At 71.3% G+C, this 57671-nt stretch carries 44 protein-coding genes and 3 pseudogenes (1 of these 47 cut by a window edge); 13 read left to right on the top strand and 34 right to left on the bottom strand.

What is annotated here, in order from left to right:
* The 3 genes from ACRX5W_RS08425 to ybaK form a co-directional block, all read left to right on the top strand.
* Window positions 1–55, top strand: partial view of an oxidoreductase gene (locus tag ACRX5W_RS08425; protein ID WP_436787316.1) — the end only. Its footprint begins 1493 nt before the window's first position; only the last 55 of its 1548 coding nucleotides appear in the window; its start codon lies off the left edge, out of view; its stop codon occupies window positions 53–55.
* Between the two features lie 65 nt (window positions 56–120).
* Window positions 121–798: an LON peptidase substrate-binding domain-containing protein gene (locus ACRX5W_RS08420; protein WP_436787315.1), complete on the top strand. Its 678-nt coding sequence runs from the start codon at window positions 121–123 to the stop codon at window positions 796–798.
* 14 nt (window positions 799–812) lie between these two features.
* A complete protein-coding gene (ybaK, locus tag ACRX5W_RS08415) occupies window positions 813–1313 on the top strand; it encodes a Cys-tRNA(Pro) deacylase (protein WP_436787314.1) in 501 nt (166 codons plus the stop codon).
* A gap of 36 nt (window positions 1314–1349) precedes the next feature.
* Here ybaK and ACRX5W_RS08410 read toward each other — a convergent pair whose 3' ends face one another.
* Window positions 1350–2060 (bottom strand): hypothetical protein, encoded by a 711-nt coding sequence (locus ACRX5W_RS08410; RefSeq protein ID WP_436787313.1) that lies wholly within the window; start codon window positions 2058–2060, stop codon window positions 1350–1352.
* A 152-nt stretch (window positions 2061–2212) separates the two neighbouring features.
* Here ACRX5W_RS08410 and ACRX5W_RS08405 point away from each other — a divergent pair, with 152 nt between their 5' ends.
* Window positions 2213–3394 carry an RNA-guided endonuclease InsQ/TnpB family protein gene (locus tag ACRX5W_RS08405; RefSeq protein WP_436787312.1) on the top strand — a complete coding sequence of 394 codons (1182 nt, stop codon included), beginning with the start codon at window positions 2213–2215 and terminating at the stop codon, window positions 3392–3394.
* Between the two features lie 127 nt (window positions 3395–3521).
* Here the strand turns inward: ACRX5W_RS08405 and ACRX5W_RS08400 are convergent, their stop codons facing one another.
* The 3 genes from ACRX5W_RS08400 to ACRX5W_RS08390 form a co-directional block, all read right to left on the bottom strand.
* Window positions 3522–4316, bottom strand: coding sequence for an ABC transporter permease (locus ACRX5W_RS08400; protein WP_436787311.1), 795 nt, complete (start codon window positions 4314–4316; stop codon window positions 3522–3524).
* Window positions 4313–5221: an ABC transporter ATP-binding protein gene (locus tag ACRX5W_RS08395; RefSeq protein ID WP_436787525.1), complete on the bottom strand. Its 909-nt coding sequence runs from the start codon at window positions 5219–5221 to the stop codon at window positions 4313–4315. The genes ACRX5W_RS08400 and ACRX5W_RS08395 overlap by 4 nt, the downstream gene beginning before the upstream one ends.
* 236 nt (window positions 5222–5457) lie before the next feature.
* On the bottom strand, window positions 5458–6114 hold the full coding sequence (locus tag ACRX5W_RS08390) for a hypothetical protein (RefSeq protein ID WP_436787310.1): 657 nt from the start codon (window positions 6112–6114) through the stop codon (window positions 5458–5460).
* A gap of 715 nt (window positions 6115–6829) precedes the next feature.
* Between ACRX5W_RS08390 and dnaE the strand changes: the two genes are divergently transcribed.
* Complete coding sequence (gene dnaE / locus ACRX5W_RS08385; RefSeq protein ID WP_436787309.1) at window positions 6830–10390, top strand: DNA polymerase III subunit alpha; 3561 nt, start codon at window positions 6830–6832, stop codon at window positions 10388–10390.
* Window positions 10391–10450: 60 nt separating this feature from the next.
* On the opposite strand, the gene ACRX5W_RS08380 is transcribed toward dnaE, so the two are convergent.
* Window positions 10451–11641, bottom strand: a complete 1191-nt coding sequence (locus ACRX5W_RS08380; RefSeq protein ID WP_436787308.1) for an RNA-guided endonuclease InsQ/TnpB family protein — start codon at window positions 11639–11641, stop codon at window positions 10451–10453.
* 152 nt (window positions 11642–11793) lie between these two features.
* Between ACRX5W_RS08380 and ACRX5W_RS08375 the strand changes: the two genes are divergently transcribed.
* Window positions 11794–12237 (top strand): DUF6300 family protein, encoded by a 444-nt coding sequence (locus ACRX5W_RS08375; RefSeq protein WP_436787307.1) that lies wholly within the window; start codon window positions 11794–11796, stop codon window positions 12235–12237.
* 208 nt (window positions 12238–12445) lie between these two features.
* Complete coding sequence (locus ACRX5W_RS08370; RefSeq protein ID WP_436787306.1) at window positions 12446–13636, top strand: mechanosensitive ion channel family protein; 1191 nt, start codon at window positions 12446–12448, stop codon at window positions 13634–13636.
* A 23-nt stretch (window positions 13637–13659) separates the two neighbouring features.
* Here ACRX5W_RS08370 and ACRX5W_RS08365 read toward each other — a convergent pair.
* From ACRX5W_RS08365 to ACRX5W_RS08340, 6 genes and pseudogenes are all read right to left on the bottom strand, one after another.
* Window positions 13660–14109 (bottom strand): annotated as a pseudogene (locus tag ACRX5W_RS08365) (DUF4240 domain-containing protein); the annotation flags it as partial.
* A gap of 34 nt (window positions 14110–14143) precedes the next feature.
* Window positions 14144–14742 (bottom strand): annotated as a pseudogene (locus ACRX5W_RS08360) (dienelactone hydrolase family protein).
* A gap of 132 nt (window positions 14743–14874) precedes the next feature.
* Window positions 14875–15822 (bottom strand): RluA family pseudouridine synthase, encoded by a 948-nt coding sequence (locus ACRX5W_RS08355; RefSeq protein ID WP_436787305.1) that lies wholly within the window; start codon window positions 15820–15822, stop codon window positions 14875–14877.
* A gap of 94 nt (window positions 15823–15916) precedes the next feature.
* A pseudogene (gene lspA, locus ACRX5W_RS08350) lies at window positions 15917–16687 on the bottom strand (signal peptidase II); the annotation flags it as partial.
* Window positions 16684–17307, bottom strand: a complete 624-nt coding sequence (locus ACRX5W_RS08345) for a TraR/DksA C4-type zinc finger protein (protein WP_436787524.1) — start codon at window positions 17305–17307, stop codon at window positions 16684–16686. The pseudogene lspA and the gene ACRX5W_RS08345, both read right to left, overlap by 4 nt.
* A 264-nt stretch (window positions 17308–17571) precedes the next feature.
* Window positions 17572–17886, bottom strand: a complete 315-nt coding sequence (locus tag ACRX5W_RS08340) for a DUF167 domain-containing protein (RefSeq protein ID WP_436787304.1) — start codon at window positions 17884–17886, stop codon at window positions 17572–17574.
* A gap of 393 nt (window positions 17887–18279) precedes the next feature.
* Here ACRX5W_RS08340 and ileS point away from each other — a divergent pair, with 393 nt between their 5' ends.
* Entirely contained in the window at window positions 18280–21432 is a 3153-nt protein-coding gene (gene ileS, locus ACRX5W_RS08335; RefSeq protein ID WP_436787303.1) for an isoleucine--tRNA ligase, read from the top strand.
* A 391-nt stretch (window positions 21433–21823) separates the two neighbouring features.
* On the opposite strand, the gene ACRX5W_RS08330 is transcribed toward ileS, so the two are convergent.
* The 17 genes from ACRX5W_RS08330 to mraZ all read right to left on the bottom strand — a co-directional run bounded on the left by ACRX5W_RS08330 (window position 21824) and on the right by mraZ (window position 41662).
* Window positions 21824–23059, bottom strand: a complete 1236-nt coding sequence (locus ACRX5W_RS08330) for a DivIVA domain-containing protein (protein ID WP_436787302.1) — start codon at window positions 23057–23059, stop codon at window positions 21824–21826.
* 46 nt (window positions 23060–23105) lie between these two features.
* A complete protein-coding gene (locus tag ACRX5W_RS08325; protein ID WP_436787301.1) occupies window positions 23106–23390 on the bottom strand; it encodes a YggT family protein in 285 nt (94 codons plus the stop codon).
* 80 nt (window positions 23391–23470) lie between these two features.
* On the bottom strand, window positions 23471–24067 hold the full coding sequence (locus ACRX5W_RS08320; RefSeq protein WP_436787300.1) for a cell division protein SepF: 597 nt from the start codon (window positions 24065–24067) through the stop codon (window positions 23471–23473).
* 69 nt (window positions 24068–24136) lie between these two features.
* The gene (locus tag ACRX5W_RS08315) at window positions 24137–24871 is read right to left on the bottom strand and encodes a YggS family pyridoxal phosphate-dependent enzyme (RefSeq protein ID WP_436787299.1); all 735 of its coding nucleotides are present in this window, start codon (window positions 24869–24871) and stop codon (window positions 24137–24139) included.
* A complete protein-coding gene (pgeF, locus tag ACRX5W_RS08310; protein WP_436787298.1) occupies window positions 24868–25641 on the bottom strand; it encodes a peptidoglycan editing factor PgeF in 774 nt (257 codons plus the stop codon). Before pgeF ends, ACRX5W_RS08315 begins: the two co-directional genes overlap by 4 nt.
* A gap of 386 nt (window positions 25642–26027) precedes the next feature.
* Entirely contained in the window at window positions 26028–27185 is a 1158-nt protein-coding gene (ftsZ, locus tag ACRX5W_RS08305) for a cell division protein FtsZ (protein ID WP_436787297.1), read from the bottom strand.
* Window positions 27186–27452: 267 nt separating this feature from the next.
* Entirely contained in the window at window positions 27453–28292 is an 840-nt protein-coding gene (locus tag ACRX5W_RS08300) for a cell division protein FtsQ/DivIB (RefSeq protein ID WP_436787296.1), read from the bottom strand.
* Window positions 28293–28318: 26 nt separating this feature from the next.
* On the bottom strand, window positions 28319–29407 hold the full coding sequence (gene murG, locus ACRX5W_RS08295) for an undecaprenyldiphospho-muramoylpentapeptide beta-N-acetylglucosaminyltransferase (RefSeq protein WP_436787523.1): 1089 nt from the start codon (window positions 29405–29407) through the stop codon (window positions 28319–28321).
* A 5-nt stretch (window positions 29408–29412) separates the two neighbouring features.
* On the bottom strand, window positions 29413–30747 hold the full coding sequence (gene ftsW / locus ACRX5W_RS08290; protein WP_436787295.1) for a putative lipid II flippase FtsW: 1335 nt from the start codon (window positions 30745–30747) through the stop codon (window positions 29413–29415).
* 12 nt (window positions 30748–30759) lie between these two features.
* Window positions 30760–32238, bottom strand: a complete 1479-nt coding sequence (gene murD, locus ACRX5W_RS08285; protein WP_436787522.1) for a UDP-N-acetylmuramoyl-L-alanine--D-glutamate ligase — start codon at window positions 32236–32238, stop codon at window positions 30760–30762.
* 2 nt (window positions 32239–32240) lie between these two features.
* A complete protein-coding gene (mraY, locus tag ACRX5W_RS08280) occupies window positions 32241–33305 on the bottom strand; it encodes a phospho-N-acetylmuramoyl-pentapeptide-transferase (protein ID WP_436787294.1) in 1065 nt (354 codons plus the stop codon).
* Window positions 33302–34729: a UDP-N-acetylmuramoyl-tripeptide--D-alanyl-D-alanine ligase gene (locus ACRX5W_RS08275; protein ID WP_436787293.1), complete on the bottom strand. Its 1428-nt coding sequence runs from the start codon at window positions 34727–34729 to the stop codon at window positions 33302–33304. Before ACRX5W_RS08275 ends, mraY begins: the two co-directional genes overlap by 4 nt.
* A complete protein-coding gene (locus ACRX5W_RS08270; RefSeq protein WP_436787292.1) occupies window positions 34726–36432 on the bottom strand; it encodes a UDP-N-acetylmuramoyl-L-alanyl-D-glutamate--2,6-diaminopimelate ligase in 1707 nt (568 codons plus the stop codon). The genes ACRX5W_RS08275 and ACRX5W_RS08270 overlap by 4 nt, the downstream gene beginning before the upstream one ends.
* Before the next feature lie 74 nt (window positions 36433–36506).
* Complete coding sequence (locus ACRX5W_RS08265) at window positions 36507–38312, bottom strand: peptidoglycan D,D-transpeptidase FtsI family protein (RefSeq protein ID WP_436787291.1); 1806 nt, start codon at window positions 38310–38312, stop codon at window positions 36507–36509.
* Between the two features lie 1151 nt (window positions 38313–39463).
* Window positions 39464–39997 (bottom strand): cell division protein FtsL, encoded by a 534-nt coding sequence (locus ACRX5W_RS08260; RefSeq protein ID WP_436787290.1) that lies wholly within the window; start codon window positions 39995–39997, stop codon window positions 39464–39466.
* Window positions 39994–40992 carry a 16S rRNA (cytosine(1402)-N(4))-methyltransferase RsmH gene (gene rsmH, locus ACRX5W_RS08255; RefSeq protein WP_436787289.1) on the bottom strand — a complete coding sequence of 333 codons (999 nt, stop codon included), beginning with the start codon at window positions 40990–40992 and terminating at the stop codon, window positions 39994–39996. The genes ACRX5W_RS08260 and rsmH overlap by 4 nt, the downstream gene beginning before the upstream one ends.
* Before the next feature lie 247 nt (window positions 40993–41239).
* On the bottom strand, window positions 41240–41662 hold the full coding sequence (mraZ, locus tag ACRX5W_RS08250; RefSeq protein ID WP_436787288.1) for a division/cell wall cluster transcriptional repressor MraZ: 423 nt from the start codon (window positions 41660–41662) through the stop codon (window positions 41240–41242).
* Window positions 41663–42148: 486 nt separating this feature from the next.
* Here mraZ and ACRX5W_RS08245 point away from each other — a divergent pair, with 486 nt between their 5' ends.
* The 4 genes from ACRX5W_RS08245 (at window position 42149) to ACRX5W_RS08230 (ending at window position 49162) form a co-directional block, all read left to right on the top strand.
* Window positions 42149–43312 (top strand): AAA family ATPase, encoded by a 1164-nt coding sequence (locus tag ACRX5W_RS08245; RefSeq protein ID WP_436787287.1) that lies wholly within the window; start codon window positions 42149–42151, stop codon window positions 43310–43312.
* Window position 43313: 1 nt separating this feature from the next.
* Window positions 43314–44627 carry a DUF58 domain-containing protein gene (locus ACRX5W_RS08240; protein ID WP_436787286.1) on the top strand — a complete coding sequence of 438 codons (1314 nt, stop codon included), beginning with the start codon at window positions 43314–43316 and terminating at the stop codon, window positions 44625–44627.
* Complete coding sequence (locus tag ACRX5W_RS08235) at window positions 44624–46984, top strand: transglutaminaseTgpA domain-containing protein (protein ID WP_436787285.1); 2361 nt, start codon at window positions 44624–44626, stop codon at window positions 46982–46984. The genes ACRX5W_RS08240 and ACRX5W_RS08235 overlap by 4 nt, the downstream gene beginning before the upstream one ends.
* 171 nt (window positions 46985–47155) lie before the next feature.
* Window positions 47156–49162, top strand: coding sequence for a hypothetical protein (locus ACRX5W_RS08230; protein WP_436787284.1), 2007 nt, complete (start codon window positions 47156–47158; stop codon window positions 49160–49162).
* Between the two features lie 96 nt (window positions 49163–49258).
* Here ACRX5W_RS08230 and ACRX5W_RS08225 read toward each other — a convergent pair whose 3' ends face one another.
* From ACRX5W_RS08225 to ACRX5W_RS08200, 6 genes are all read right to left on the bottom strand, one after another.
* Window positions 49259–49648, bottom strand: coding sequence for a DUF3040 domain-containing protein (locus ACRX5W_RS08225; protein ID WP_436787283.1), 390 nt, complete (start codon window positions 49646–49648; stop codon window positions 49259–49261).
* A gap of 322 nt (window positions 49649–49970) precedes the next feature.
* A complete protein-coding gene (gene dinB, locus ACRX5W_RS08220; RefSeq protein ID WP_436787282.1) occupies window positions 49971–51191 on the bottom strand; it encodes a DNA polymerase IV in 1221 nt (406 codons plus the stop codon).
* An 87-nt stretch (window positions 51192–51278) separates the two neighbouring features.
* Window positions 51279–52007, bottom strand: coding sequence for a methyltransferase (locus ACRX5W_RS08215; protein ID WP_436787281.1), 729 nt, complete (start codon window positions 52005–52007; stop codon window positions 51279–51281).
* Between the two features lie 157 nt (window positions 52008–52164).
* Complete coding sequence (locus tag ACRX5W_RS08210) at window positions 52165–55749, bottom strand: DNA polymerase III subunit alpha (RefSeq protein WP_436787280.1); 3585 nt, start codon at window positions 55747–55749, stop codon at window positions 52165–52167.
* Window positions 55750–55945: 196 nt separating this feature from the next.
* Window positions 55946–56518, bottom strand: a complete 573-nt coding sequence (locus ACRX5W_RS08205; RefSeq protein ID WP_436787279.1) for an SAV_6107 family HEPN domain-containing protein — start codon at window positions 56516–56518, stop codon at window positions 55946–55948.
* A gap of 14 nt (window positions 56519–56532) precedes the next feature.
* Window positions 56533–56922 carry a DUF6504 family protein gene (locus ACRX5W_RS08200; protein WP_436787278.1) on the bottom strand — a complete coding sequence of 130 codons (390 nt, stop codon included), beginning with the start codon at window positions 56920–56922 and terminating at the stop codon, window positions 56533–56535.
* A gap of 340 nt (window positions 56923–57262) precedes the next feature.
* On the opposite strand from ACRX5W_RS08200, the gene ACRX5W_RS08195 reads away from it, so the two are divergent.
* Window positions 57263–57616 (top strand): arsenate reductase family protein, encoded by a 354-nt coding sequence (locus ACRX5W_RS08195; protein WP_436787277.1) that lies wholly within the window; start codon window positions 57263–57265, stop codon window positions 57614–57616.
* The last annotated feature ends 55 nt before the right edge of the window (window positions 57617–57671 follow it).

The following is a 57671-nucleotide window of genomic DNA, read 5'->3' as shown; positions in this document are numbered from 1 at the left end:
GATCCTCGCCGGCGCAGCCGCCGCGGGCGCGACGCGCGTCATCAACCGGGCTTAGGTCGCGACTGGTCGCGCGGCAAACTCCGCTGAAGCCACACGATCGGCGGCACTACTCTTGGGCGCGTGACCGACCGGCTGCCGCTTTTTCCCCTGAACTCGGTGTTGTACCCGGGTCTCGTGCTGCCCCTGAACATCTTCGAGGAGCGCTATCGGCGTCTGGTGCGGGATCTGTTGGCCCTTCCGGAGGGCGAACGCCGCTTCGGGGTGGTCGCGTTGCGCAGCGGGCGCGAGGTCGGCGAGCTGCCGGTGGCGGCGATCGACGCGGTGTTCCCGCTGGGGTGCACCGCCGAGGTGGCGACGATGCGGCCCCACGCCGACGGACGCTACGACGTCGTCGCGACGGGCGCCACGCGGTTCCGGCTGGTGTCGGTCGACGACAGCGGGCCGTATCTGGTCGGCAAGGTCGAGTTCTTGGAGGAGCCGAAGGGCGACGACGCCGCGGTGCTGACCCTCGCGGTGACGCGCGCGTTCACCGAGTACCAGCGCGAGCTGGTCGGCGCCCAGGGGCGCGGTCCGATGGAGCTGCCGGAGCTGCCGGACGACCCGGTGGTGCTGTCGTACCTGGTGGCCGCCGCCATGGTCCTCGATCTATCGGACAAGCAGAACCTGCTCGTGCTGGACGACGCCACGCTGCGGCTGCGCGCGGAACTGTCGCTGCTGCGGCGTGAAACCGCGCTGCTGGGGCACATCCGCGCTCTTCCCGCGGTGGAACTTCTGCGCCAGAAGGCCGGCCCGAACTGAGCCGGGGAGGCAAGGTGGCGAAGGGCAAGTCCACACGCGGCGGTACGGGGACTCCCGCAACCGTCGCACTGACGCGTGCGGGCGCCGCGTTCACGGTGCACGCGTACGACCACGACCCCGGGGCCGCGTCGTACGGCGAGGAAGCCGCCGCGGCGCTCGGCGTGCCGGCCGAGCGCGTCTTCAAGACCCTGCTGGCAGATGTCGACGGCGCTTTGACCGTGGCCGTCGTCCCGGTCGCAGGAAAACTCGACCTGAAGGCTCTCGCCGCGGCCGTCGGCGGCAAACGCGCCGCGATGGCCGACCCGGCCGCCGCCGAACGCGCGACGGGCTACGTCGTGGGCGGGATTTCGCCGCTGGGCCAGAAGAAGCGCCTGGCCACGGTCGTCGACGCGAGCGCGCTCGCGCATGACACCGTGTTCGTCTCGGCCGGAAGACGCGGCCTGGAAGTCGAGCTCGCACCGGCCGATCTGGTGGGGCTGACACTCGCGACGACGGCGGACATCGGCAGGGCCTGAGAAGGCCGTCCGGCAAGGCTCCGCCGCCGGGCGACGCTACTGCCGGTCGTGGTGGTGCGCGGAGTCCGGGTCGACGGGCGCGGCGCTCGCCGCGGTGCCGGGGTCGTTCGGCGGGACGGGGGCCACGGGCATGCCGTGCGGGGCGCTGCTCGCGGGCCAGGCGGCCGATTTGGGTGCGGGGTCGCGGGGGCCGAAGCCGGCGTTGAGGCAGAGGAAGAGGACAAGCGAGGCCATCGGCCACAGGTAGATGACGCCCATGGCCTGGATGCGCAGCGGCTCCTCGAATTCGATGCGGCCGTCGCGGGCCAGCAGTTCGGAGCCGAAGGTGTCGGGGCCGAGGGCGGCGCCGACCTTGTAGGCGAGATAGGAGCCGAGCAGCCCGCCGACGCCGAGGCCGACCGCGACGCCGATGCCGTGGCGGCGGCCCTTCCAGAACGCCAGCCCGGCGAGCGCGAGCCCGACGACGACGCCGATGATCGCGAACCAGCCGTCGCGGGCGATCTCCGACTCGGACCGGGCGTTGGGCCGCAGGTATTCGACGTGATCGACGATGATCTTGGGGATCTCGGGCGCGATGGCGTACCAGACGGCCCCGGCCGCCGCGCCGACCGCCAGGCAGACGGCCAGCACGATCACGCCCGCGATGACGTCGCCGCGCGCGACCTGCCACCACGAGGCCGGTTCCGCGGGGGGACCGGACGGCGGGGTGGCGGCCGGGGGCTGGTCGAATTGCCAGGGCGACGTCATCGGGAAACCTCCGAGGAGCCCCCGCCTTCCGGCGGAGGAGGAATCGGATTGCCTGCGGAGCAGGGCGGGTGCAGGTGTTTCGCAAGGGGCGAATCGCCCTTGAGGACACACGGAAAGCGACGGTACAGTTTCTTACTGTGAGGAGTGTTTCCGTGAAGCGGGCGTTTCGGTACCGCTTCTACCCGACCGACACGCAAGCCGCTGAGCTGATGCGGACGTTCGGGTGTGTCCGCAAGGTCTACAACCTCGCATTGCGGGCGCGTTCGGAGGCGTGGGAGCTGCGGCGGGAACGGGTGGGCTACGGTGTCACGTCCGCGATGCTGACCGAGTGGAAGACGACGGAGGAACTGGCGTTCCTTCGTGAGGTGTCGTGTGTGCCGTTGCAGCAAGCGCTGCGGCACTTGCAGACGGCATTCGCGAACTTCTTCGCGAAACGGGCCGGGTTCCCGAGGTTCAAGTCCCGGCGAAAGTCGCGGGCGTCGGCGGAGTACACCGCGTCCGCGTTCCGCTACCGCGACGGCCGGCTCACGCTGGCGAAGATGTCCGAGCCCCTGGACATCGTGTGGTCGCGCCCGCTGCCCGCCGGTGCGGTGCCGTCGACGGTGACCGTGTCCCGCGACAGCGCCGGACGCTGGTTCGTGTCCCTGCTGTGCGACGACACGCCCGTCCCCGCGCCGACCGCCGGGGCGGCGGTCGGCGTCGACGCAGGGATCACCTCCCTCGCGACCCTGTCGACCGGGGAGAAGATCGCCAACCCCCGGCACGAGCAGCGCGACCGCGAACGCCTCGCCCGCCTCCAACGCGAACTGTCCCGCAAAACCAAGGGCTCCGCGAACCGGGCCAAGGCCCGGCTGCGCGTCGCCAAGGTCCACGCGCGGATCGCCGACCGGCGCCGGGACCACCTGCACAAGCTGTCGACTGGGCTCGTCCATGAGAACCAAATGGTCGTGATCGAGGACCTGTCCGTCCGCACCATGGTCAAGAACCGCAGCCTCGCCCGCGCCGTCTCGGACGCGGCGTGGCGGGACCTGCGGTCGATGCTGGAGTACAAGTGCGCCTGGTACGGGCGCGAACTCGTCGTGGTCGACCGATGGCTCCCCAGCAGCAAGCTGTGCGGGGCCTGCGGCACGGTCAGGGCGAAGCTGCCGCTGGACGTCCGGGAGTGGACGTGCGACTGCGGCGCGGTTCACGACCGCGACGTCAACGCGGCGCGCAACATCCTGGCCGCCGGGCTGGCGGTGTCCGCCTGTGGAGACGGTGTAAGACCTCAACGGGAGTCCCTCCCGGGCGGGCGACGGTCGGTGAAGCAGGAAAGGTCCCGACCGCCGCGCTGACGCGCGGCGGCTCGGCCGCGAGGCCGAGGGAAGTTCCCTCGTTCACGAGGGGAGGAAGTCAAGCAGTCAGCGTCCCATTTTTTGCTGGTCCGGTCTCGGTGGTCGAGTGCTGTGAAGACAAGAGGCGTCAGCCGCGCGCTGTGCGCCGGAAGGCCCAGGTCGAGAGGGTGAGCATGACGACGCCCACCCCCGCGCACACGGCCAGGTTCGCGCCGAAGGCGGTCCAGTCGGGCGTCCCGTACGTGGCGATGAACGCGTCGACGCCGTACGACGAAGGCAGCACGTCGCGCCCGAGTTCGATGAGCCAGGGCATGCGGTCGGCGGGGATGACGCCCAGCAGCAGCGCCGCGGACATGCCCATCTGCCCCAGCATCGTCGCGAGTTCGGGCCGGGGGGCGAGCAGGCCGCACACCGCCCCGACTCCGGCCAGTGCCGCCCCGGACAGCGGCACCACCAGCAGCAGCGCCCACAGGTTGGCGAGCGGCAGTTGGAACATCACGGCGCCCACCGCGGCCGTGGCGATCGTGCCGGGCAGCGTGAACGAGGCGTACGCGGCGGCCATGCCGAGCACGACGGCGGCCGGACGCACCGGCAGCGTCTTGTAGTAGTCGAGCGCGTTGGCGGCCCGCAGCGCGCCGAAGTGCTGCGCGAGCAGATTGAGTGCGACGAAGGCCACGACGAGCACGCTGGACCCGGCCACCACCGCCTCGCGCGCGCTGTCGGAGTCGGTGTCGACGACGCCGCGCATGAGGATCATGATCCCCACGGACTGGAACACCGCGACGAACAGCAGCGGCACGCGCGAGACGCGGGTGCGCGAGAGTTGGGCTCGGTAGACCGCCACGAGGCCCTGCCACAGCGGCGTGACGGGCGCGAGGGCGATCGGTGTGTCGTGGCCGGGCGGCGGGGCGTGGGTCGTCACTTGACCAGCCCTTCGTGCCGACCGCCGAGAGCGAGGTACGCGTCCTCCAGGCTCGGCGTCGACAGTGTGAAGTCGTCGAGGACCGCGAACGCCGGTCCGGAGGTCACCGCGGCAAGCAGTTCGCGCGCGGTCGCGGGGTCGGTACGCGTGGTCCACCGCCGGCCGACGCACACCGCGTCGCGGGCGAGCCGGGCCACCGCCGGTTCGTCGAGCGGGGGGTCGCCACGCCAGACGAGTTCGAGGCGTACCTCGTCGCCGGCCGCGGCCTTGAGCCCGCCGGGGGTGTCGCACGCGATGACGCGGCCCTCGTCGAGGACGGCGACCCGGTCGAGGACCGTCTCGGCCTCGATGACGTTGTGGGTGACCAGCAGGACCGTGGTCCCTCGGTCGGCACGGCGGCGGTCGATCGCGGCCCACACCGCGCGGCGGGAGACCGGGTCCATCCCGACGGTGGGCTCGTCGAGCACGAGGACCGGGCGGTCGCCGACGAGCGTCGCCGCGACGCAGGCCAGGCGGCGTTCGCCGCCGGAGAGTTCCTTGAGGGGACGCCCGGCCAGTTCGCACAGGCCCAGTTCGTCGACCACGGCGTGCCGGGCCGCCCGCGCCTCCCGGGCGCCGAGGGCGCGCAGCCGCGCGGTGGTCTCGATCGCGAGGGTGACGGTCAGTTCGTCGAGGGCCGCGGATTCCTGGGCGAGGTAGGCGACGAGGCGCGCGGCGGTGTCGGGGCTGCGGACGATGTCGTGGCCGAAGAGGTCGATCGTCCCCGCGTCCGGGCGCAGCAGGCCGGTCAGTTGCCGCACGAGCGTGGATTTCCCGGCGCCGTTGGGGCCGAGCAGGCCGAAGATCTCGCCGCGGCGGATCTCCAGGCCGATGTCGGTGTTCGCGTGCACCGTCGTGGGGGCCATGCGGCTGCCGGTGCGGTACTTCTTGGTCAGTCCGGCGACGCGGTAGCACCCGGCCGCCGTGCCGCGCGAGGCGTCGGCGTCCGGGGCCGCGGCGTCCCCGTCCTTCGTGAAGGCTGCGCCGAGAATGGCCACGCTGTGCCTCTCCTGCCCGGTGGCCGCCGCGGGCGCGCCGGATTGTCGTCTTGTCTTTGCGGACGCTGTCGGTGTCGGGGGCACGGAATCCGTGCCCCAAAACTCTACGTGGCGGCGGAGGCTCCCCGCGCCGCACCCCTGGCGAGGGCCTGCCGGGCACGCTGCCATTGGTCGCGCGGCAGGACCCCCCCGCGCCACCGGATGTCGCGCAGCGCGCGCTCCTGGTCGGCGGGCAGCCTGCGCGCGGTGAACTTGGCACCGAGCCTGAGCAGCGTCCAGGGACGGGTTGGCAGCCCGACGCGGTCGAGTTCGCGCCTAAGGTTCGGCCACCAGACGGTGGTGGCGTCCCTGAGCGCGTCCTCGGCGCCGGCCAGGCGCCGGAAGCCGCCGAGCCTGCCGACTGTACGGGAGATCAGCCGCTGCGCGATGCCGACCAGCGCGAACAGGACGAGCAGGATGACCCCGAGCGGGATGGTGACACCGCCGAGGAGGAAGAGCACGCCGAGGCCGAGCAGCGCGTACTTGGCGAGGAACAGCACTTCGAGGCGGCCGAGGACGAGTTTTCCCGCGATGTACCGCACGAGCAGGACGCCCTGAGCGGTGGTGAGCCGGGTGTCGACGTCGGCCGCGTCGCCGGCGCCTGGCCGCGCGTACTCCCCGGCGGCGTCGCGGCGCTCGGCCTCGCGGGCCGCGCGTTGCAGCCTTCGGCCGCCTTTCGCCGCCGCGAGCCCGGCCTTGCCGAATCTGCGGAATCCGGCCATGGCTGTCCTCCCTTGGTTCGCGCGGCCGTGCCGACGGATGCCGGTGAGGTCCTGTTCCGGCCGGACTGCCGGCCCGATCCCCGTGCGGTGTCGGGGCAGGCGGCACCGGTTGCGTCGGCGGGCGATCCCCACGCACGCGCCCTGCGGTGCCGAACGGCACCCGTTCCCCCGCCGGGTGGCGCGGCGCACCTCCCCCGCCGCATCCCCGGCCCCCACCATCGTGCCACGGCCGCGCACCCCAGGCGCGGGTCCGCGCGTCCGGTCAGCCGTTCTTGCCCGGTCGCGGATCCGGTCGCTCGGTCCGCAGGTCCGGCTGGGGCGCGGGCTGCCGATCGGACGGATGCGTGTGCTGTCGACCGTTGGTCATGGATCTCCCCGTCTCCCCCCGGACGCGGCGGCCCGGGGTCTGTGTGACCGAACCTGGACGCGCGGTCACCTAGGAGAAAACCACTCTACGTGAACGATGGTTCACGCAGGGCCTGTTCGTACAGATCGATATGCGCAACTTGCAGTGATGTAAGGGCCGTTGCCGCCGTGTTCCGGCCGTGTCGGCCCGCGCGCGCGCCGGCTCGGGAGGCACCGGCGGCCGGTGTTCGGCGTGTCTCCGGCGGCGGACGCAACCCGACGGAAGCCGGGCTAGAGTTGGGGCTTCCTCCGGCCGGGCGTGCCCCGGCGTGGGGTGCTCGGCCGACATCACAAAAGCGACGGAGGGCTTGTGTCCACTGACAGCTTCGTCCACCTGCACGTGCACACCGAGTACTCGATGCTCGACGGTGCGGCGAAGAACGGCAAGATGTTCGCCGAAGTGGAACGCCTCCGAATGCCGGCGGTCGCGATGTCCGACCACGGCAACATGTTCGGCGCCTACGAGTTCTTCCAGACCTCCAAGAAGCACCCCGTCAAGCCGATCATCGGCATCGAGGCGTACGTCGCACCCAGCACCCGGCACAGCCGCAAGCCGGAGTTCTGGGCCGGCACCGGCCAGCGCAACACCGACGACACCGCGGGCGAGGGCGGCAAGGACGTCTCCGGCGGCGGCCGGTACACGCACATGACGATGTGGGCGCAGAACGCGCAGGGCCTGCGCAATCTGTTCCGCCTCTCCTCCCTCGCCTCCATCGAGGGCTACTACATGAAGCCCCGCATGGACCGCGAGCTGATCTCGCAGTACTCCGAGGGCATCATCGCGACGACCGGCTGCCCGTCCGGCGAAGTGCAGACGCGGCTGCGCCTGGGACAGTTCGACGAGGCGATCAAGGCCGCGTCGGCGTACCAGGACATCTTCGGGAAGGAGAACTACTTCCTGGAGCTGATGGACCACGGCCTCGACATCGAGCGCACGGTCCGCGAGGACCTGCTGCGCATCGCCAAGCAGCTCGACATCCCGCTGTTGGCGACGAACGACTCGCACTACGTCACCGAGGACCAGGCCGACGCGCACGACAACCTGCTGTGTGTCGGCGTCGGCAAGAACAAGGACGACCCGAACCGCTTCAAGTTCAACGGCACCGGCTACTACCTCAAGTCGGCCGAGGAAATGCGGGCGCTGTTCGGCGAGTTGCCGGCCGCGTGCGACAACACGCTGCTGATCGCCGAGCGCATCGAGCCGTACGACGAGGTGTTCGGCTACGTCGACCAGATGCCGCAGTTCGACGTGCCCGAGGGCGAGACGCAGGCGAGCTGGCTGCGCAAGGAGTGCGAGAAGGGCCTGCACCTGCGGTACGGCGCCAACCCGCCGCAGGAGGTGCTCGACCGGCTCGACATGGAGCTGTCGGTCATCTCGCCGCTGGGCTTCGACTCGTACTTCCTCGTGGTCGCGGACATCTGCAAATACGCCCGCGACAACGGCATCCCCGTCGGTCCCGGCCGTGGTTCCGCGGCGGGTTCGCTGGTGGCGTACCTGACGCGCATCACCGAGCTCGACCCCCTCGAACACGGCCTGCTGTTCGAACGGTTCCTGAACCCCGAGCGCGTCAGCCCGCCGGACGTCGACATCGACTTCGACGACCGCCAGCGCGACCAGATGGTCCGCTACGTGTCGGAGAAATACGGCGCGGAGTACACCGCGCAGGTCAACACGTTCGGCACCATCAAGGCGAAGGCGGCGGTCAAGGACGCGGCCCGCATCCTCGGCTTCCCCTTCTCGATGGGCGACCGCATCACCAAGGCGATGCCGCCGGACGTCATGGGCAAGGGCGTCCCGCTCGCCGACCTGTTCAACCCCGAACACCCGCGCTACAACGAGGGCATGGAGATCCGGGCGCTCTACGAGAGCGACCCCGAGGTCAAGCGCGTCGTCGACACCGGCATGGGCATCGAGGGCCTGATCCGCGGCACCGGCGTGCACGCCGCCGCGGTCATCCTGTCGCGTACGCCGCTGCTCGACCTGATCCCGCTGCACCGCCGCGACAAGGACGGCGTGATCATCACCGGCTTCTCGTACCCGCAGTGCGAGGACATGGGCCTGATCAAGATGGACTTCCTGGGTCTGCGCAACCTGGGCATCATCGACCACGCCATCAAGATCATCAAGGAGAACCGGGGCGCCGACGTCAGGACGGAGGACATGCCCCTGGACGACCCGAAGACATACGAACTGCTCGCGCGCGGCGACACGCTCGGCGTCTTCCAGCTCGACGGCGGGCCCATGCGGGCGCTGCTGAAGCTCATGAAGCCCACGGAGTTCGCCGACCTCTCGGCCGTGAGCGCCCTCTACCGCCCCGGCCCGATGGGCATGAACTCCCATATCAACTACGCGCTGCGCAAGAACGGCCAGCAGCCCATCGAGCCGATCCACCCCGAGCTCGAAGAGCCGCTCAACGAAGTACTCGGCCCCACCTACGGCCTGATCGTCTACCAGGAGCAGGTGCAGCTCGCCGCGCGGGTGCTCGCCGGCTACACGCTCGGCGGCGCGGACCTGCTGCGCCGGGCGATGGGCAAGAAGAAGAAAGAGGTCCTGGACAAGGAGTTCATCCCCTTCCAGGCCGGTATGCGGGGGAACGGCTACTCGGACGAGGCGATCCAGGCCGTGTGGGACGTCCTCGTCCCGTTCGCGGGCTACGCGTTCAACAAGTCGCACTCGGCCGCGTACGGCCTGGTCTCCTACTGGACCGCGTATCTCAAGGCGAACTACCCCGCGGAGTACATGGCCGCGCTGCTGACCTCCGTCGGCGACGACAAGGACAAGATGGGCGTCTACCTCTCCGAGACGCGCCGCATGGGCATCAAGGTCCTCTCCCCCGACGTCAACGAGTCGGCGGTCGAGTTCACCGCCGTCGGCGACGACATCCGCTTCGGCCTGACCGCCGTGCGCAACGTGGGTGCCAACGTCGTCGAATCACTCATGAAAACCCGCAAGTCCAAGGGCAAATACACCTCGTTCCAGGACTTCCTGTCCAAGGTCGAGATCACGGTGTGCAACAAGCGCACGATCGACTCGCTGATCAAGGCGGGCGCCTTCGACTCGCTCGGACACACCCGCAAATCACTGTGCGCGGTCCACGAGACCGCGGTGGACGCGGTCATCGGCCTCAAACGCCAGGAGGCCAACGGCCAGTTCGACCTGTTCGGCGCGGGCGGCGACGAGCCCGACGACAAGCCCGCGGTCGGCCTCGACTTCAAGCTGTCCGACGACGAGTGGTCGCGCAAGCAACTGCTGTCCACCGAACGGGAGATGCTGGGCCTGTACGTCTCCAGCCACCCGTTGGACGGCGCCGAGCACATCCTCGCCCGCAACCGCGACATGTCGATCGCGGAGCTGGTCGGGTCCGGCCAGACCGAGGGTTTCGTCAAGCTCGCCGGCCTGATCACCGGTGTCGACCGGCGCATCAACAAGGGCGGCAACCCCTGGGCGATCATCACGCTCTCGGACCACGACGCGTCGATCGAGGTGCTGTACTTCCCGAAGAACTACCTGTTGTTCGCCCAGGAGTTCATCGAGGACAACGCCGTGTCGATCCGCGGGCGCATCAACGAGCGCGACGGCGCCCTGTCGGTCTTCGGCGAAGAGCTCGTCCCCCTCGACATCTCCGCGGCCGAGCACGGCGGCCGCCCGCCGGTCGTGCTCAAGGTGCACGAGCGCCGGGTGACGCCCGACCTGGTCCGGCGCCTCAAGTCGACGATCCTCGCGCACCCCGGCGACACCGAAGTGCGCCTGCGCATGGAGAACCGCCTCGGCGGCACGACGCTGTTGCGCCTCAACCCGACCGTGGAGAACAACACGGCCTTCGCCTCGGAGATCAAGGTGCTGCTCGGCCCTGATTCGTGGGTGGTTTGACTTCCTCCCCCTCGTGAACGAGAGGAACTCCCCTCAACCTCGCGGCCGAGCCACTGCGCGTCAGCGCGACGGTTGGGACCCTTCCTGCTTCACCGACCGTCGCCCGCCTGGGAGAAAGGACTCCCGTTGAGGTCTTACACCGTCTCCACAGGCAGCAACCGCCAGCCCGGCGGCCAGAATGTTGCGCGCCGCGTTCACGTCGCGGTCATGGACCGCGCCGCAGCCGCACGTCCACTCCCGAACGTCCAGCGGCAGCTTCGCCGCGACCGCGCCGCACGCCCCGCACAGCTTGCTGCTGGGGAACCAACGGTCGACCACAACGAGTTCACGCCCATACCAGGTGCACTTGTACTCCAGCATCGACCGCAGGTCGCCCCACGCCGCGTCCGAGACGGCGCGCGCCAGGGAGCGGTTCTTGACCATGGTGCGGACGGACAGGTCCTCGATCACGACCACTTGGTTCTCATGGACGAGCCGAGTAGTGAGCTTGTGCAGGTGGTCCCGTCGCCGGTCGGCGATCCGGGCGTGGACACGCGCGACACGGAGCCGGGCCTTGGCCCGGTTGTTCGAGCCCTTGGCCTTGCGGGCCAGGTCCCGCTGCGCGCGGGCGAGGCGTTCGCGGTCGCGCCGCTCATGCCCCGGGTTGGCGACCTTCTCCCCGGTGGACAGCGTCGCCAGGGACGTGATCCCCACGTCGATACCCACGGCCACGTCCGTAGCCGACGCGGGAAGGGGTGCGACGGTGTCGTCGCACAGCAGGGACACAAACCAGCGCCCGGCGCTGTCGCGGGACACGGTCACCGTCGACGGCACCGCCCCTTCGGGCAGGGGACGCGACCACACGATGTCCAGGGGCTCGGACATCTTCGCCAGCGTGAGCCGGCCGTCGCGGTAGCGGAACGCGGAGGAGGTGTACTCCGCCGACGCCCGCGATTTCCGCCGGGACTTGAACCGCGGGAACCGGGCCCGTTTCGCGAAGAAGTTCACGAACGCCGTCTGCAGGTGCCGCAGCGCCTGCTGCAACGGCACACACGACACCTCACGCAAAAACCCCAACTCCGGAGTCTGCTTCCACCCAGTCAGCATCGCGGACGTCGCCCCATACCCCACCCGCTCACCCCGCGATTCCCACGCCTGGGAACGCGCCGCAAGCGCGAGGTTGTAGACCTTCCGCACACACCCGAACGTCCGCACCAGCTCCACGGCCTGCGCATCGGACGGGTAGAAGCGGTACCGAAACGCCCGCTTCACGGAAGCACTCCCCACAGTGTGCAACTGTACCGTCGCTTTCCGTGGTGCCTCAAGGGCGATTCGCCGATGGCGAAACACCTACCCCCTCCCTGCTCCGCAGGCGATCCGATTCCTCCCCCGCCCGAAAGCGGGGATTTCCTCGGAGGACTCCGATGACCCGCGACGACCCCTTGGCCCCGCGAGATTCCGGGCCCTCGGAGCCCTCGGGCGAGCCCGAGGCGTGGTACGGCGCGGACGCCGTCCACGACCCGTACAACGACGCCGAGACGCACCGCCTGCACGGCCTGGACCTGGCCGTGCAGGCCGACGCCCCGGTCTGCCGCCGCTGCGACGGACCGGGGATCCTGGAGACCCGCGTCCCGCACGTGTGGGACAACGGCTACGGCGAGCCGCTGCCGTGCATGCGCGTCCTGGTGCTGTGCCCCGCGTGCGACCACGCCGCCCCGGCCGCCGCCGACCTGCTCGCGCTGTTCACCGTCGACGACCGGATCGGCGACGCCAACGCCGAGGTCTTCAGCGACCTCGTCGCGCTGTGGCTCGCCGAGGCCACCGCACTGCCCGCCCACCCGGCGACGCTGGAGGACGCCGACCAATGACCGACGACTGACGCAGCGTCACCTGGGCAAGGGAAGTCCGTCGGCTTCTCCGGCCTACACCCGAAATGCCGGGAAAACACCAGTGATCCGATGAATCGCCGGTTGGACGTCACCTCGTACGGGTGACTAGCGTGGCTGCTCCGCCGGTCGATCCGGTCGATCCCGGCGACCCGTTCGATGCAATCGAGTCTCAGGGAGAGCAGCAACCGTGGACGTCTGGGAGATACTTCGCCCCCTGATCGTTCTGGTCGCGGTCCTCGCCCTCACCGGCGTCGTCACGTGGCTCCTGGCAAGGATCGCCCGCGAGGTGCAGACCAGACGCCCCACTTCGGGGCCGCTGTGGCCGATGCTGCGGCGCTCGCGCGCGTCCTGTGTGGTGACGCTCGCCACCGTGCTCGCGCTTCTCGGCGAGCCGGCCGCGGACCTGCCGCCCGACACGAGCGACACGGTCCGCCACATCCTGGTCCTGTGCGTCATCGGCGCGTGCGCGTGGCTCGCGATCCACGCCGCGAACGTTCTGGTGAACACGTCGTTCGAGAAGTACGCGGCGGTCGCCACGGACGCCGGCCGGGTGCGGCGCGTCCGCACCCAGATCGACCTGATCCGGCGCGTGGGTTCGGCACTGGTCGCGGTGGTCGCGATCGCGTCGATGATCATGACGTTCCCCGGCATGAAGACCATCGGCACGTCGCTGCTGGCGTCCGCGGGTCTGTTCGGCGTCGTCGCGGGCCTCGCGGCGCAGAGCACGCTGTCGAACCTCTTCGCGGGCCTCCAGATCGCGTTCAGCGACATGGTGCGCATAGGCGACTCGGTCGTGGTGGACAACGAGATGGGCACCGTCGAGGAGATCACGCTCACCTACCTCGTGGTGAACACCTGGGACCAGCGGCGCATCGTGATGCCGGTCTCGTACTTCACCGGCCGCCCGTTCGAGAACTGGTCGCGCACCGACATGCGCATGACCGGGACCGTGTTCCTGCACCTGGACCACTCGACGCCGGTCGCCGAACTGCGCGACGAACTGCACCGGATCCTGAAGGACTCCGGCCTGTGGGACGGCCAGGGCTGGAGCCTGTACGTCACCGACACCACGCCGACCACGATCGTCGTGCGCGCCGTCCTCACAGCCCGCGACGCCGACGATGTGTGGACGCTGCGCTGCGAGGTCCGCGAGAAGCTGCTCGACTACATCCGCCGCAAGCACCCGTACGCGCTGCCGCGCGTGCCGACCGGCCCGGCGACGATGGTCCCGGCGTACGGCGACGGCGACGACGCGTACGACCAGCGCCAGCCCGCGCACATCCCGGCCCCCGCCGGCCCCAAGCGCTTCGTCGAGCTTGCCAAGCGCCCGAAAGTCGATCTCGGCAAGCCCTCGGCAGCCTCCGAGGCCAGGCCCTGAGCCGCACCGAAGAGACGATCCGGTCAGGTCGGAGCGAGCCCCGGCCAGCCCTGCGGGTTGGAGCCGGTCTCGTAATCGAACGGCTCTTCGTGCTCCCATGGCCGCCCGGTCAGCTCCTCCCACGCGTCCTCCGCGACGTAGAGCAGCGCCTCGCCGTCGTACTCCGCCGCGGTATACGCACAGAACGCGGTCGGGTCGGTGAGCACGTGCATATACGCGTCGCGGCCCGCGGCGACGACGCCGCAGCGGGCGTAGAGGAAACCGTCGGCTGACATCGGGACCGGCACGCCTTGGCGGTCCGTCACGTCGATGTACGGCAGCGACGCCAGGTCAGCGCGGTCCAGGCGGTACAGCGCCTCGGCGAGCCGATCGGCGAACCCGATGATCGTCGACTTGGAGCGGGTGGCGAGCACCTCGGTCAGGCGTTCGCACGCGTCGTCGTCCGCGCGACCGCCGAGCAGGTCGACGAGATCCCAGAATTCATCCCAATCCAGCACGGATAAATGGTCACATGTCCGAACCGAACTTGCCCGCCGCATCGTCGAGCTCGTCGAGGAAGGCCAGCGCGGCCGCCCAGGTGCGGTCGGCGGCCTCGGCGTCGTGGTCGGGCAGGTCGGGGTCGGTGTAGATGTGCCCCGCGCCCCGGTAGCGGTAGACCTCGACATCGGCCCCGCGGCGATCATGCGCAGATACCAGGCGTTGAGCCAGTCCTCGGTCTCGAACGGGTCCGGGTCGGCGACGTGTAGTTGCACCGCCACCTCGGTCTGCGCGTCGTCGCGCAGGTCGGACGTGCCGTGGAACATCAGCAGGCCGCCCGCGTACTCGTCGGCGAGGGCGAGGTTCTGCGCGAGTGAGGAACCCATCGAGAAGCCGGAGTAGACCAGCCCCCGGCCGAGCGGCGCGGCGGCGGCGACCGCGCGGTGCAGCAGTTCGTCGACGCCGATCTCCTCCTTGAGCTCCATGCCCTCTTCGACGGTGTCGACGACGCGCCCGTCGTACAGGTCGGGCACGGTCACCTCGTGGCCCGCCTGCCGCAGTCGGTCGGCGGCCGCGTGCACGGCGGGGCGCAGTCCGTAAGCCGAATGGAACAGCACGATGCGGGCCACGGAACTCCTTGGTTCGGGGATGCCTAGGGGATGCCTCAGCGAGGCGTAGACGGAAATGCCGCGCATACGACGTCTTGGCGGATGCGACGCGGTTGCCTTGCCGGCGTCCGGCGGGATATGCGGCGGCTGCGGTCAGTGGCCGTCGGAAACGCGTTCGAGCGCGCGCGCAAGATCCTCGGGGTAGGTGCTGTCGAATTCGACCCACTCGCCGCTGCCGGGGTGCTCGAAGCCCAGGTGGACGGCGTGCAGCCACTGCCGCGCGACGCCGAGCCGCTTGGCGAGGGTGGGGTCGGCGCCGTACATCATGTCGCCGACGCACGGGTGCCGCAGGGACGCCATGTGCACGCGGATCTGATGGGTGCGGCCGGTCTCCAGCTTGATCGAGAGCAGGCTCGCGGCGCGGAAGGCCTCGACGGTGTCGTAGTGCGTGACGCTCGGCTTGCCGTCGGCGACGACGGCCCACTTCCAGTCGTGCCGCGGGTGCCGGTCGATCGGCGCGTCGACGGTGCCGGCCAGCGGGTCCAGGTGCCCCTGGACCAGGGCGTGGTAGCGCTTGTCCACCGTGCGGTCGCGGAACTGCTGCTTGAGCAGGGTGTACGCGCGCTCCGACTTGGCCACCACCATGAGGCCGCTGGTGCCGGCGTCGAGGCGGTGCACGACGCCCTGCCGCTCGGCCGCGCCCGACGTGGAGACGCGGTAGCCGGCTGCGGCGAGGCCGCCGACGACGGTCGTGCCCTCCCAGCCGGGGCTCGGGTGCGCCGCGACGCCGAGGGGCTTGTCGACGACGACGATGTGTTCGTCGTCGTGGACGATGCCCATGCCCGGAACAGGTTCGGCGACGATCCGGACGGGGGCGGGCGGGGCCGGCATCTCCACCTCAAGCCACGCGCCGGCGCCGACGCGGTCCGATTTTCCGGCCGGGCGTCCGTCCAGGAGCACCTTGCCGGCCGCGGCGAGCTCGGCCGCGCGCGTGCGGGAGAACCCGAACATGCGTGCGAGCGCTGCGTCGACGCGTTCGCCTTCGAGGCCGTCGGGGACGGGCAGCGTACGGATCTCGGGAGCACTGGTGGAGGAGGTCACCCGTCGAGTATGCCGGTTGCCGGGGTCAGGCCGTCCCGTCGCCCGTCCCGCCCCTGCCGTCGGCGGCTCCCGTACGGTCGTCCTCGGCTTCCTCGTCGCCTTCGCGCGTGCCGTCGGGCTGGAGGCCGAGGAACGACAGCAGCACGATCAGGCAGCCGCCGATCACGATCGCGGAGTCCGCGAGGTTGAACACCGCGAAGTGCTTGGGCGCGATGAAGTCGACCACGTGGCCGCGCAGGAAGCCCGGCGAGCGGAAGACCCGGTCGGTCAGGTTGCCGAGCGCGCCGCCGAGCAGCAGACCGAGCGCGACGGCCCACGGCAGGCTGTAGAGCTTCCGCGACAGGCGCAGGATCACCACGATGATGGTCGCCGCGATGACGGTGAAGACGATCGTGTACGCCTCGCCTATACCGAACGCGGCGCCCGCATTGCGTGTGCCGCGGAACTGAAGCCAGTCGCCGATGATGTCGATCGGCGCCTCGCCCTCCAGCTTGGCGACCACGATGAGCTTGGTGACGAGGTCGAGGACGTACGCGAGGGCGGCCACCCCGAGCAGCACCGCGATGCGGCGGCTCCGGGGGGCTTGCGGCCGGTCCGGGGCGCCGTCGTGCGCCGATGCGGCGGACGTGTCCGCCGCATCGGCCTGATGTCCCGTGCCGGGTCCTGTCTCGCGTGCGTCCGCGTCCGGGCGCGCGCCGTCCCCGGAACCGTCGTGGGGTCCGGGGGTGGCGCCGGTGCCGCCGTCCGTGGTGCCGTCCTTGTCGACGAGGGGCGCATGACCGTCCCGCCGTTCCGCTCCGGTGCCGATGACTCGCTCCGCTCCTCGTTGCCGGGAACGTCGCGCCGGGGCGGCCCGGAGGGTCAGCGGCGTTCCTCGCGCTCTTTGCAGGACACACACAGGGTCGCACGCGGGAAGACCTGGAGGCGCGCCTTCCCGATGGGTGAACCGCACGACTCGCAGGCGCCATATGTGCCGTCGGCGAGCCTGCGCAGGGCCCGCTCCGACTGGCTCAGCATGCCACGGGTCTGGTTGGTCAGGGCCATCTCGTGCTCACGCTCGAAGTTCTTCGTCCCGGCGTCGGCCTGGTCGTCGCCGGCCCCGTCGCCGGAGTCGCGCAGCATGTCGGCGATCTCGTGCTCGGCGTAGCGGATCTCGGTGTTCAGGCGGGCCACCTCGTCGATCAGCCCTTCGCGGACCTCGCGCAGTTCGTCCTCGGTCCAGGCGTCCTCGCCGGGACGTACGGGATAGGTCGACGGCGTGTGGATGCCGCCGGGCGGCGGTGGCATGACGGTCGCCGTGGCGATCCGCGCCGGCGCCGGCGCCTTGGCCTTGGTCCCCGGCGCGCTCGTGCGCGCGGTCGAGCGGGCCCCCGTGCCCCTGCTTGTCGGCCCGCCGGATGCCGCGGCGCTGCCTGCGGTCTTGGTGGACCTGGCCGTCGTCGCGCTGCGGGTCCGTCCTCCGGCCGCCTTGCCGCTCTCCGCCATGGTCACGGCCCCCTCGTTCCATAGGGTTTTTCGGACATATTTCACATAAAGCAAAAAAACAGCGTCGGGAAGCTTACGCCCACCCCTCGCCCCGGACAAACAGGGCGCGCTGCCGACAACCGGAGTTGTGGCAGGTCCGGCGACCGGCAACGTAAGTCGGTTGTGCCCAGAACCGGGCGTGACTATCCCTAGTTGTGCGTGTCCGCTTCGTTACCTGGTGACGTACGGATCGTTAAGCACCACAGGGCCGCACGGCACGCATTGTCAGCCGCGCAACCGCTCCAGCACCGCGTCGAGGTTCGCCGGCGGATCGGTGAGTTCGACGACCTTGTCGCGGCTCGTGGCCCCCGTCACCAGCGACAACTGTCGGCGGCGCACACCCAGCGCATCGGCGAGCGCGGTGATCGCGGCCGCGGTGGCCTTGCCCTCGACCGCCCGGGCGGCCACGGTGACGACCAGCGATCCGCCGTGGGTTCCGCCGACCGCGGTGCGTGACGCTCCGGGCTTGACCCGGATCGCGATGCGTCGCGGACCGGAGGGCCCGGTTGCGGTGTCGGGTGCGGGGTCTGCGGGACGCATGGCCACCATGATGCCGGGCCCACGCGACGCCCGGCCCGCCGCCCGCGGCAGGCGCGAAACCCGGAGGCGACCAGCCCTCGCGTGCCCGTAGAATTCGCGGCAGCGAGAAGGTGTCGATGGGGACGAGTAGGTCCGTACGCAGCCTTGAGCGATCCGGGGACGGTGGAAGCCCGGAGGCGTGCCCGGTCCGAAGATCACCCCGGAGCCGCCGGAAGAGCGGATCCGCCACGTGGCCGGATCCGGGTAGAACCGGCGCTCGCTGACTTCGAGAGGGTCGCGCAACCCGCGCACGACGACGGGAACGCGCGGCCAAGAAGGGTGGTACCGCGGGGCGTTCGTTCGCCTCGTCCCTTCGGCCGGCAGGATTCACGAGCCCGCGGAAGGAAGGCACGCATGTACCGCCCGGTACCGGCGCAGGTCGATCTGCCTGCCATGGAACACGAAGTCCTCGCGTTCTGGCAGGACAACAGCATCTTCGACCGCACCCTCGAACACACCGCGGACGGACCGCGCTGGGTCTTCTACGAAGGCCCGCCCACCGCCAACGGCATGCCGGGCGCGCACCATATCGAGGCCCGCGTCTTCAAGGACGTGTTCCCGCGCTTCAAGACCATGAAGGGCCACTTCGTCCGGCGCAAAGCCGGATGGGACTGCCACGGCCTGCCCGTCGAACTCGCGGTCGAGAAAGAGCTCGGCTTCTCCGGCAAGCAGGACATCGAGGCTTTCGGCATCGCCGAGTTCAACGCCAAGTGCCGCGAGTCGGTGCTGCGCCACGTCGACGCGTTCGAGGCGCTGACGACGCGCATGGGTTATTGGGTCGACCTGTCGCAGGCGTACCGCACGATGGACCCCGAGTACGTCGAGTCGGTGTGGTGGTCGCTCAAGCAGATCTTCGACAAGGGCCTGCTGGTCCAGGACTACCGCGTCGCGCCGTGGTGTCCGCGCTGCGGCACGGGCCTGTCGGACCACGAACTGGCCCAGGGCTACGAGACGGTCGTGGACCCGTCGGTGTATGTCCGGTTCCCGCTCACGTCGGGCCCGCTCGCCGACCGGGCCGACCTGCTGGTGTGGACGACCACACCGTGGACGCTCGTGTCCAACACCGCCGCGGTCGTGCACCCCGACGTCACCTATGTGGTGGCCGCCAAGGACGGCGAGCGCCCGGTCGTCGTCGCCGAGCCGCTGGTGGAGAAGGCGCTCGGCGAGGGCTGGTCCGCGACCGGGGAGAGCTTCGCCGGCCGCGAGCTCGAACGCTGGGCTTACCGCCGCCCGTTCGACCTCGTCGAGCTGGAGGACGCGAACTTCGTCGTGCTCGCCGACTACGTCACGACGGAGGACGGCACCGGCATCGTGCACGCGGCGCCGGCCTTCGGCGCCGAAGACCTCGCGGCGGTGCGGCCGTACAACCTGCCGGTCGTCAACCCGGTCCGCACCGACGGCACGTTCGACCCGGAACTGCCGCTTGTCGGCGGGGTGTTCTTCAAGAAGGCCGACGAGGCGCTGGTCGCCGACCTGGGTGCACGCGGGCTGCTGTTCCGGCACCTTGAGTACGAGCACACCTACCCGCACTGCTGGCGCTGCCACACCGCCCTCATCTACTACGCGCAGCCGTCGTGGTACATCCGCACGACCGCGGTCAAGGACGCGCTGCTGCGCGAGAACGAACACACCAACTGGTACCCCGACACCGTCAAGCACGGCCGCTACGGCGACTGGCTGAACAACAACATCGACTGGGCACTCTCCCGCAACCGCTACTGGGGCACTCCGTTGCCCATCTGGCGTTGCCCCGAGGGCCACCTGACCTGCATCGGGTCGCTGGCCGAGCTGTCCGAACTGACCGGCCGCGACCTGTCCGGGCTCGACCCGCACCGGCCGTACATCGACGACATCGTCTTCTCGTGCCCGGTCAAACACGGCGACTCCGCGTGCAGCGCCCCGACCACGCGCGTGCCGGAGGTCATCGACGCCTGGTACGACTCGGGGGCGATGCCGTTCGCGCAGTGGGGCTACCCGTACCGCAACCGCGAGATCTTCGAACAGGCGTACCCGGCACAGTTCATCAGCGAGGCGATCGACCAGACGCGCGGCTGGTTCTACACCCTCATGGCGGTCGGCACGCTGGTCTTCGACCGCTCCTCGTACGAGAACGTGGTCTGCCTGGGCCACATCCTCGCCGAGGACGGCCGCAAGATGTCCAAGCACCTGGGCAACATCCTCCAGCCGATCCCGCTGATGGACCAGCACGGCGCCGACGCGGTGCGGTGGTTCATGGCAGCCGGCGGTTCCCCGTGGGCGGCGCGCCGGGTCGGGCACGGCACGATCCAGGAGGTCGTGCGCAAGACGCTGCTCACCTACTGGAACAGCGTCAGCTTCCAGGCGCTGTACGCGCGCACGTCCGGCTGGACACCGTCCGTCGACGACCCCGCCCCGGCCGACCGGCCGCTGCTGGACAAGTGGCTGCTGTCCGAGCTCAACCAGCTCGTCGCCGACGTCGACGCCGCATTGGAGGCGTTCGACACACAGCGCGCGGGCAAGGCGCTGTCCGCGTTCGTCGACGACCTGTCGAACTGGTATGTCCGCCGCTCCCGGCGACGCTTCTGGAACGGCGACGCCGCCGCGCTCGCGACCCTGCACACGGCCCTCGAAACGGTTACGCGGCTCATGGCCCCGCTGGTGCCGTTCATCACCGAGCGCGTGTGGCAGGACATCGTGCGCCCGGTCACCCCCGACGCGCCGGACTCGGTCCACCTCGCGTCGTGGCCGGTTCCCGACACCGCGCTCGTCGACCGCGAACTGTCGTCCCAGATGCTGCTGGTGCGCCGCCTGGTCGAACTCGGCCGGGCCACGCGGGCCGACTCCGGGGTCAAGATCCGTCAGCCGCTCGGCCGCGCGCTGGTCGGCGCGCAGGGCTGGGAGTCCCTGTCGGAAGAGCTTCGCGCGCAGATCGCCGAGGAGCTCAACGTCGTGTCCCTCGCCTCGCTCTCCGAGGCCGGCGGCGACCTGGTCGAGTTCAGCGCCAAGGGCAACTTCCGGGCCCTGGGCAGGCGTTTCGCGAAGGACACCCCCAAGGTCGCGGGCGCCATCGCCGCCGCCGACGCCGCCGCACTCGCGGCTGCCCTCAAGGCGACGGGCACCGCGACGGTCGACCTGGACGGAACACCGGTCGAGGTCTCCTCCGACGAGGTGATCATCACCGAAAGCCCGCGCGAGGGCTGGGCGGTGGCCGCCGAGTCCGGCGCGACCGTCGCCCTGGACCTGCACCTGACCGACGAACTGCGCCTGGCCGGCACCGCCCGCGAAGCGATCCGCCTGATCCAGGAGGCGCGCAAGAACTCGGGCTTCGACGTCGCCGACCGCATCGCCGTGTGGTGGAGCGCGGACGAGAGCGAGCACACGCAGTCCGCGCTGCTCGCCCACGGCCCGCAGATCGCCGAGGAAGTCCTCGCCCTCCAGTTCACCGAGGGCGCCCCCGAGGACGAGGAACTGCCCTTGCACCAGGACGAAGGCCTCGGCCTGCGCTTCTGGCTCCGCAAGGTCGCCTGACCGGAACACCCGGCCCTTCGGCGGCCGACCGCGACCCACGGTCGGCCGCCGAACACGTCCGCTCCTCGAAGCCTGGGTCCACCTCGACCGCCGCGCGCAACACGCACGCGGCCCGCGTCGAGAAGGACCGCCGCCTCGCACCCACAACCCGCGGTGCGGCCCCCTGAACACGTCCGCTCCTCGCAGCCTCACTCTCCCGTGTCACGCGACGGCAAGCCGATCGCGCACGTCACTCCGCCGCGGTGCGGTGACCACGTGCCCGGCCTGACATGCGAAGCAGGATGTGGTGCACGGGAGTTGGCCGGCACGGTAGGCAAAACGTTTCGAGGCCCGTCCCCTTCCCCGGGGCGGGCCTCGAAACGTGTGTGCTACATGGACACCTGACGCGAGGTCAGTTGTCGCCGTCCTCATCGATGAGGAATCCCCGCATCGGCGAGGCCTGTTGCATGGGCTGCGGCTGCGGAGCCTGCGGCCGGACCGGAGCCATCTGCTGGGTCATCGGCTGGCTCATCGCGGGCGCCATCTGCTGGCCGATGGACGGCGTCATGGCCGGACTCATCGACGAAGGCACCGGAGACGAAGACATCGCGGGCGGCAGCGACGCGGTGGCCGGAGTACGCGGCGGGGCGAGCGAGTCGTCGGCCTGCGACTCCAGTTGACGCAACTGGCTGTCGAGGTACGACTTCAGGCGCGTGCGGTACTCCCGCTCGAAGGCGCGCAGGTCGTCGACCTTGCGTTCGAGGGTGGCACGGGCGCTTTCCAGCGAGCCCATCGCGACGCGGTGCTTCTCCTGCGCGTCCCGCTCCAGGGCGTCGGCCTTGGAACGCGCGTCGCGCTCCATGCCCTCGGCACGCGTACGCGCCTCGCCCACGATCTTGTTGGCTTCGGAACGGGCTTCGGCGATCGCCTGGTCCGCGGTCTGCTGCGCGAGCGCGAGCACACGCGCGGCACTGTCGCCGCCGGGGCCGCCACCGGGGCCGCCCATCTGGCCGCCACCGAGCTGCGGCGGGCCGCCGAGCTGGCCCTGCTGCTGCATCGGGTGCTGCTGCGGCTGGAGTTGGCCGCCGGGGGGGAGCTGGTGCTGCTGCATCTGCTGCTGGCCGGGGAACTGCCCGCCCTGCAACTGGTGCTGCTGACCCGGCATTCCGGCCGGACCGAGCTGCGGCTGACCCTGCATCCCGCCAGGCCCCAACTGCGGCTGACCGCCGGGGCCCAACTGCGGCTGACCGCCAGGACCGAGCTGCGGCTGACCGCCGGGGCCAAGCTGTGGCTGGCCCTGCATGGGGTGTTGCTGCTGCTGTTGCGGGCCGCCGTGCATCTGCGGGGGGCCGCCCATCTGGCCCCCCTGTTGTGGCGGCGGCACCGGACTCGGCCCTGATATGGCAGCCGGACCAGGAGCGTCGGTGCGTTCACGCTCCTTTCGTTGTTGGGCCTGCTGCTGGCTCTGCGCGGCAGCGCGCGTCGCGGCGGCGAGTTTGGCCCGCAGGTCTTCGTTCTCACGCAACAAGCGGGTCAGTTCCGCCTCGACCTCGTCGAGGAACGCATCGACCTCGTCCTCGTCATAGCCCTCGCGGAGACGGACGGTCGTGAACTGCTTGTTACGCACGTCCTCGGGGGTCAACGGCATTTCTTCACCTCAACGTGATCGTCGGCATCCGGACAGACCGTACCGCTTACAACCCGCCCACCACGGCGATCAGGATGTAGACGATGATGATCAGTACGAAAAAGGACAGGTCGAGCGCTACGCCCCCGAGGCGCAGGGGAGGGATGAACCTGCGCAGCAGCTTGAGCGGTGGATCCGTGACGGAGTAGGTCGCTTCCAAAATGACGACCATGACCCCTCGGGGTTCGTAGGACTTCGCGAACTGAAACACGTAGTCCATCACCAAGCGGAAGATCAGCAGGAACAGAAAGCAGTACAGGACGATGGTGAGAACCTCGCCCGCGACGCTCATGCCTCTGCCCCCTCATACGCGTTCCCGGAAGATCCGGTTCCTCTCCTCAGTTCTCGCACCCCTCTGACACCAACCAGTCTTCAGCTCTGGTTGAAGAACCCGCCTTCTGCGATGCGGGCCTTGTCCTCTGCTGTCACGTCGACGTTAGCAGGCGACAGCAGGAAGACTTTCTGGGTCACCCGCTCGATGCTGCCATGGAGACCGAAGACCAGCCCCGCTGCAAAGTCGACAAGTCGCTTTGCGTCGGTGTCTTCCATCTCCGTCAGGTTCATGATGACCGGTGTCCCTTCACGGAAGTGCTCACCGATCGTACGGGCTTCGTTGTAGGTACGGGGGTGCAGCGTCGTGATGCGGTAGGGCTCACGCTCGCTGACGACTTTGTGTACGGTCACCGGTGCACTGCTCTCGGGGCGGCGGTCGGGGATGGTCGACACTGTTGCCCGATGCTCGTCGAGGCCGCGCTCGACGTGCAGGGCGGGCACGGATCGGGGGATCTCGTCGCGGCGTTCACGGGGTTCCTCACGCCGCTCTTCCCGGCGCTCCTGCCTTGGCGGTTCGGAGTTCCGGTCGGCACGGCCGTCCTGGCCGATGTCGTCCTCATCGTAGTCGTCGTACTCGTAGACATCGTCCTCCACGAGGCCGAGGTAGACCGCCATCTTGCGCATCGCGCCGGCCATAGTCGCAGGTCCTCCATGGTGGATCGGCTGTGGGTCACCGTGGGTTGAGCGATCCACTTCACGGCGACGCTACCGGAGCAGGCGCCTCGCGCCGAGCACCGCCGTACCGATGCGTACATGTGTCGCCCCGGCCTCGACGGCCTGCTCAAGGTCGTTGCTCATACCCGCCGAAACCATGGTTGCAGCAGGATGCGTTCCGCGCAGGCGGGTTCCGATTTCCGCCAATTCGGCGAACGCGCGGGCCGCTTCGACGGCGAGCGGGGCGACGGTCATGACGCCGCCGAGTGTCAGGTGCGGAGACTCGGCGATGGCGTCGGCGAGTTCGGGTACGTCCGCCGGCAACGCGCCACCGCGGCCCGGTGCTCCGTCCAGGCTGACCTGGATCAGACAGGTGAGCCCTCGTTCGTGGCGGGCCGCGCCCGCGTCGAGTGCGGCGACCAGGCGCGGCCGGTCGACGGATTGCACGACATCCGCGTACGCGGCCACGGATCGCGCCTTGTTGGTCTGCAATTGTCCGATGTAATGCCACGTCAGTCCGAGGTCGGCGCAGGCTTCGGCCTTGGGCGCGGCCTCCTGGTCGCGGTTCTCCCCGACCTCCCGAACCCCGAGCCGGGCCAACAGCCGTACGTCCGAAGCCGGGTATGTCTTCGTGACGACGATCAGCCGCACCGCGTCGTGTGGACGGCCGGCGGCGTCACACGCCGCCTCGATGCGTCGGCGCACCGTGCGCAGGTTGTCCGCAAGCTCCTCGCCGCGGGGACCGAGCGCCTGTTCGTCGGGCGCGCCGCTGGATCTCGAACTCATGTGCCCATCGTCTCGAAGTCCCCGGCGCCCGACGCCTTCGGGGTCTCGGCAAGCCAGACATACCCAGCGATCCGACCGGTCTTCCCGTCGCGCCGGTACGAGAAGTGGTCCGGTGACTCGCGCGTGCAGATGTGCGATTTCTCACCGACGGGCACACCTGCGTCGGCGAGTTGGGCCCACACGCCCGCCACGATGTCGAGCGCCGCGGTCCCTTCCGGCGTGCGCGCGCGGGCCTGGGGCACACGCGCCGCGACTTCGTCGCACATCGCGTCGGGCACTTCGTAGCATGGCCCGCACACCGCGGGGCCGGTCTTCGCGATGATGCGTTCGGGCCGCGCCCCGAGTTCGGCCATCGCCTCGATCGTGGCCGGGATCACCCCCGCGAAGAGTCCGGGGCGTCCCGCGTGTGCCGCGGCGACGACCCCGGCGACCGGATCGGCGAAAAGCGCCGGCGTGCAGTCTGCGACCAGAACGGCCAACGCCAGAGCCGGCGTTCGGCTCACCACGGCGTCGGCTTCGGGCACCGGCCCGGTCCACGGGCCGTCGACGGTCACCACGTCGCGGCCGTGCACCTGGTTCATCCACACCACGCGGCCGGCATCGATACCGAGCGCCGCCGCGGTGCGGGAGCGGTTGTCGCGCACGATGCGCGGATCGTCGCCGACGTGGCCGCCGAGGTTCAACTCGTCGTACGGTGCGGCGCCGACGCCTCCCCACCGATCGGTGAACGCGAAGTGGACGCCGCTCTCTTCGGAACGCAAGCTGAACACGGGGGCTCCCGGCAGGGGATGTGTGACGTGGGACAGGCGGGGCCAGTCTGGTCGATCGGACCGGATCGCGGGGCAGCGGGCCGCGCCCGCCCCGCTGTCGGCGGCGGGAGCGAGCGGGCCTTCGCGGTGGCGAGGGCACCGGAAACGGCCGGGACATCAGCCTCGCTTCCCGCTGTCGCCGACTCTCCGACGACGAACCGGCTCGTACGCCTTAGCCGTTGCTTCGGGACGACGCCTGTGGTCGGCCTGCCGCCGACTTGTGACGTACCGTCAGCCCGGAAGACGGCGGCTCGCGGGCGGTGGCACACTCGCCGCCGAAGACCGGAAGCGGTCCGGACACGCCACGGGCCACCTCCCGGTCTCAGGAGGTGGCCCGGTGATTCCTCTTACTTCATGAACGGCGGGACATCCAGGTCGATGTCCTCGCGCACCGGCTCCGGCACCAGCGGGGCGCGCGGCGCGGGCGGGTACTGGGCGGACGGGCTGTCGACCGGGCCGAGGACGCTCTGGCCGCCGGGCGCCGAGGGGCGCTGCGGCTCGGGACGCGGCTGCGGCTCGGGGGCCCGGACCTTGCCCAACTCGCTCTTGGACGGCGGTTGTCCGCCGTCGAAACCGGCCGCGATGACGGTCACTCGGACCTCGTCGCCGAGCGCGTCGTCGATGACCGCACCGAAAATGATGTTGGCCTCCGGGTGCGCGGCCTCGCTGACGAGTTGCGCGGCCTCGTTGATCTCGAACAGGCCCAGGTCCGAGCCGCCGGAGATCGACAGCAGCACGCCGCGCGCGCCGTCGATCGACGCTTCGAGCAGCGGGCTGGAGATCGCCATCTCGGCCGCCGCCACCGCGCGGTCGTCGCCGCGCGCCGATCCGATGCCCATAAGCGCCGAACCGGCCTCGGACATCACGGACTTCACATCGGCGAAGTCGAGGTTGATCAGGCCGGGGGTGGTGATCAGGTCGGTGATGCCCTGGACACCGGAGAGGAGCACCTGGTCCGCGGAGCGGAACGCGTCCAGCACGCTGACCTGGCGGTCGGAGATGGACAGCAGCCTGTCGTTGGGGATGACGATGAGGGTGTCGACCTCTTCGCGCAGTGCGGCGATGCCGTCCTCCGCCTGGTTGGCACGGCGGCGGCCCTCGAAGGTGAAGGGGCGGGTGACCACGCCGATCGTCAGGGCGCCGAGGTTGCGGGCGATGTTGGCGACCACGGGCGCGCCGCCGGTGCCCGTGCCGCCGCCCTCGCCGGCCGTCACGAAGACCATGTCGGCCCCCTTGAGGACCTCTTCGATCTCCTCGCGGTGGTCCTCCGCGGCCTTGCGGCCGACATCGGGATTGGCCCCGGCGCCGAGGCCGCGCGTGAGTTCGCGGCCGACGTCGAGCTTGACGTCGGCGTCGCTCATGAGCAGCGCCTGCGCATCGGTGTTGATCGCGATGAACTCGACGCCCTTGAGACCGACCTCGATCATGCGGTTGATGGCGTTGACACCGCCGCCGCCGATGCCCACGACTTTGATGACTGCGAGGTAGTTCTGGGGTGCTGCCACGCCGAAGGCCTCTCGCCTCGAGTTCCGGTCGCCACGAGCTGGTCGTGCCGACATTGCCGACAAGGGGGAAGTCCCGGGACTCGGCTCGCGAGGAGCCCCCGAACCCTCACCCTCAGGTATAGAGTTAGGCCTGCGTTTATCCGAAACCGCGTCAACCTGGGGCTACGCAGGACACTAGGTCCCCGGCGGACCTGGTTCAACGAACACGCCGAGCGGTCCCTCTTACTTTTTGCCGTGGTGTTTTTATCGCACGGACACCGGTTCGGCTCACAGCGGGGCGTTCCGGGTCGCCGGCGCCTCGGGGACGCTGACGTCGTACACCTTCGCGTCGAGCTTCATCAGTGCCATGAGCACCTCGGCCTTGCGCGGAGAGTTCTCCGCTCCGCCCCACATCACCACAACCCCGTCGTCAAGGGTCAGGACGATGTCGTCCCGGGTGCGCGCGGTGATGTCGCGGACCCTTGGGGCGACGGCGGCCGGCAGGGTTCCGATGACCTCGACGACCCCGGCCAGCGTCTGGCTTGAGACGGTGGCGGGATCCGCCGTGACCACCGGCACCCCTTGGGGCGCCGCGTCCACGGTACCGAACCGTACGCCGGTTTTGTCGACCTCGACGAAGCGTCCGGAGTCCGGGATGACAATGGCCACTTGACGCTCCGTCACCTGAATCCTGACAGTGTGCGGCCAGTCGCGGGAGACGGTCACCGACGCGACCCTCGGGATCGCCGCCACGCGTTGCTCGATCGCACCGAGGTCGACGCGGGCGAGCGGAGTGCCGACGGGCACCTTGGCAACGTCGTTGACCTGCGCGGCGGTCAGCACCTGGGTGCCGCGCACGGAGACCGAACGGGCGTCCAGGAGCGGCGAGTACGTGACGGTGGCCCACGCACCGGCGATGAGCACCAGCACGACGGCGACGACGAGGGGACCCAGGTTGGTCCAGCTGCGGCGCGGCTTCCCGGCGGCCGGGCGAGCCGGCCGCCGCAACGCCGCCTTGCCGGACGTCGCCGTTCCGGGCTTCGCGAGCCCGGACGGCTTCGCCGGGCTCCGCGGTGCGGCCGCCCGCCGCCTCGCCGGGCGTTCCGTAGTGGCCTGACGGTCCCTCACGTGCCCCGCGTCTCCTCGGTCCGGTGTCAGGTGCGCGCCGCCGCGATGGCCTCGTGCACCATCCGCACCAACGTCTCGTCGGCGTCGCGGCGGCCGAACTCGGCTGCCGCCCTGCCCATTTCGTACAGCCGTCGGGCGTCGGTGAGCACCGGCAGGACGTTGGCGGTGATCCACTCCGGTGTGAGGTCGGCGTCGTCGACGAGCAGGCCGCCGCCGGCCTTGACCACCGGCTGGGCGTTCAACCGTTGTTCGCCGTTGCCGATCGGCAGCGGGACGTAGGCGGCGGGGAGCCCGACCGCCGACAACTCGGCGCAGGTCATCGCGCCGGCACGGCACAACACCATGTCGGCCGCGGCATACGCGAGGTCCATCCTCTCCAGGTACGGCACGACGACGTACGGCGGCGCGCCGGGCGGCGGTGTGATCGTCAACTCGTTGTTGGGCCCCGCCGCGTGCAGCACCTGGACGCCGGCCGACAGCAGGCTCTCGGCGGTGGCGGCCAGCGTCTCGTTCAGGCGCCGGGCGCCCTGCGATCCGCCGAACACCAGCAGCGTCGGGCGCATGGGGTCGAGCCCGAACGCCTCACGGGCCTTGTCCCGCTCGGCGTCGCGGTCGAGTGTGGCGATCGCACGCCGCAGCGGGATGCCGATGTAGCGGGCGTGCCGCAGCTTGCTGTCGGGGGTGCTGACCGCGACGAAGTGGGTGTAGCGCGCCCCGATCTTGTTGGCCAGCCCGGGACGGGCGTTGGCCTCGTGGACGACGATCGGGATGCCCTGGCGCTTCGCTGCGAGATAGCCCGGCAGGGCCACGTACCCGCCGAAGCCGACCAGCACCGACGCCTGGGTGCGCTCCAGGACCGCAGCCGCCTCGCGGATCGTGCCGCGCAGGCGCCCGGGCACGGTCATGAGCTCGGGGGTGGGCTTGCGCGGCAGCGGGACGGCCGGGATCAGCGCGAGCTCGTAGCCGCGGGCCGGGACGAGTTTCGTCTCCAGGCCCTTGGACGTGCCCAGCGCGGTGATGCCCACATCGGGGTTCTCCCGCCGCAACGCATCCGCGAGGGCGAGAGCCGGCTCGATGTGCCCGGCGGTTCCACCACCGGCGAGGACGACATGCACCTGATTCACCGCTCCCTGCGCGGCAGGATCCGCGCGAACGCACGGCGGACCGCCCCTCGGCCCTGTGCCGCAAGCTGCTTCTGTGCTCCCGGTTCGGTACGGGCGAACGAGAGCAGCATGCCTACGGCGAACATGGTCGGAAGCAAGGCGGAGCCTCCGTAGGACACCAACGGCAGGGGCACACCGGCGATCGGCAGCAGGCCGAGCACCGCACCTATGTTGATCGTGGCCTGGGCCGTGATCCACGCGGTGGCGCCCCCCGCGGCCAAGCGTACGAAGGGGTCCTTCGTACGACCGGCGACGCGGATACCCGCATAGCCTAGAGCCGCGAAGAGGCTGAGTACCGACAGCGTCCCCACCAGCCCCAATTCCTCGCCGATGACGGCGAAGATGAAGTCCGTGTGGGCCTCCGGCAGAGTGCCCCATTTCTCATAGCTGGTCCCGATTCCGCTGCCGAAGAATCCGCCGGTGGAGAGCGCATAGATGCCGTGAGCGGCTTGCAGGGTCTCGCCCTGCGGGTCGGAAAACGGATCGAGAAAAGAACCGAAGCGGGCCGCGCGGTGCGGTTTCAGCAGGATGAAGACGGTCGCGAGGACCGCGGCCGCGGACAGGGCGAGGACGAACAGGCGGCCGGGCGCCCCCGCGACCCACAGCAGTGCCAGCACCACGGCGGTGATGACCATCGCGGTGCCCATGTCGCCGCCCATCATCACCAGCCCGAGCACGAGCAGGGCGCCGGGGAAGAGCGGGATGAACAGGTGGCGCCACTGGCCGAGCAGGCGCTGTTTGCGGGTCAGCAGGTCGGCGCCCCACAGCACGAGGCCGAGCTTGGCGAATTCCGACGGCTGGATCTGGAACACGCCCCCCAGGGCGATCCAGTTGCGGTTGCCGTTGACCTCCATCCCTATCCCCGGCACGAGCACCAGACACAGGGCCGCGACGGAGCCGAGCAGCAGCGGGTACGCCAGCATCCGGTAGACGCGCACCGGAAGCCGGGCACCGATGAACATCAGCGGCAGCCCGATGCCGATCGCGACGGCCTGTTTGACGAAGACGGCACTGAAGTCGCCGTACGTCACGCGGGAGAAGATCTGCGAGGCGGACAGGACCATGACCAGGCCCAGGACGGACAGCAGCAGTCCCGCGCCCAGCAGGAGGTAGTAGGCGGTCAGCGGGCGGTTGAAAGCCCGTTTGACGTCGTTCAGGCGGGCGCGGGCCGGGTGGGGCTTGCCGCCGCGGCGGGCGGGGGGCACCGTGGCGCCACGCGCCCTGCCCCACCGCCCGGCGGATTTCGGCGCAGGCTTGGCCTGCTTGGCCGCCTCTCGTGTCGCCCCCGGCATGGTGACGCCTCGTCAGGAGACGTTGCCGGGGAGCCTGTGCACCGCCTCGGCGAACGCGTCGCCGCGCGCGCCGTAGTTGAGGAACATGTCCATCGAGGCGCAGGCCGGGGCGAGGAGCACCGTGTCCCCTGGACGGGCCAGTTCCGCCGCTGTGCGCACCACGAGATCCATCGCCCCAGTGTCGGTGGCGGCGACCTCGGACACCGGGACATCGGGTGCGTGTCGCTCCAGCGCCTCGCGGATCACAGCCCGGTCGGCGCCGAGCAGCACGACGGCGCGCAACCGGTCGCGCGCCTCGGCGACCAGTTCGTCGAACGACGCGCCCTTGGCCAGCCCGCCGGCCACCCACACGATCGACGGGTAGGCGCGCAGCGACGCGGCCGCGGCATGGCCGTTGGTGGCCTTGGAGTCGTCGATGTACGCGACGTCGTCGACGGTGGCGACGTGCGCGATGCGGTGGGCGTCGGGGCGGAAGGTCCTCAGGCCTTGGCGGACGGCCTCGGGGGGGACGCCGTGGGCGCGGGCGAGCGCGGCGGCGGCGAGCGCGTTGGCGACGTTGTGCGGTGCGGCGGGCACCACGTCGGCCAGTGCGGCGAGTTCGGCGGCCTCGTTGCGCGTGTCGGCGACGAACGCCCGGTCGACCAGGAGGTCTTCGACGACGCCGAAGTTGCCCGGGGCTGGGGTGCCGAGGCCGAATCCGACCGCGCGGCAGCCCTCGGTGACGTCGGCCTCGCGGACCAGCTTCTCGGTCGCGGGGTCGGCGCTGTTGTAGACGCACGCGACCTCCGCTCCCGCGAAGATGCGGCCTTTGGCGGCGGCGTACGCCTCCGGGGAGCCGTGCCAGTCGAGGTGGTCGGGGGCGATGTTGAGGACCGCCGCGGCACGCATGCGCGGGGCGTTGGAGCCCTCCGTCCACGGGGTCAGCCAGTGGAGCTGGAAGCTGGACAGTTCGAGGGCGAGCACATCGTAGGCCTGGTTGCCGTCGAGGTCGCGGGCGAGGACCGCGTCGAGCACGGGCGTCCCGACGTTGCCGACCGCCTCGGCGCGCAGCCCGGCGGCGGTGAGCATGCTCGCGAGCATGCGTACCGTCGTGGTCTTGCCGTTGGTGCCGGTGATGGCCAGCCAGGGGGCTGCGCCTTCGCGCGGACGCAGCCGCCACGCGAGTTCCACGTCGCCCCAGACCGGGACACCGGCGGCGTCCGCGGCGGCGAACAGCGGCGCGGTGGGGCGCATGCCCGGCGAGGTGACCACGACGTCGACGCCGTCGGGGAGGGTCGCGTCGTCGCCCAGGCGCACGCTCGCGCCGAGCGCTTCGAGCTCGGTCGCGCGGGTGCGTGCCCTGTCGTCGTCGGCGGCGTCGACCACGACGACCCGCGCGTTCTTCTCGCGCAGCGCGCGCACCACGGCCGAGCCCGAGATGCCGGTGCCGACGACGCACGCCGACAGCTCGCTCCACGGCGCGTCGAGATGGTGGAAGTCGTCCAGGTTCAAGGTCACTTGGCGGTCACCCAGCCCGCGTAGAAGATACCTATGGCGAGGATCACGCACAGGCCGGCGATGATCCAGAAGCGCACCACGATGAGCACTTCGGGCCAGCCTTTCAGCTCGAAGTGGTGTTGCAGCGGCGCCATGCGGAAGACACGCTTGCCGGTCATCTTGAAGAAGCCGACCTGGATGATCACCGAGAGCGAGATGATCAGGAAGAGGCCGCCGATCAGAGCGGACAACAGTTCGGTCTGGGTGCAGATGGCGAGACCCGCGAGGGCGCCGCCGAGGGCGAGCGAACCGGTGTCGCCCATGAAGATCTTGGCGGGCGAGGTGTTCCACCACAGGAAGCCGAAGCAGGAGCCCATCATCGCGGCGGCCACGATCGCGAGATCCAGCGGGTCGCGGACGTCGTAGCAGGCCGCGCTCGCGGAGGCGTCGAAAGCGCAGCTCTGGCCGTGCTGCCACACACCGATGAAGGTGTACGCGCCGAACACGATCACCGAGGCGCCGGTCGCCAGACCGTCGAGGCCGTCGGTGAGGTTGACCCCGTTGGAGTGCCCGGCGATGAGGATGTACGCCCAGATCACGAACACCACGGGCGTCAGGTCGAGCGCGGTGTCCGTGACGAAGGAGAGGTGCGTGGACGCCGGGCTGAATCCGCGGTCGTTCTCGAATTGCAGCGCCAGGATGGCGAAGGAGATACCGACGAACGACTGGCCGGCGAGCTTGGCCTTGGCGCGTAGGCCGAGGCTGCGCTGCTTGACGATTTTGATGAAGTCGTCGACGAATCCGACGAGTCCGAGGCCGGCCATCAGGTAGAGCACAAGTATCGCGGAGGCGCTGGGGCGCTCCAGCGTGATCGCCTTGGCGCCCGCGTACCCGATCAGTGCGGCGAGGATGATGACCGCGCCGCCCATGGTCGGCGTGCCCCGCTTGCTGTGGTGGCCTTGCGGTCCGTCGTCCCGGATGAGCTGGCCGTAGCCGCGCTTTACCAGGATCCGGATCGCGAGCGGTGTGCCGATGAGCGACAGCACCAGGGCGATTGCCCCGGAGAGCAGAACCGCCCTCACCGACGCACCTCCCCGGCGCCCACCGCGTCGTCGCCGGGCCGTGCGTCATCGAGCAGGGCGAGTGCCACCCGCTCCAAGGCCGCCCCCCGCGATGCCTTCACCAGCACGATGTCGCCCGCGCGAAGCTCGGACCGCAGCAGGTCGACGGCCGCCTGCGTGTCGGGTACCAACACCGACTCCTCACCCCAAGAACCCTCGTTCTTCGCCGCAATGTCCATCCACGCGGCCTCCCTGCCCCCTACCGCCACGAGGCGGCCGATGTTCAGCCGCACCACGAGGCGGCCGATCGCGTCGTGCTCGGCCATCGAGGCGTCCCCGAGTTCGCGCATCTCGCCGAGCACCGCCCACGTGCGACGGCCGTGTGCCATCGCCGCGAGTGCCTTGAGTGCGGCGCGCATCGAGTCGGGGTTGGCGTTGTACGCGTCGTTCACGACCGTGACGCCGTCGGCGCGTTCGGTCACTTCCATGCGCCATGGCGATGCGGATGCGGCCTCGCCGAGCGCGGCGGCGATCGTGTCGACGCCCATGCCCACCTCGCGTGCCACCGCCGCGCAGGCGAGTGCGTTGGCCACGTGGTGCTCACCGTACAGGCGCAAGATCACGGCCGCATCGCCCTCCGGTGTGCGGAGGGTGAAGGACGCGCGGCCCTGGTCGTCGAGGCGTACGTCTTCGGCCCGGATGTCCGCACTTGCGCTCTCGCCGACGAACACCACGCGGGCGCGGGTGCGTTCGGCCATCGCGCGAACGAGCGGGTCGTCGGCGTTGAGCACCGCGAGGCCGGTGGGCGGCAGCGACTCGACGAGTTCACCCTTGGCCTTGGCGATGGTCGCGCGGTCGCCGAACTCCCCCAGGTGCGCGGTGCCGACGTTGAGCACGACACCGATGCGCGGCGGTGCGACGTCGCACAGGTACGCGATGTGGCCGACACCACGCGCGCCCATCTCCAACACGAGGTGACGGGTCGTCAGTTCGGCGGACAGGACGGTGAGCGGCAGGCCGATCTCGTTGTTGAAGGAGCCGGGCGGCGCGATCGTGGTGCCGGCGTGCGCGAGCACCTGCGCGATCAGGTCCTTTGTGCTGGTCTTGCCGGACGAACCGGTGATGCCGACGACGGCGGTGTCCGGAAGGCGGTCGGCCACCGCGCGGGCGAGCCGGCCGAGCGCGGCGACGACGTCGTCCACGACGATCGCGGGGGTGCCGGTCTCGCGCGTCGCCAGCACGGCGACAGCGCCGTCGCGCACCGCGGCCTCGGCGAAGTCGTGCCCGTCGGCGCGCTCGCCCGCGACTGCGGCGAACAACGCGCCCGGGGTCACCTTGCGGGAGTCGACGACCACCTCGGCGGTGATCCGCGTCTCGGGGTCGGCGCCCCCGGCAAGCCGCCCGCCGACGGCCTGGGCGGCGTCGGCGAGAGTCGTGACAATCACTGTTGGGTCTCCTCGGACGGCGGCACGGCGCGGTCGCCCGCGGCGGCGTGCGCCGCAGGTTCGGTGGTGGGGGCGGCGGGGTTGATCTTCCCACCGCTCCCGGCTGCTGGTTCAGGTGCCCCGGGGATGGCGCCGGCGGTGCTGTCCGGACTGCTGTCCGCGGGGGTGCCGGCGCCGAAACGGCGGCGGAGCGCGGCGCGTACCTCGACCCGGTCGTCGAACGGCCGTACCTCGTCGCCGATCTTCTGCCCTTGCTCGTGGCCCTTGCCCGCCACCACCACGACGTCGCCGGGGGCGGCGTGGTTCACCGCCCACGCGATCGCGGCGGCCCGGTCGGGTTCGACGACGAGTTCGCCGTGCGGCTCGGGCACTTCGCGGGCGCCGGCGAGCATCTCGTCCAGAATCGCGCGGGGGTCTTCCGAACGCGGGTTGTCGCTGGTCAGCACGGCGACGTCGGCGAGGCGCACGGCTGCCGCACCCATCAGCGGGCGCTTGGTGCGGTCCCGGTCCCCGCCGCAGCCGAGGACCACGAACAGCCGGTGCTCGGTCACCTCGCGCAGCGCGTGCAGCGCGGTCTCGACGGCGTCGGGGGTGTGTGCGAAGTCGACGACGGTGGTGAACGGGGCGCCCTCGTCGACGTGTTCCATGCGGCCCGGCACACCCGCGACACCCGCGACGCCGGCCGCCGCGATGTCGAGCGGAATCCCGGCGACGACCTGCGCGACGATCGCCAGGGCCGCGTTGGCGACGTTGAACGGCCCGGGCAGTCGCACCGACGCGTCGACCTTGGCGCCGTCCGGTCCGATGAGGCGGAAACGGCTTCCGTGCGGTCCCAGTTCGGTGTCCTCGACGCGCCAGTCCGCAGGCCGGGTGCCCGACGGCGAGACGGTCGTGACGGGAATCGTCGCGGTCTCGGCGATGCGGGCGCCGGAGGAGTCGTCGACGTCGGCCACGCCCGCACGTGCACGGCGGGGCGTGAACAGGTCGGCCTTGGCCCGGAAGTACTCCTCCATCGAACCGTGGAAGTCCAGGTGATCCTGGGTCAGATTGGTGAACAGCGCGACGTCGAACACCGTGCCGTCCACGCGGCCGAGCGCGAGCGCGTGGCTGGAGACCTCCATCGACGCCGCGGTGACGCCGTGTTCGGCCATCGCGGCGAACAACGCCTGCAGGTCGGTCGCCTCGGGCGTGGTCATCGCGCTCGCCTCGACCAGCTCGCCGACCCGGGTCTCGACCGTGCCGACCAGGCCGGTCACGTGCCCGGCCGCGCGCAGACCGCCGTCGAGCAGATATGCGGTCGTGGTCTTGCCGTTGGTGCCGGTGGCGCCGAACAGCAGGAGCCCGTCGCCGGGCCGACCGTAGACCCACGCGGCGACTTCGCCGAGCCGTCCGCGCGGATCGGGGACGACGACCGCGGGCAGACCGGTGGCACGCGCCCGTTCGGCGCCCGCCGGGTCGGTCAGCACCGCGGCGGCGCCTAGGGCGGCGGCCTGGGCCGCGAAGTCGGCGCCGTGCGCCCGGGAGCCGGGCAGTGCGGCGTACAGGTCGCCTGGGCGTACCGCCCGCGAGTCGTGGGTCACGCCGGTGAGGGCGGTGTCCGAAGCGGTGTCGGGTGCCGGTTCGGCGAGGCCGAGCAGCGCGTACAGGCCGGACAGCGGACGAGGGGGCACACGGGTGGGACGCCGCGGAACACGATCGGACACGGCCGTGAGGCTACCTGCTTTTCGGGGTGCCCGACGCACGGTCGGCGCGGGCCCGGTGGCGTCGCGGCGGACCGTCACGGCTTCCACTCCACCGGGATTTCGGGCGACTTCGTTCCGGTCGGCGGCACTTTGCGCGTCTGGAGCGCGAAGCTCATGACGTCCTTGAACACCGGCGCGCACAAGGTGCCGCCCCACTTGCCGTTGGTGGGTGCCTGGATGGTCACCGACACCACGATCTGCGGGTTGTCCGCGGGGGCGAAACCGATGAATGAGGAGGTGTAGCCGTTGTAGAGGCCCGTGTTGGGGTCCACCCGGTTGGCCGTTCCGGTCTTGCCTGCGACCCGGTAGCCGGGGATCTGGGCCTTGTTGCCGGTGCCTTCGTCGGCGTCGACGACGGATTCCATCATGTCGGCGACAGCCCGGGCGGTCTGCGGGCTCACCACTTCGGTACGCGCGGGCGCGGGGGACGGCGTGGCCTTGCCGTCCGGCCCGGTGGTGCTCTTGACCAGGGACGGGCTGACCCGCACGCCGCCGTTCGCGATGGTCTGGAAAACGCTCGTCGCCTGGAGGGAGTTGACCGCCAGCCCCTGTCCGAACGGAATCGTGTACTGCTGGGCACCGTCCCATTTCTGGGACGGCGGAAGCAGGCCGGGCGTCTCGCCGGGGAAACCGATGCCGCTGGTCGAGCCGATTCCGAACTTGCGGAGATATTCGTCGAGTTTCGCGTTTGCGGCTTCTTGGGTCGGGCCCAGTTTCTCGGCCGCGAGAATGGTGCCGATATTGCTCGACTTGGCGAGGACGCCGTTGAGCGTGAGATACCACGTGCCGTGGTCGACGTCGTCGTGGAACACCCGGTCCGCGCGCGGGAGTGCGCCCGGCACGATCACCTGGGTCTCGGGAGTGGCCTGGCCCTCCTCGATGACCGCGGCCATCGTCATGACCTTGCTGGTGCTGCCCGGTTCGTACGCCTCCTGCAGCGCGCGGTTGCCCATGTTGTCGGGGTTGGCACCGGCGATCCGGTTCGGGTCGAAGCCCGGGGTGGTGGCCATCGCGAGGATTTCGCCGCTCTTGACGTCCTGCACGACGATGGTGCCGCTTTCCGCGGCCGCTTCCGCGACTTTCGCGCTGATCAATCGCTCGGCGTACCACTGGATGTTGCGGTCGATCGTCAGTTGCACGGTGTCACCCGGGACGGCTTCCTGGCCTTTTTCGCCGCCCGTGGGGACTTGGCGGCCCAGGGAGTTCTCGTAGGTCACCTTGCCGTCGGTGCCCGACAGTTGTGCGTCGAGCGCGAGTTCGAGTCCGCCGGCGCCTTTGTCCTCGGCATTGACGAAACCCACGAGGTTCGCCGCGACCGATCCGGCCGGATAGACGCGTTTGCTGTGCGGGCGCGCGTAAATGCCCACGAGGTCGTCGCGTTGCTGGTCGGAAAGCTGTTTCCGCGCCGCCTTCACCTCTTCCCACACGGCAGGCTCGACCTGCTCGGCGATCACCACATAGCGCGACTTCGGGGTACGCAGCAGCTCCTCGATCCGTCCGGCGTCCGCCCCGATGACGGCCGCGAGGGCGGCGGCGGTGGCGGTCGGATCGTGCTCCTGAACCTGGGTGGGGTCGGCGGTGATGTCGTAGGCGTCGACCGACGCCGCCAGCGTGACCCCGTTGGCGTCGACGATCGTGCCGCGGTCGGCGGGCAGCCGCACGGTCTGCATGCGGAGGCTGTTGGCGTCGGCGGCGTAGGCGGAGGCGTCGAGGGCCTGGAGTTGCACTATCCGGCCGACGAACAAGGTGAGCACCACCGCGAGTCCGATCATCCCGTAGCGCAGGCGCCGCTTCGGGTCGCCGAGGCGCAGGGTGCGGACGCGGACGGGTCCCCGCCGCACCTCGCGAGGTGGTACGGCGGGGCGGGTCACGCGCCGGTCCGCACGCGCCGAGACGGAGTGACCGCGCCCGGGGGCGGGAGGCCGTGCCGGGCGCGCGACCAGACGCGCGCCGCCGGCCGCGTCCCGCGCGATCCGGCGTCCACGCGGCGACGCGGCGGAGTTGTCGTCGATGCCGTGCCGTACGGGCCACCGCGGGCGACGGGGCGCCTGCGTCTCGCCGGGACCGGGTCGTACGGAGCGGCGCTCTCGGTTCGGCGCATCCGTCTGAGGGCGGGGCACGGGGCGCGCGAAGCCGCCGCGCGACCGTGCGGGAGCCCCCTTGCCGCCACGCGGCGCAGAGCGCTGCTCTCCATGGGGAGCATCAGCCTGCGGCCCCTGCGCCCGACGCGGAGAACCTCCTGCCGACCGAGCGGAAGCGCCGTCGCCGTCGCGCCGCGCGGATCGCTGCTCTCCATTCGGAGCATCAGTCTGCGGACGCTGCGCGGGGCGCGCGAAGCCACCACGCGGTGCGGAGCGCTGGTCTCGGTTCGGAGCATCCGCCTGAGGACGCCGCACCGGACGGACCGAACCGCCGGACGAATCGGCCGAGACACCGTCACCGGAACGCCGCCCGGAGCGCTGGTCTCGGTTCGGAGCACCCGTCTGCGGGCGTTCGGGGCCGCCTGTCTGCTCGGGTGGCCCACCCGCAGGGCGTGCCGCCCGCTCGCGCCCACCCGGCTGGGGGCGGCCGGCCTGGCCCTGGGCCGCTTCCCGCCGGTCGGAGCGCGGCACCGCCCTTCGGACGCGGTGGTCGTCCGCAGGGTCGGGACCGCCTTCCGGGCGTACCCTGCCGGGCGCGGTGTCGGGGGCGGTGCGTGGGCGATCCGCGGGCTGTCCGTTGCGAACGGGCCACCAACGTCTTCCGCGTCCCAGCGCGTCCGCGTCGGGACGGCCTCGGTCCTCTCCCGTTCGGCGGCCGTCGGACGCGCGGCGTTGCGCGTCCTGACTCCGGTGCGGGGGGCGCGTGTCCTTCTCGTCGGCGGGAGGCTCACCGGCCCCGCCCCGGGCACGGGGCCGGTGGTCTTCCTCGCCGTCCGGACGTCGTGCGTCCCGTCGGCCGTCGTTTCCGGATCCTGGCGTGGTCAAGCCGGCGCTCCCTCAGATCAGCCAGCTCAGCGCGGCGCCGGTCCGAAGGCCGCGGTCGGCGCCGGCGGCGTGGTGGTCGGTGCGGTCGTCAGGGTCGGTGCCGGTGGGGCGCCCGGACCGGTCGCGGAAGGCGCTGGGGCGACCGGGACCGGGACGGGCAGGCCCACCACCGGTGTCGGCGTGGGGGTCGGCGTCGGTTTCGGCGCCGCCGGTTTCGCGGAGCCGTGGACCTGGCCGGTCACGGGGTCGATGAAGGCCGGGTTGGTGCCCGGCACCATGCCCAGTTCCTCCGCCCTGCGGGCCAGCTCCCCCGGCGCCGACACGGCTTCGAGCTGCTGTCGCAAGGCCTGCTCTTCATCGCTCAGTTGCGCGTTCTCCTTCTTGAGCCGCGACTGGTCGAACGAACCTTGGTTCAGCGCTGTGTTGAGCAGAAGGAGGCCGAGGAGCCCACCGCCCAACAGCAGCACCATCAGCAGCACGAACGGGGTGCGCGAGGCGGGCGCCCTGGTGGGCGCGCGCCCGGGACGCCCGGAGGTGCCGCCCGCTTTGCCGCCGCTCAAGAGTCCTCCCGTACGCGCTCGGCCGCGCGCAGACGCGCGGACGCGGCACGCGGGTTCGCGGCGGTCTCCGCCTCGGTCGCGCCCTCCGACGCGCGGGTCAGGAGCTTGAACGTCGGCTGGAGCTCGTCCGGCACGACCGGGAGGTCCGGCGGTGCCTTCGATGCCGCACCGACGGCCAGGGCACGCTTGGTCATGCGGTCTTCGAGAGAGTGGTACGACAGCACCACGATCCGGCCGCCGACGGCGAGAGCCGCGAGAGCGGCCGGCAACGCGCGCTCCAGGACCGCCAGTTCCTCGTTGACCTCGATGCGCAGCGCCTGGAAGGTGCGCTTGGCCGGGTTGCCGCCGGTGCGGCGGGTCGCCGCGGGGATGGCGCTGCGGACCAGGTCGACCAGGCGGGCGCTGTCGCTGAACGGCTCACGGGCGCGTTCGCGCACGATCGTGTCGGCGATCCTGCGGGCGAAGCGCTCCTCGCCGTAGTCGCGGAGGATCCTGGCCAGATCCGCGGCCGGATACGTGTTGAGGATCTCGGCGGCGGTGACGCCGCGGGTCGGATCCATGCGCATGTCGAGCGGCGCGTCCCGGGCGTAGGCGAAGCCGCGGTCGGCCTCGTCGAGCTGGAGCGACGAGACGCCGAGGTCGAAGAGGATGCCGTCGATGCGGGGGATGTCGAGGCGCGCGAGCACCGAGGGGAGTTCGTCGTAGACCGCGTGGACCAAGGTGAAGCGGTCGCCGAAGGGAGCCAGGCGGCGCGTCGAGCGGGCGAGTGCCTCGGGGTCGCGGTCGAGGCCGATCAGGCGCGTCCGGGGGAACCGGCGGAGCAGCGCTTCGCTGTGCCCGCCCATGCCGAGGGTCGCGTCGACGACGACCGCGCCGGGGCGGTCGGCGAGGGCCGGGGCGAGCAGGTCGAGGCAGCGGTCGAGGAGGACCGGGACATGCGCGTGTGGCACGGCGTCGCCGGATGCTGCGGGGGGCTGGGCCGCCGTCGCGGTCATGTCGACCCTTTCGGTGCTGCCGCCGGGCGCGGCGGCGGTCGTGTGCGCGACCGGTTGCCGCGTCCCGCGGCATGGGGTGTCCGGGGTTGGCTCGATGGCCAAGACTGCCACGGACGCCGGGCCGCGACGGGGTCCGGACGTACGTGCCGCCGGGTCCCCGCCCGCTCGTCTGGGGAAGTGACCGTCTGGCACCGGGGAAGGAGCGCCAGAAAGGCTCGGAGCGGGTGGAGACCTCACGGCACGTCCGTCAGGACAGCACCTCCTCGGACAGCTCGGCGAACGAGGCTTCCCGGTCCTCCAGGTAGACCCGCCACGCCGCGGCGTCCCAGATCTCGACCCGGGCGCCGGCTCCGATGACCACGCAGTCGCGGCCGAGCCCGGCGTACGCGCGCAGCGACGTCGGGACCAGGACGCGGCCCTGTTTGTCCGGCACCTCGTCGGAGGCGCCCGCGAAGAGCACCCGCATGTAGTCCCGGTGGGCCTTGGAGGTCGGCGGGGCGGCACGCAGTTGCTCGGTGATCCGGACGAACTCGCCGAGCGGCCACACATAGAGGCAGCGTTCCTGCCCCTTGGTGATCACTAGGCCCTCCGCCAATTCGTCACGGAACTTCGCGGGAAGGATCAGCCGACCCTTCTCGTCCAAGCGGGGCTCGTAGGTGCCCAGGAACACGGGCACCTCCGCGTCGTTCAGAGCTGATGTCCTCGCCCCATTTCCCGCCACTCTACTCCACCAAACCCCACGGTCAACCCTCTTCGGGCCTGTCACACGCCCCCCACTGGCAACAAAAGCCCAGGTGGGAGCAGGTGGCGCAGAGTGGAGGGCGTACGGCGCCGCGCCGCGCGCCCCCGCCTCCACCAAGCCCTCGCGGGATGTTCACGCGTGCGTTTCGCGGACGCGGGGGCACATGCGCCGAACGCGGTGTCCGCCCGATGCCGGCCCGCCACCGGCGGGGACACGCCGAAGGCCCGAATGTGTGATCGAATCTGCAACCGAACGGCACCGGATCCGACTCCTAAGCCCCGAGGCCCGGTCCCACAGTTGGTCGGCGGCCGAAAACGATCACTCGCGTGGGTGACACTGACGGCCGATCACCTGTGACAATCGGCCTTGTGGCCCCGTCTTACCTTCGGGGCGTCATGGGCAGGGAGGGCACGGGTGTCGACGTTCAACGATCAGGCCGGCCGGGGGGAGCTCGCGGCGACCGCCGCGCGCATCCGCGGGGCCATGGAGAGCGTGATCGAAGGCAAGCCCGAAGTGGTGAGGCTGGCGCTGACCGTGCTGCTCGCGGAAGGCCACCTGCTGGTCGAGGACGTTCCGGGCGTCGGCAAGACGATGCTCGCCAAGTCGCTGGCCCGTTCGGTCGACTGTTCGGTCCGCCGGGTCCAGTTCACACCGGACCTGCTGCCTTCGGACATCACCGGTGTGAGTGTGTACGACCAGGAGCGGCGCGAGTTCGAGTTCAAGCCGGGCGCGATCTTCGCCAACATCGTCGTCGGCGACGAGATCAACCGCGCGTCACCCAAGACTCAGTCGGCGCTGCTGGAGAGCATGGCCGAACACCAGGTCACCGTCGACGGGACGACGTACGAGCTCCAGACGCCGTTCATGGTGATCGCCACGCAGAACCCCGTCGAGATGGAGGGCACGTATCCGCTGCCCGAGGCGCAGCGCGACCGGTTCATGGTCCGCGTGTCGATGGGCTACCCGTCGCCCGAGGCCGAGTTGGAGATGCTCGGGGTGCACGGCGCGGGTTCGCCGCTGGACGCCCTCGACCCGGTGGCCGACGCCCGCGACATCGTCAAGCTGATCGAGGCGGTCCGCGAGGTGCACGTCTCGCCGGGCGTCGCCCGGTACGCCGTCGACCTGGTCAACGCGACGCGGCGCTCGCCGGATCTGCGGCTGGGTGCGTCGCCGCGCGCGACGCTGCACCTGGTCCGCGCGGCGAAGGCAGCGGCGGCGCTCGACAACCGCACCTACGTGCTGCCCGACGACATGCAGGCGCTCGCGGTCCCGGTGCTCGCGCACCGGCTGCTGCCGACCGCGGAGGCGCAGATGTCGCGGCGGTCGGTCGAGCAGGTGGTGCTGGAGATTCTGCGCAGTGTCCCGGTGCCCGGCGCGCAGAACCCTTCCTCGGGCCCCCCGCCGCGACCCTCGCAGCAGCCGGCGGCCGCCTACGGGCCGACGATGGGGGCGTACTCGGGTCAGGCGGCCCAGCACCAGCCACAGCACCCGCAGGCCTACCCCGGAGCACACGGCGGCCCGTACGGCACCGGCCCGGGCAGCCGGTTCCACGGCAACGGCCACGGACCGGCACGCTGACATGCGCACCGCACTGTCCGGACTGACCACCCGGGGACGCTCCTTCCTCGCGGCGGGCATCGCCGCGGCGGTGTGCGCCGTCGTGCTGGGGCAGCGCGACCTCCTGCGGGTGGGTTTCCTCCTCGCGGCGATGCCGCTCGTGGCGGTCCTGGTCGTCGCCCGCACCCGCCATCTGGTCACCAGCACCAGGCTGCTGGAGCCGGGCCGGGTGGCGGCCGGGGCCGAGGCCCAGGTTCGGCTGCGCGTCGACAACGTCTCGCGCATCCCGACCGGGCTGCTGATGCTCGAAGACCACGTGCCGTACGTATTGGGCTCGCGGCCGCGTTTCGTGCTGGACCGCATCGAGCCGCACGGGCACCGGCAGGTCGCCTACCGCGTACGGTCCGACCTGCGCGGCAAGTTCACGGTGGGCCCGCTGCGGCTGCGGCTGGCCGACCCGTTCGGGATGTGCGAGCTGACCCGGTCGTTCGCGGCGCGCGATCTGCTCGTGGTGACGCCGGTCGTGCAACGGCTGCCGGCGGTCGACCTGGGCGGGGAGTGGACCGGTTACGGCGACGGCAATTCGCGCAGCCTGGCCTCGGCGGGCGAGGAAGACGTGGTGCCGCGCGAATACCGGCACGGCGACGACGTACGCCGGGTGCACTGGCGTTCGACCGCGCGCCGCGGCGAGCTGATGGTGCGCCGCGAGGAGCAGTCCTGGCAGAACCAGGCGACGCTGCTGCTGGACACACGGCCGAGCGCGCATCGCGGCGAGGGTCCGTCGTCGTCGTTCGAGTGGGCGGTGTCGACCGCGGCCTCGATCGGTGTACACCTGTGCCGGCGCGGCTACACCACCCACCTGATCGCGGCGGACGGCACGCAGCTCGCCGGCACGCCCGAAGGCCTGCGTGTGGCGCCCGCCGAGACCGAGACGTTCCTGCTGGACGCCCTGGCGGTGGTGGAAACCGGGACGGTCGAGTCGCTCGACGGAGCCGAGATGACGCTGCGTCAGCCTGGCCGGGAGGGCATGGCGGTGGCGGTGCTGGCCAACCTGACCGAGGAGGACACCCGCCGGCTGGCGCGTTCGCGCAGCGCGTCGGGCCGGGGGCTGGCGGTCGTCCTGGACACCACGGCGTGGGACTCCGCGCGGGTGCCGGGGGTGCTGGCGCACGACACGGCGGTCGGTCTGCTGCGGCAGGCCGGCTGGCGCGTGCTGTCCGCCTCGGCGACGACGCGGCTGCCCGAGCTGTGGCGCGGAGCGGGTCGTTCGGCGGACGCGTCGCCGCACGCCGTCTCACTCGGCGGGGCGACCACCGGATCGGAGTTCTGGAGATGACGGGCCGACTGCGCATGGCCGTCGCCGCCGCGATCGCGACGTCGCTGACGGCTTCCTCGCTGCTGCCCCTGGTGAAGCAGGGCGCATGGATCGCCCAGGCGCTGGGTGCCGTCGCGGTGGTCGCGGTGACGGGCGAGCTGGTGCGCCGGCTGTCCGTGCCGCGCCCGTTGATCGGGCCGATCCAGCTTGTCGTGCTGGTGCCGTACCTGCTCCTGGTGCTGGTGCCCGACGTGGCGGGGCCGATTCCGACACCGGATGCGATCCGCGCGTACGGCGACCTTCTCGATGCCGGCGGCAACGACGTCCAGAACTTCGCGCCGCCGGTGCCCTCGACCGACGGCATCGGCGCGATCCTGGTCACGGTCGTGGCCGGGGTCGCGGTCATGGTGGACGTGATCGCGGTGACGTACGCGCAGGCGGCGCCCGCGGGTCTGCCGCTGCTCGCGCTCTACAGCGTCCCCGCGGCGCTCGCGGAGTCGGGTCTGGGATGGACGGTGTTCCTGCTGTCCGGCCTGGCGTACATCACCCTGTTGCTCGCCGAGGGCCGCGAGCGCCTGCTGCGCTGGGGGCGTCCGCTGGCCCCGCCCGGTGCGAACGGGCCCCGCCCGCGTCCGTGGGGGCGCGGCGGCGGACGCATCGGCCTGGCCACGCTCGCGGTCGCGGTCGCGATTCCGGCGGTCATACCGATGACCGCGAACCGGCTCGTGGACGACGACACGTCGGGCGGCTCGGACCGCATCACGACGATCAACCCCGTCGTGAATCTGCAGAACGAGCTCAACCGGCCGGAGAACGTCGACCTGCTGACCTACGTGACCGACGCGGACGACCCGATGGGGATGTATCTGCGCATCGCCGCGCTCGACAACTTCGACGGGAACTCGTGGCAGCCGTCGGAGCAGGCGCTCACCGAGGTCTCCCGGCCGCTGCCGACGCCGCAGGGGCTCACCTCCGATATCCGCAGGGAGGTCGTCAACACGACCGTCTCGGTGGAGAAGAACTACCGGCAGGGCTCGCTGCCGCTGCCGTACGCCGCGTCCAGGGTCTCGGTCCCGGGCAACTGGCGTTACTCGCACGAAGGCCGCCTCGTGCTCGGCGACGACGGCCAGACCGTGTCAGGGCTCGACTACACCGTGGAGAGCCTGGACATCAACCCCACCGACGAGCAGTTGCGGGCCGCGAACGCCGTGGCGCCGGACATGGACGGCTACCGCTACGTTCCGCAGTCGCTGCGGGAGGCGTTCCAGCCGATCGTCGACGAGAAGACCGCCGGTGCCGGGAGCATGTTCGACAAGGCGGTGATGCTCCAGAACTGGTTCACCTCCAGCGAGTTCACCTACGACACGAAGGTGCCGAAGGGCAACGGGGCGTCCGCGCTCGAAGACTTCATGCAGCACAAGACCGGCTACTGCGAGCAGTTCGCGTCCGCGATGGCGGTCATGGCCCGCATGGTCGGCATCCCGAGCCGTGTCGCAGTCGGGTTCGTGCCGGGTGAGCCGATCGGGAACAACACGTACCAGGTCGGCAGCCACGACGCGCACGCGTGGCCGGAGTTGTACTTCGTGGGCACCGGATGGGTCCGGTTCGAGCCGACGCCGGCGCGCGGCACGAGCCCGGGCTACACCGAGACCGTGCCGATGCCGGTCGTGACGAGCCAGGCGCCGACCGCGGCACCGACCGAGTCCTCCGCGGCGCCGACGCCCGCGCAGTCGCAGGCGTGCGCCGGCGAGGCGTGCGTGTCGCCGACACCGTCGGAGGCCGCGGCGGCCGGTGGCGGCGGCGGCGACTCGTGGCTGTCGGGCGTGCTGATCGGCGTCGGCGTCACGGCCCTGGCGGCCCTGGTACTGGCCGGGCCCATGTTGGTGCGGCAGCGCGTGCGACGGCGCAGGCTCGCGGCACTGAGCCGGGACTTCGCGGTGGACAGCGGCGGCCGGGACCCCGGCGACGCGGTGCTCGGGGCCTGGCAGGAGGTCCTGGACACCGCCCGCGACGTGGGCATCCGCGCCCAGGAATCGGAGACGCCCCGGCAGTTGACGGCGCGTCTGCTCGACACCGTGAACGCGGCCCCGGCCGGAGACGCGCAACAAGACGCTCATGCGGCTGCGGCCCGCGAGGCTCTGCCGCGCGTCGCGCTCGCGGCCGAGCAGGTGATGTACGCACCCGAGGCCCCGCAGCGCACGATCGGCCTGGCCGAGGACGTGCGCGTCGTACGGGCCGCGCTGCTCGCGTCGGTCAGCGGCGGAACGCGCTTCCGAGCAGCGGTGCTCCCCGCGTCCGCTTTCCGGCGGCCGGAGACCGGGCCGCTGGAGAAGCTGCGCAGCGGCCGCGAGCCGACGACCGCGCCGGGCCAGGGGTAGGTTCCCCGCGGTCCCGGGCAGCTTCGTACCGATCGCCGGCGCCCTGTCCGTTTTCGGCAGGGCGCCGCCGGTACCCGTCGTGATTGGCAAAGTCACCGACCGCAGACGCCGGATCCCCGTACGGTGACCGTGAAGGCGGAAACGCCAGCCTCACATCGGGGGGGATGAGCCGTGGGCCGCGTCTACCAGGCCGTGTTGCAGGGTTCGGCCGAACACCTGGGGCGTGCGCTCCGGCGCAGCGTCGCGTCTGTGTGGGAGGTGGCGGACGACGGTGCCGCGCTCTTGGAGGCGCAGTGCCGCGAGGCCCGCGTGGTGTTGCACGACGGGCCGTCCTGCGGGCGCTACACCGTCACGGACGCGGGGGAACACGCCCGGTTGACGGCGATCTGGGGGCCCGCGTCGGCGGCGGCGACGGCGTGGGCCGTGGTGGCCGTCGACGCCCCGACCACCGAAGGCACCGATCCCGCCCGGGGCGAGGTGGGCCGCGCGGTCGAGGTCGTCTCCGGACTCCTCGACGCCGAGCGGGCGTTCGACGGGGTCATTCCCCTGGAGACCTCGCCGGTGGACGTCGACGCCGAGCAGGTCGGCGAGCTGCTCGCCCACCTACTGGACCCGCGGCGCCGGGTCCCGGTGATCGTGTTGAGCGTCGACGAGCGCGAGCCCGCGCTGCCGGCCCGGCACGCGGTGGATCTCGCGCGGCGCACGGCGGGAACGGCGCTGGTCGCCCGACTGTGCGACAAGACCGCGCAGAACCGGATGAACGACGCACTGGGCGACGGGTTCGCCGTCTACGGCGGCGCGTTGCGCACGTACCTGGCCGAACTCGATCCGCGCGCCGAGGACTACCCGCATCGGCACCCGGTCCGCAGCGGAGCGGCCTTGCGGGAATCCGGCGCGCGGGCGCTGGAGGTGGTCGTCACCGGCGTGACGGCCGACGCCGTACGCCGGCCTCTCCCGCTCGATGTGCGCCGCGGCCTGCGCCTGGTCCCGCAGGTCCTCGACCAGGGCGTCGACTGGCGCGACGTCAGCGTGCGACCGACCATGATCCGCCCGCGTCCCGTGCGCGTTCCGGTTCCCGCCCCGATTCCGGCTGCTCCGACCTCCGGCAACGCCGTCGGCCCGAAAGCGGTCGGCGACGAAAAGTCCGCGGTGAACAACGCGGTTCACGGCAAAACTCCCGCGAACGGCGTGCCAAGGGTGTCGATCGCGCCCGCACATGCCGACGCCGGCGTGGGGGCCCCGGACCCGCCGGCGTCGGCGGCGACTCCCGAAGCGGCCGCCTCCCCTGCCGCCCCCGAGGCGTCGGCGGCGGTTCCGCCCGCGGCGTGGGCCGAGGAGGTGGCCAGGCTCGTCGTCGGCCGGTTGTCGGAAGTCGTCGACGCGCACCGGTCCGTCGCCGAGCTCGTGGGGGAACTCCGGCGCCTGGCCGACCGGTTCGAGCAGTGTTTCGAGCGGTTCGGCGCCCCTCAGGAACGCGATGCCGAAACCGAGGCGCTCACCTCGGAGTTGGACCGGCTGCGCGACGACTACGACCTTCTGGTCCTCCAATACGAGGACTTGGCGAAGGAGTCCCGCCGGGCCGAGGACCGCATCCGCCGCCTCGACGGGCTGCTCGCCGATTCGTGCGTCGACACCGAGGCCGCCACCGACGCGGATGCCGCGTACGACGTCTGGGTTCCCGACTGCCTGGCCGACGTCCTGCTGCGGGCCCGCGTCGAACTGCCACACGTGAGCCTGCCGGACACCCTCGACTCCGGTGCCGCGACGCTCGACAAGGGCGAGCCGGGGCACATCCGCGTCTGGGCCGGCGCGGCCTGGGACGCCTTGCGGGCCCTGAACGCGTACGCCGCCGCGCGTTCCGCCAACACCTTCCGCGGCGGCTTCCACGACTGGTGCCGCAATCCGCCGCACGGCGCGCACGCCTTGTCGCCGAAGAAGTTCGCCATGAAGGAGTCGGACGCGGTCGCCGGACGCGCGAAGTTCCGCAAGGCCCGCACGTTCCCGGTGCCGCCCGAAGTCGCTCCGGAACAAGCCGTGTTCATGGAGGCCCACATCAAACTGCGCGGCATCGGGAACCCGGCGCCGCGCATGCACTTCCACGATGACGCGGCGGGCAACACCGGCCGCATCCACATCGGCTACCTCGGCCACCACTTGGACAACACCAGAACCAACTGAGTGCCGCCGAGTCCGGCAACTCCCCTGCCCGCACTCAGACGTCGGACCGGCGTCCGCAGGTGCGGTCACCGGTCCGGGGTTGCGTCTGTGTCGGCGTCAGGCTTGCTCGTCGCGGCGGCGCTTCCAACGGTCTTCGATCCGCGTCATCATCTTCGTGCGGCGCTGGCGCTGTGCTCGCCCGCCGCGGGGCTGACCGCCTTCTGCCCCCGCCTGTCCCGGGGAGCGGCGCCAGCCGGTGACGACCAGCACGGCTCCGGTCAGCATCAGCAGGAAGCCTGCGACGCTGATCCAGACGGCCTGCAGCATGACGCCGGTCATGAGCAGAACGAGGCCGACGACGAATCCGGCGATCGCCCAGCCCGTCCGACGCCGGGTATGCGAACGCATGCCGGCGCCTTCGAGCGCTGTCGCGAACTTGGGGTCTTCGGCGTACAGCGCTCGCTCCATCTGCTCGAGCAAGCGCTGCTCGTGCTCTGAGAGCGGCACGGCGTCCTCCTTCGTCGGCCGCGAGGCGACCGGTGCGGCCCTTTCAGGATAGGCAGCTAATCGCCATCGTGAAAGCCACCCGCGAAAGACGACCCGGCGAGATCTGCCGCCTTGTCGACTCCTGGCCGCGAGTGGTTCTCCGTCGACGACGGGTTCCCCACCTTCCCCATGCATTCCCTGCCTTCGGCGCGGTCATGTCACCGGCAGGCCGTGACAAGACGCGCGACGGACGGGAGGAGTGCGGCGGCCGACGCGCTGACGCCGACCGCATTCCCCGAATGATATGCGGCTTCGCTCCCTCCCACAGGGCTGACGCCTGGGATCACGTACGGGTTCCCGGCCCCCGCCTGCGGTCCGGCGGCGGGCGGGGGCCGAGCAGGCTGGCGGGGGCGAGCGCGCGGCCTCCGAAACGGTCGTGTACCGCGTCGGCGGCGCGTTCGACCTCGGCCCAGCCTTCGGGCCGCTCCCCGAGTGCCAACTGCCGGGGGCGGTCGCCTTCGACGAGGTGTTCCACGCGCACGCCGACAAGGCGCAGCCGGGCGCGTTCGAGTCCCAGGCCGGCGTGCAGCGCGCACGCGGTCGCGTAGATCTCCCGGCCGACATCGGTCGCCTCGCGGAGGGTTTTCGACCTGGTCAGCGTGGTGAAGTCGGAAAAGCGCACCTTGATCGTGACGGTTCGGCCGGCGAGGCCCGCGGCCCGCAGACGGGCTCCGGTGCGGGAGGCGAGGCGCAGCAGCGCGCGGCGTACCACCTCGGGGTCGTCGACGTCGGCGGGGAAGGTCTCCTCCGACCCCATGCTGCGCTCCGGCTCGGACGGGATCACCGGGCGGTCGTCGTGCCCCCACGCGAGGGCGTGCAGGCGGCGGCCCGCCGCATCGCCCAGCGCACGGCACAGGGTGGCCACAGGGGTGTGGGCGATATCACCCACGGTGTGCAGCCCCAAACGCGTCAGCACCGCCTCGGTCCGCTCCCCGACCCCCCACAGCCGCCCGACCGACAGCGGGTGCAGGAACGCGACTGCCTCGTCGTCGCGGACCACGCGCAAACCGTCCGGTTTGACGGTTGCTCCGGCGAGCTTGGCGACGAACTTGGTGCCCGCGATCCCGATCGAGCAGGTGATGCCCTGCTCGTCGGCGACGCGGGCGCGGATCGTCTCACCGACCGCGACCGGGTCGCCGCCCAGGCGCCGCAGCGATCCGCCGAGGTCGAGGAACGCCTCGTCCAGGGACAGCGGTTCGACGGTCGGGGTGACCGAGCGCAACATCTCCATCACACCGGCGGAGACGCGGGCGTACTCGTCGTGGTCGGGTGGCAGGTAGACGGCGTCCGGGCAGAGCCTGCGGGCCCGGCCGACCGGCTGGCCCGCGTGCACACCCTGCGCGCGGACGTCGTACGTCGCCGACAGCACCACACCGCGCGCGCCCAGCGCACCGACCACGACGGGACGACCGGCGAGCTCGGGGCGGCGGCGGATCTCGACGGACGCGTAGAAGGCGTCCATGTCGACGTGCATCACGGTGGGGATCGCGGCGGATGTGCTCATGACGGCACCTCCCGCGAGGAGGGTGTTGCGGGGTCCTGCGGATCGGGGTGACGCGGGCGCGCGCGGCCGGTCGGGCCGCTGCGCCCGTCACTTGTCGGCGAGCAGGTGGATCTGGGTGGCCAGCGAACGGTATTCGGGGAGTTCGGCCGCGGCCTTCTCCAGGTCGAGGAGGGCGTCGAACGACGCGGGGTCGTCCACGAGCACGCCGGGGACCAGGTCGGCGAAGACGCGCACCGCGTGCACCGGGCCGGGGCGCAGGCCGGCCTTGACGAGCAGCGCGGTGAGTTCGTCGACGGTGAACCTGCGCGGCAGCGCGCCGGGGTCGGCGAGGGCGGCGGCGGCCTGCGCGAAGTGCCCGGCGAGCGCGCGGGCCAGCACCGCTCCGGTGCGGTTGGCGGCGAGCAGGCTGAGGGTCCCGCCGTCGCGCAGCGCGCCGGCGACGGTGCCCAGCGCGTCGTCCGGCTCGTCGACGAGCTCCAGAACGCCGTGGCACAGCACGATGTCCGCGGCGTCGCGGGCGACGACGTCGAAAAGGCTTTGGGTGTCGCCCTGGCGGGCCGTGACCCGGTCGGTGACCCCTGCCTCGGCAGCCCGCCGCTCCAATGCGGCCAGCGCGTCGGGGCTGGGGTCGACGACGGTGACGCGGTGTCCGAGGCGGGCGATCGGGACGGCGAAGTTGCCGGTGCCGCCGCCGGTGTCCAACACGTCGAGCACGCTTCGCCCTTCGGCCGCGACCCGCCGGTCCAGCGCGTCGCGGAGCACCTGCCACACCACGGCGGTACGCATCGAGCTGCGGCGCCGCATCTGGTCGGACAAGGTGGGCCTCCTGTCGTGTGCCGGGCGTCCCAGCCTAGTGCCGTGCCCGGGCTCTTTCGCCCGCTGACGGAACGGGACGACCGCTGTCGGCGGCGCCCCGACGCAACCGCCGCGAACGGACCGGGACCGCCGTATCCCGCCTGCGTCCTGATCGCGGTCATCCCGAGCTCCCGGGACTGCTGTGCCACAACTTGCGGGGCGCGTCCTTGGCGGGTGTGCCGGGCGGGCGGAGGTCCGCGTACGGGGAGACCTTGAACCCGCTCGCGTGCACCAGGACCCTGTGCACCACCGGTCGTGTGGAGCGGCTGGCGGCGGCGCCTTCCACGGCTTCCTCGGTGACCTGTCCGGGTGCGCCGGAGGCCATGAGGGCGTGCACGGCGTCGGTGCCGCCTTCGCGCCAGGCCTCGTGGAGGGCGCCCAGCTCCCAGCAGCCGGTCGCGCGCAGGGAGACTCCGCGCGGGCCGGTGCGCCGCAGCACGCCGCGGACGACCAGGAGCCAGGAGTGGAACAGCGTTGTGGCGTAAGGGCCTTGCGCGTCCTCGAAGAAGGTCGCGTCGATCGGGCCGGTGGCGTCGTCGAGAGTGAGGAAGACGACGCGGCGGCCGGAGCGCACCGGCGGGGTCTGGGTGGCCACTTTGACGCCGGCGACGAGGAGTTCGCTGCGGGCCCGGCAGCGCAGCAGGTCGCGGGCGCGGGTGACGCCGATCGCGTCGAGGAAGTCGTCGTAGAAGCCGATGACATGGCGGTCCGCGTCCATGCCGAGGATCTCCAGCTCGGCGCGGACGCGTTCGGCGGAGGTCATCTCGGGCAGGCCGGTGACCGTCGGGGCCTCGTTGTCGGCGAGGCCGAAGGCGAGCTGGGTGGTCGCCCGTGAGGCGTTCCGGCCTTTGGCGGGGGCGACTTCGCGGCCGTAGCGGTCCAGGTCGGTCAGTTGCAGGAGGAGGTCGCGGCGGGTGAGGGCGCCGGCACCGCCGCCGGTGCCGTGCACGGAGTCGAACGCGCCGACCAGGATGAGGCGTTCGACCACCGGGTGGGACACGCCGGTGCGGTGCCAGAAGTCGGCGAGGGAGGTGAACGGCCGTGCCTCGACGATGCGTTCGACCTCTTTCTCGCTGATGCCCTTGACCTCGGCGAGCGCGATGCGGATACCCGGCCGGCCGTCGACGTCTTCTACGCGGTAGACCGGGTCCGAGACGTTGACGTCGACGCCGAGCACCGGGACCCCGAACTGCCGTGCGTCGTCGAGGATCAGGCGCTTGGGATACATCCCCGGGTCGTGTGTCAGCACGCCGGCGGTGAACGCCGCGGTGTGGTGCGCCTTGAGCCATGCGGACTGGTACGTCGGCACCGCGAACGCCGCCGCGTGCGCCTTGCAGAACCCGAACGACGCGAAGGCCTTGAGGACTTCCCATACGCGTTCGACCGTCGCGCGGTCGTACCCGCGTGCGTCCGCCTCGACGCAGAACCAGTCGCGGATCGCGGTCTGGCCGTCGACCGAGCCCAACGCGCGCCGGGCCACGTCGGCACGGGCGAAGTCGCAGCCCGTCATCGTCGCGATGATGCGGATCACCTGCTCGTGGAAGACCACGACACCCTCGGTCTCGGCGAGCGCGGGCCACAGGTCCCGGTGGATCACGTCGGGCGCGGCCCAGCCCTGGCGGGCGTTGAGGAACGGCGTGACCATGTCGCTCTTGACCGGACCGGGGCGGAACAGCGAGATGTCGACGATGAGGTCTTCGAAGGTCTCCGGGGCGAACTTGCCGACCAGTTCCCGCTGTCCGGGCGACTCGATCTGGAAGCAGCCGAGGGTGCGCGTCGACCGGATGAGGTCGAAGGTCGCGGGGTCGTCGAACGGCACGGCGTCCAGGTCGACGCGTCCGCCTCCGGTGCGTTCGATCTCGTCGAGCGCGTGGGCCATCGCGGACTGCATGCGCACGCCAAGCACGTCCAGCTTGAGCAGGCCGAGGTCCTCGACGTCGTCCTTGCCGAACTGGCTCATCGGGAAGTCCTGGGCGCTGGCCTCGACCGGAGTGCGGTCCAGCAGGCTGGTGTCGGACAGCAGGACTCCGCACGGGTGCAGGGCAAGGTGCCGCGGCAGCCGGTCGAGTCGTTCGGCGAGAGTGAGCAGGGTGCCGAAGCCGGCCTCGGTGATGCCGGACGCGCGCAGTTCGGGCAGGTCGCGCAGGGCGGCCCGGACGTCGCGGGCGCGGATGTGCGGGAACGCCTTGGCCACCGCGTCGATTTCGCCGGGCGGCAGGCCGAGGGCGGCACCGACGTCGCGGATCGCGTGCCGGGCGCGGTACGTCTCGGTCATCGACACCATCGCGCAGCGTTCGGTGCCGAACTTCTCCAAAATGCGCTCGTACACGTCGGTGCGGCGGGCCGACTCGACGTCGACGTCGATGTCCGGCAGAGCGGAGCGGCGGTCGGAGACGAAGCGCTCCATGATCAGGCCGTACCGCATCGGATCCACGCCGGAGATGCCGATCAGGTGGTTGACCAGGCTGCCCGCACCCGAACCGCGGGCCGCGCAGCGCACGCCCATCTCGCGGATCAGGTCGACGACGCCCGCGACGGTCAGGAAGTACGAGGGCAGTCCGAGCCGTCCGATCAGGGCGAGCTCGTCGTCGAGGCGGCTCAGGACCTCCGTGGTCGGCGCGATGCCGCGCAGGCCGAGACCGGCTTCGCAGCGGGCGCGCAGCTCGGCGGCGGCCTTGTCGGCGGGCACTCCGACAATCTCGGGCTCCGGGTAGAAAACGCGTCCGATGCCGAGGTCTTCGCGGGGGTCCAGGACAAGCGATTCGGCGAGCGCGCGGGTGCGGGCGAGCAGCGCGCGAGCGGTTCCGCGGTCGGCGGCGAGGGCGATCTCGGCGGCGATCCGGACCATGTCGAGCGACGGTTTGAGGTATCCCTCGCTGCCCACCCGGTCGAGGTGGCGGTGTCCGAGCGGCACGAGGCGGCGTACGGCGTCGAGCACGTCGGCGACGGGCGCGTCACCGCGGTCGGCGTACCGGACGGCGTTGGTGAGGACGGCCGGGACCCCGCAGTCGTCGGCGAGGGCGAGCATGCGCGCGGCGCGGGCGGTCGACAGCGGGCCGTCGGGCTGCCCGAGGTGGCTGACGAGCTCGACGTACAGCGCCTCGGGCGGCAGCGCGGCGCGGTACGCGCGCAGCAGGTGCGCGGCACGGGTCGCACTGCGGTCGGCGACGGCACGGCCGACGTCGGAATCCGGGCCGAGGAGGACCACCAGGTCACCGCGGGCCGCGTGTTCGGCGAGCGACGCGCGCGTGCAGGCAGGGACGGGGCGCGGCCCAGCGTCGCGCTCCCGTGTCTCGCGGCCCCGGCTATGGGCGTCGCTGATGAGGCGGCACAGGGCCGCCCAGCCGCTGCGTCCGCGGGCGAGCACGGTGACGCGGGGATGGCGCGGGTCGACGAACGCACCGCCGCGGGCGGGAGTTTTTCGGGACGCGTCTGTGCTGCGGCGGCCGGCGGTACGCGTGCCGCTTCCGCCGCCGGGCTCGTCGGAGGTGAGGGCCAGGTCGGCGCCGAGGATCGGGCGGACCCCGGCCTTGGTGCAGGCCTTGACGAAGGCGACGGCGCCGTAGACACCGTCACGATCGGTGAGGGCAAGGGCGTCCATCCCCTCCTCGGCGGCACGCTCGACGAGGGTGTGCGGATGGGACACGCCGTACCGCATCGAATACCCCGAGGCGACGTGCAGGTGGGTGAACGGAGGGGTCATGGGGTGCTCGATGGGTCGAGGGCCGGTCGCGGTGGCGCGACGCGGCCGGTCGTTCGGTGGTGCTCTGATACTGCTGTGGCGTTGCCGGTGGGGGCCGAAGCGCGGGGGCGCCTCCCTTCGGCCCGCACGGCCGCGCCGTCGACTGCGGTGGCTCCTGCCCTCCCCGGTGTCTGTCGGAGACGCCTGTCAGTCGGTGTCAGTCGGTCTGTTGCGGAACCACGGTCAACGGCGGCAGGCCGAGCAGGCGGACGACGAGGCGCATGAACACCTCGACGTCGCGCATCAGATCGTCTGCCTCACGGGCGGTGGCGGCATTCGGCAACCCCGCCTCGGCACGCGCGCGCTTGCTCGCGCCGCTCGCGAAATACCCGGCCCACTCGGTGAGTTCGGGAGCGACTTGAGGCAGCAGGTGCCACGCGCTGCGCGGCGGACGGCGACGGCCGGGCTTCTCCTCCTCGGGCCTGGCGCGCGCGGCCAGGACCGCGGCGGCCGTGCGCAACGCCGCGAGGTGCGCGGCGGCGTACCGCTCGTTGGGGGCGGTCGCCTCGGCGGACTCCGCGAGGGTGCGGCGGGCGTGCGCGAGGAGGTCGAGTGCGCCGGGTGGCGCCGTCGTCCAGCGCACGGGGGCGCGGGGCGCGGGCTGCCGCGGAACCTCTCGGCCGCCCGGGACCGCCGGGCCCCGGGAGTGGGTGTCACGGCTGCGGTCGTATCCGGCGGTGCTTCCCGGGGTGTTCCCGGGAGGCGGTTCGATGGCGGATTCTGCGGTCATGGTCATCACCGCCCTCAGTCCAGGGACCGGGCGAGAGTCCAGGAGCCGTGTGCATCGAGCCTCAGTTCGAACACGCCGAGCGGTGCGCTGCGGCCGGCCGCCGCCTCGACGCGCCACACCTCGCGTTCGGCGGCGAGCAGGGCGGTGCCGGACGGGGTTCCGTCGGAGACACCCGGCCCGATGCCGGGGGCGACTCGGCGCGCCTCGGCACTGCCGTCGGGCCCGTGCATCAGGCCGGTCCGACCGCTCTGGGCGGGCCGGCCGGCGGCGTGCCACCACTCTTCGTTCTCCACCCAGTGGTCGAGGATGTCCCGGACGACGTAGAGCTTGTCGTGCCACAGGAACCGCGCCGGCTCCCCTCCGCTGCGCGCTACCTCCACCGGATCGATGTGACGACGTGCCATGGTCTCTCCTTCTTGCGGCGCCCCGGTCGGAGATGCGCTTCCCCTCGCACCTCCGACCGGGCGCGGTTTTCCGCCGGACGAACCCGAGCCTTCGGTCGACCCCCCCGTTGATCGAACTCAAGTTCGAACATTGATGCCAGTAAACCCTGCGACATCGGTGGCGTCAACGTCATAAGGAGCGAGTCGCCACTCTTGCCGTGCTCCTGGTGTTTTCGATCTCTGTTCGAATACGGAGTCGCCTTGTTTCCACGGTCGCAGGAGGCACTGACACCGCCACGGCACCGCGCCCCCACCTGCGCCCGCGCTCCGAGGGCAGCGGAAGACTGCTTAAGCTGCCCCCATGGAGATCTGGCACAACCCGCGTTGTTCGAAGAGCCGTACGGCCGTCGCGTTCCTCGACGAGGCGGGCGTCGAGTACACCGTGCGGCGCTACCTCGAAGACTCGCCGAGCGCCGACGAGATCCGCGACCTGCTCGGCCTGCTGGGCATGGAGCCGTGGGAGATCACCCGTACCGGCGACCAGCCCGCCAAGGACCTCGGCATGGCGGCCTGGGGCAAGACGGCCGATGACCGCGAACGATGGATCACCGCGCTCGCGGAGAACCCCGCCCTCATCCAGCGCCCGATCGTCACCACCGACCAAGGCCACGCCGTCGTCGCCCGCACCGAGGACGCCCTGCAGTCGCTGCTTTGAGCGCAGATTCGCCTGTGCATCGAGTCGGCAGGTAAGTCCACAACGGACAAGCGGG

Origin of the sequence: Yinghuangia sp. YIM S10712, assembly GCF_051388935.1 — a bacterium.
Lineage (GTDB): Bacteria > Actinomycetota > Actinomycetes > Streptomycetales > Streptomycetaceae > Yinghuangia.
Note: the sequence above shows the minus strand (reverse complement) of the source record. Positions and strands in the feature narration are given on the sequence as shown.

Coding starts and splice junctions, on each gene's coding strand:
- ACRX5W_RS08410 (WP_436787313.1), bottom strand. CDS start 2,060: ATGACGTCGCCCTGGCAATTCGACCAGCCCCCGGCCGCCACCCCGCCG.
- dinB (WP_436787282.1), bottom strand. CDS start 51,191: ATGAGCACATCCGCCGCGATCCCCACCGTGATGCACGTCGACATGGAC.
- ACRX5W_RS08330 (WP_436787302.1), bottom strand. CDS start 23,059: ATGCCGTTGACCCCCGAGGACGTGCGTAACAAGCAGTTCACGACCGTC.
- ACRX5W_RS08195 (WP_436787277.1), top strand. CDS start 57,263: ATGGAGATCTGGCACAACCCGCGTTGTTCGAAGAGCCGTACGGCCGTC.
- ACRX5W_RS08210 (WP_436787280.1), bottom strand. CDS start 55,749: ATGACCCCTCCGTTCACCCACCTGCACGTCGCCTCGGGGTATTCGATG.
- ACRX5W_RS08325 (WP_436787301.1), bottom strand. CDS start 23,390: ATGAGCGTCGCGGGCGAGGTTCTCACCATCGTCCTGTACTGCTTTCTG.
- ACRX5W_RS08320 (WP_436787300.1), bottom strand. CDS start 24,067: ATGGCCGGCGCGATGCGCAAGATGGCGGTCTACCTCGGCCTCGTGGAG.
- ACRX5W_RS08315 (WP_436787299.1), bottom strand. CDS start 24,871: ATGAGTTCGAGATCCAGCGGCGCGCCCGACGAACAGGCGCTCGGTCCC.
- ACRX5W_RS08200 (WP_436787278.1), bottom strand. CDS start 56,922: ATGGCACGTCGTCACATCGATCCGGTGGAGGTAGCGCGCAGCGGAGGG.
- ftsW (WP_436787295.1), bottom strand. CDS start 30,747: ATGCCGGGGGCGACACGAGAGGCGGCCAAGCAGGCCAAGCCTGCGCCG.
- ileS (WP_436787303.1), top strand. CDS start 18,280: ATGTACCGCCCGGTACCGGCGCAGGTCGATCTGCCTGCCATGGAACAC.
- ACRX5W_RS08345 (WP_436787524.1), bottom strand. CDS start 17,307: ATGGCGGAGAGCGGCAAGGCGGCCGGAGGACGGACCCGCAGCGCGACG.
- ACRX5W_RS08340 (WP_436787304.1), bottom strand. CDS start 17,886: ATGCGTCCCGCAGACCCCGCACCCGACACCGCAACCGGGCCCTCCGGT.
- ACRX5W_RS08235 (WP_436787285.1), top strand. CDS start 44,624: ATGACGGGCCGACTGCGCATGGCCGTCGCCGCCGCGATCGCGACGTCG.
- ACRX5W_RS08375 (WP_436787307.1), top strand. CDS start 11,794: ATGACCCGCGACGACCCCTTGGCCCCGCGAGATTCCGGGCCCTCGGAG.
- rsmH (WP_436787289.1), bottom strand. CDS start 40,992: ATGACCGCGACGGCGGCCCAGCCCCCCGCAGCATCCGGCGACGCCGTG.
- ACRX5W_RS08390 (WP_436787310.1), bottom strand. CDS start 6,114: ATGGCCGGATTCCGCAGATTCGGCAAGGCCGGGCTCGCGGCGGCGAAA.
- ACRX5W_RS08395 (WP_436787525.1), bottom strand. CDS start 5,221: ATGGCCCCCACGACGGTGCACGCGAACACCGACATCGGCCTGGAGATC.
- ACRX5W_RS08240 (WP_436787286.1), top strand. CDS start 43,314: ATGCGCACCGCACTGTCCGGACTGACCACCCGGGGACGCTCCTTCCTC.
- ACRX5W_RS08205 (WP_436787279.1), bottom strand. CDS start 56,518: ATGACCGCAGAATCCGCCATCGAACCGCCTCCCGGGAACACCCCGGGA.